Annotated in this window: 51 protein-coding genes and 2 pseudogenes (1 of these 53 running past the window's edge); 23 read left to right on the top strand and 30 right to left on the bottom strand. The window is 61.1% G+C overall.

Translation table 11 applies throughout. From position 1 onward, the window contains the following. On the top strand, positions 1–2,095 hold the 3' portion of the coding sequence (gene ligD / locus PH551_RS23170; protein WP_285195197.1) for a DNA ligase D. The gene continues 551 nt to the left of window position 1, outside the view; only the last 2,095 of its 2,646 coding nucleotides appear in the window; the start codon falls outside the window, past its left edge; its stop codon occupies positions 2,093–2,095. A gap of 23 nt (positions 2,096–2,118) precedes the next feature. On the opposite strand, the gene ligD (PH551_RS23165) is transcribed toward ligD (PH551_RS23170), so the two are convergent. The 9 genes from ligD (PH551_RS23165) to PH551_RS23125 form a co-directional block, all read right to left on the bottom strand. Beyond that, positions 2,119–3,180, bottom strand: coding sequence for a non-homologous end-joining DNA ligase (ligD, locus tag PH551_RS23165; RefSeq protein ID WP_285195196.1), 1,062 nt, complete (start codon positions 3,178–3,180; stop codon positions 2,119–2,121). 3 nt (positions 3,181–3,183) lie between these two features. Next, complete coding sequence (ku, locus tag PH551_RS23160) at positions 3,184–4,002, bottom strand: non-homologous end joining protein Ku (RefSeq protein ID WP_285195195.1); 819 nt, start codon at positions 4,000–4,002, stop codon at positions 3,184–3,186. Between the two features lie 12 nt (positions 4,003–4,014). Next, on the bottom strand, positions 4,015–4,914 hold the full coding sequence (gene ku / locus PH551_RS23155; protein WP_285195194.1) for a non-homologous end joining protein Ku: 900 nt from the start codon (positions 4,912–4,914) through the stop codon (positions 4,015–4,017). 228 nt (positions 4,915–5,142) lie between these two features. After that, on the bottom strand, positions 5,143–6,201 hold the full coding sequence (locus PH551_RS23150; protein ID WP_285195193.1) for an ABC transporter ATP-binding protein: 1,059 nt from the start codon (positions 6,199–6,201) through the stop codon (positions 5,143–5,145). Between the two features lie 6 nt (positions 6,202–6,207). Then, entirely contained in the window at positions 6,208–7,038 is an 831-nt protein-coding gene (locus PH551_RS23145; RefSeq protein WP_285195192.1) for a carbohydrate ABC transporter permease, read from the bottom strand. Between the two features lie 4 nt (positions 7,039–7,042). Beyond that, positions 7,043–7,978 carry a carbohydrate ABC transporter permease gene (locus PH551_RS23140; protein ID WP_085781048.1) on the bottom strand — a complete coding sequence of 312 codons (936 nt, stop codon included), beginning with the start codon at positions 7,976–7,978 and terminating at the stop codon, positions 7,043–7,045. Between the two features lie 211 nt (positions 7,979–8,189). After that, the gene (locus tag PH551_RS23135) at positions 8,190–9,449 is read right to left on the bottom strand and encodes an ABC transporter substrate-binding protein (RefSeq protein ID WP_085781046.1); all 1,260 of its coding nucleotides are present in this window, start codon (positions 9,447–9,449) and stop codon (positions 8,190–8,192) included. A gap of 35 nt (positions 9,450–9,484) precedes the next feature. Next, a complete protein-coding gene (locus PH551_RS23130) occupies positions 9,485–10,657 on the bottom strand; it encodes a PLP-dependent transferase (protein WP_183701281.1) in 1,173 nt (390 codons plus the stop codon). Further along, a complete protein-coding gene (locus tag PH551_RS23125; RefSeq protein WP_285195191.1) occupies positions 10,654–11,376 on the bottom strand; it encodes a FadR/GntR family transcriptional regulator in 723 nt (240 codons plus the stop codon). Before PH551_RS23125 ends, PH551_RS23130 begins: the two co-directional genes overlap by 4 nt. 756 nt (positions 11,377–12,132) lie before the next feature. Between PH551_RS23125 and PH551_RS23120 the strand changes: the two genes are divergently transcribed. Beyond that, complete coding sequence (locus tag PH551_RS23120) at positions 12,133–14,661, top strand: methyl-accepting chemotaxis protein (protein WP_285195190.1); 2,529 nt, start codon at positions 12,133–12,135, stop codon at positions 14,659–14,661. A gap of 520 nt (positions 14,662–15,181) precedes the next feature. Here the strand turns inward: PH551_RS23120 and PH551_RS23110 are convergent. Together PH551_RS23110 and PH551_RS23105 are read right to left on the bottom strand one after the other, a co-directional pair. Further along, entirely contained in the window at positions 15,182–15,997 is an 816-nt protein-coding gene (locus PH551_RS23110) for an endonuclease/exonuclease/phosphatase family protein (RefSeq protein WP_285195189.1), read from the bottom strand. A 95-nt stretch (positions 15,998–16,092) separates the two neighbouring features. Beyond that, the gene (locus PH551_RS23105) at positions 16,093–17,556 is read right to left on the bottom strand and encodes a phospholipase D-like domain-containing protein (RefSeq protein ID WP_285195278.1); all 1,464 of its coding nucleotides are present in this window, start codon (positions 17,554–17,556) and stop codon (positions 16,093–16,095) included. A gap of 159 nt (positions 17,557–17,715) precedes the next feature. Here PH551_RS23105 and PH551_RS23100 point away from each other — a divergent pair, with 159 nt between their 5' ends. The 4 genes from PH551_RS23100 to PH551_RS23085 all read left to right on the top strand — a co-directional run bounded on the left by PH551_RS23100 (position 17,716) and on the right by PH551_RS23085 (position 20,565). Next, on the top strand, positions 17,716–18,357 hold the full coding sequence (locus tag PH551_RS23100) for a UdgX family uracil-DNA binding protein (protein WP_285195188.1): 642 nt from the start codon (positions 17,716–17,718) through the stop codon (positions 18,355–18,357). A 142-nt stretch (positions 18,358–18,499) separates the two neighbouring features. Next, positions 18,500–18,766, top strand: a complete 267-nt coding sequence (locus PH551_RS23095) for a DUF2934 domain-containing protein (protein WP_085781041.1) — start codon at positions 18,500–18,502, stop codon at positions 18,764–18,766. 317 nt (positions 18,767–19,083) lie between these two features. Next, positions 19,084–19,254 carry a hypothetical protein gene (locus PH551_RS23090; protein WP_198175570.1) on the top strand — a complete coding sequence of 57 codons (171 nt, stop codon included), beginning with the start codon at positions 19,084–19,086 and terminating at the stop codon, positions 19,252–19,254. Positions 19,255–19,359: 105 nt separating this feature from the next. After that, positions 19,360–20,565 (top strand): MFS transporter, encoded by a 1,206-nt coding sequence (locus PH551_RS23085; RefSeq protein ID WP_285195277.1) that lies wholly within the window; start codon positions 19,360–19,362, stop codon positions 20,563–20,565. 31 nt (positions 20,566–20,596) lie between these two features. Here PH551_RS23085 and PH551_RS23080 read toward each other — a convergent pair whose 3' ends face one another. Genes PH551_RS23080 through PH551_RS23055 form a run of 6 tightly spaced genes read right to left on the bottom strand, consistent with a single transcriptional unit; the run spans position 20,597 to position 26,123 of the window. After that, entirely contained in the window at positions 20,597–21,289 is a 693-nt protein-coding gene (locus PH551_RS23080) for an amino acid ABC transporter permease (protein ID WP_097600899.1), read from the bottom strand. 18 nt (positions 21,290–21,307) lie between these two features. Beyond that, entirely contained in the window at positions 21,308–22,015 is a 708-nt protein-coding gene (locus PH551_RS23075; RefSeq protein ID WP_285195187.1) for an amino acid ABC transporter permease, read from the bottom strand. Positions 22,016–22,068: 53 nt separating this feature from the next. Continuing rightward, positions 22,069–22,887: an amino acid ABC transporter substrate-binding protein gene (locus tag PH551_RS23070; RefSeq protein ID WP_285195186.1), complete on the bottom strand. Its 819-nt coding sequence runs from the start codon at positions 22,885–22,887 to the stop codon at positions 22,069–22,071. Positions 22,888–22,902: 15 nt separating this feature from the next. Beyond that, a complete protein-coding gene (locus PH551_RS23065; RefSeq protein WP_285195185.1) occupies positions 22,903–23,643 on the bottom strand; it encodes an amino acid ABC transporter ATP-binding protein in 741 nt (246 codons plus the stop codon). Between the two features lie 9 nt (positions 23,644–23,652). After that, the gene (locus PH551_RS23060) at positions 23,653–25,128 is read right to left on the bottom strand and encodes an NAD(P)-binding domain-containing protein (RefSeq protein WP_285195184.1); all 1,476 of its coding nucleotides are present in this window, start codon (positions 25,126–25,128) and stop codon (positions 23,653–23,655) included. Next, positions 25,125–26,123: a LysR family transcriptional regulator gene (locus PH551_RS23055; RefSeq protein ID WP_285195183.1), complete on the bottom strand. Its 999-nt coding sequence runs from the start codon at positions 26,121–26,123 to the stop codon at positions 25,125–25,127. The genes PH551_RS23060 and PH551_RS23055 overlap by 4 nt, the downstream gene beginning before the upstream one ends. Positions 26,124–26,281: 158 nt before the next feature. On the opposite strand from PH551_RS23055, the gene PH551_RS23050 reads away from it, so the two are divergent. The 5 genes and pseudogenes from PH551_RS23050 (at position 26,282) to PH551_RS23030 (ending at position 31,215) form a co-directional block, all read left to right on the top strand. Beyond that, on the top strand, positions 26,282–26,764 hold the full coding sequence (locus PH551_RS23050) for a CMD domain-containing protein (RefSeq protein WP_285195182.1): 483 nt from the start codon (positions 26,282–26,284) through the stop codon (positions 26,762–26,764). Then, a complete protein-coding gene (locus tag PH551_RS23045; RefSeq protein WP_285195181.1) occupies positions 26,761–27,336 on the top strand; it encodes a peroxidase-related enzyme in 576 nt (191 codons plus the stop codon). Before PH551_RS23050 ends, PH551_RS23045 begins: the two co-directional genes overlap by 4 nt. Before the next feature lie 98 nt (positions 27,337–27,434). Then, on the top strand, positions 27,435–27,713 hold the full coding sequence (locus PH551_RS23040) for a hypothetical protein (RefSeq protein WP_285195180.1): 279 nt from the start codon (positions 27,435–27,437) through the stop codon (positions 27,711–27,713). 11 nt (positions 27,714–27,724) lie between these two features. Then, on the top strand, positions 27,725–28,273 hold the full coding sequence (locus tag PH551_RS23035) for a hypothetical protein (RefSeq protein WP_285195179.1): 549 nt from the start codon (positions 27,725–27,727) through the stop codon (positions 28,271–28,273). A gap of 207 nt (positions 28,274–28,480) precedes the next feature. Then, positions 28,481–31,215, top strand: a pseudogene (locus PH551_RS23030) (hybrid sensor histidine kinase/response regulator). Here the strand turns inward: PH551_RS23030 and PH551_RS23025 are convergent. Beyond that, complete coding sequence (locus PH551_RS23025; RefSeq protein ID WP_097600870.1) at positions 31,175–31,600, bottom strand: hypothetical protein; 426 nt, start codon at positions 31,598–31,600, stop codon at positions 31,175–31,177. The pseudogene PH551_RS23030 and the gene PH551_RS23025 sit on opposite strands and share 41 nt — an antisense overlap. Positions 31,601–31,777: 177 nt before the next feature. On the opposite strand from PH551_RS23025, the gene PH551_RS23020 reads away from it, so the two are divergent. The 3 genes from PH551_RS23020 to PH551_RS23010 all read left to right on the top strand — a co-directional run bounded on the left by PH551_RS23020 (position 31,778) and on the right by PH551_RS23010 (position 33,220). Beyond that, positions 31,778–32,092, top strand: coding sequence for a plasmid stabilization protein (locus PH551_RS23020; protein WP_285195178.1), 315 nt, complete (start codon positions 31,778–31,780; stop codon positions 32,090–32,092). Positions 32,093–32,201: 109 nt separating this feature from the next. Further along, entirely contained in the window at positions 32,202–32,492 is a 291-nt protein-coding gene (locus tag PH551_RS23015; protein WP_183701329.1) for a DUF3175 domain-containing protein, read from the top strand. Between the two features lie 2 nt (positions 32,493–32,494). Next, entirely contained in the window at positions 32,495–33,220 is a 726-nt protein-coding gene (locus PH551_RS23010; protein ID WP_285195177.1) for a glutathione S-transferase, read from the top strand. Here the strand turns inward: PH551_RS23010 and PH551_RS23005 are convergent. From PH551_RS23005 to PH551_RS22970, 8 genes are all read right to left on the bottom strand, one after another. Next, a complete protein-coding gene (locus PH551_RS23005) occupies positions 33,193–34,230 on the bottom strand; it encodes a DNA topoisomerase IB (protein WP_285195176.1) in 1,038 nt (345 codons plus the stop codon). The genes PH551_RS23010 and PH551_RS23005 overlap by 28 nt on opposite strands. Positions 34,231–34,245: 15 nt before the next feature. Then, positions 34,246–36,402: a glycogen debranching protein GlgX gene (gene glgX / locus PH551_RS23000; RefSeq protein WP_285195175.1), complete on the bottom strand. Its 2,157-nt coding sequence runs from the start codon at positions 36,400–36,402 to the stop codon at positions 34,246–34,248. Positions 36,403–36,503: 101 nt separating this feature from the next. Then, entirely contained in the window at positions 36,504–37,298 is a 795-nt protein-coding gene (locus PH551_RS22995) for an SDR family NAD(P)-dependent oxidoreductase (protein WP_085781028.1), read from the bottom strand. A 382-nt stretch (positions 37,299–37,680) separates the two neighbouring features. Further along, on the bottom strand, positions 37,681–38,895 hold the full coding sequence (locus PH551_RS22990) for an MFS transporter (protein WP_285195174.1): 1,215 nt from the start codon (positions 38,893–38,895) through the stop codon (positions 37,681–37,683). A gap of 133 nt (positions 38,896–39,028) precedes the next feature. After that, positions 39,029–39,511 carry a GNAT family N-acetyltransferase gene (locus PH551_RS22985; protein ID WP_085781026.1) on the bottom strand — a complete coding sequence of 161 codons (483 nt, stop codon included), beginning with the start codon at positions 39,509–39,511 and terminating at the stop codon, positions 39,029–39,031. 49 nt (positions 39,512–39,560) lie between these two features. After that, positions 39,561–40,766 (bottom strand): 3-oxoadipyl-CoA thiolase, encoded by a 1,206-nt coding sequence (gene pcaF, locus PH551_RS22980; protein ID WP_285195173.1) that lies wholly within the window; start codon positions 40,764–40,766, stop codon positions 39,561–39,563. Positions 40,767–40,776: 10 nt separating this feature from the next. Next, a complete protein-coding gene (locus PH551_RS22975) occupies positions 40,777–41,466 on the bottom strand; it encodes a CoA transferase subunit B (RefSeq protein ID WP_285195172.1) in 690 nt (229 codons plus the stop codon). After that, positions 41,463–42,170 (bottom strand): 3-oxoacid CoA-transferase subunit A, encoded by a 708-nt coding sequence (locus PH551_RS22970; protein ID WP_285195171.1) that lies wholly within the window; start codon positions 42,168–42,170, stop codon positions 41,463–41,465. Before PH551_RS22970 ends, PH551_RS22975 begins: the two co-directional genes overlap by 4 nt. A gap of 124 nt (positions 42,171–42,294) precedes the next feature. On the opposite strand from PH551_RS22970, the gene PH551_RS22965 reads away from it, so the two are divergent. Beyond that, the gene (locus tag PH551_RS22965; RefSeq protein WP_285195170.1) at positions 42,295–43,053 is read left to right on the top strand and encodes an IclR family transcriptional regulator domain-containing protein; all 759 of its coding nucleotides are present in this window, start codon (positions 42,295–42,297) and stop codon (positions 43,051–43,053) included. A 51-nt stretch (positions 43,054–43,104) separates the two neighbouring features. On the opposite strand, the gene PH551_RS22960 is transcribed toward PH551_RS22965, so the two are convergent. The 3 genes from PH551_RS22960 to PH551_RS22950 all read right to left on the bottom strand — a co-directional run bounded on the left by PH551_RS22960 (position 43,105) and on the right by PH551_RS22950 (position 46,907). Continuing rightward, positions 43,105–44,196: an acyltransferase family protein gene (locus PH551_RS22960; RefSeq protein WP_285195169.1), complete on the bottom strand. Its 1,092-nt coding sequence runs from the start codon at positions 44,194–44,196 to the stop codon at positions 43,105–43,107. An 89-nt stretch (positions 44,197–44,285) separates the two neighbouring features. Then, the gene (locus PH551_RS22955; RefSeq protein WP_285195168.1) at positions 44,286–45,800 is read right to left on the bottom strand and encodes a lipopolysaccharide biosynthesis protein; all 1,515 of its coding nucleotides are present in this window, start codon (positions 45,798–45,800) and stop codon (positions 44,286–44,288) included. Between the two features lie 18 nt (positions 45,801–45,818). After that, positions 45,819–46,907 carry a polysaccharide pyruvyl transferase family protein gene (locus tag PH551_RS22950; protein ID WP_285195167.1) on the bottom strand — a complete coding sequence of 363 codons (1,089 nt, stop codon included), beginning with the start codon at positions 46,905–46,907 and terminating at the stop codon, positions 45,819–45,821. 336 nt (positions 46,908–47,243) lie between these two features. Between PH551_RS22950 and PH551_RS22945 the strand changes: the two genes are divergently transcribed. The 8 genes from PH551_RS22945 to PH551_RS22910 all read left to right on the top strand — a co-directional run bounded on the left by PH551_RS22945 (position 47,244) and on the right by PH551_RS22910 (position 56,989). Further along, positions 47,244–48,314 (top strand): acyltransferase family protein, encoded by a 1,071-nt coding sequence (locus PH551_RS22945; RefSeq protein WP_285195166.1) that lies wholly within the window; start codon positions 47,244–47,246, stop codon positions 48,312–48,314. Between the two features lie 165 nt (positions 48,315–48,479). Further along, positions 48,480–49,406, top strand: a complete 927-nt coding sequence (locus PH551_RS22940) for an ArsR/SmtB family transcription factor (RefSeq protein WP_183701363.1) — start codon at positions 48,480–48,482, stop codon at positions 49,404–49,406. Between the two features lie 211 nt (positions 49,407–49,617). Continuing rightward, positions 49,618–51,126, top strand: a complete 1,509-nt coding sequence (gene arfA, locus PH551_RS22935; RefSeq protein WP_221119515.1) for an arabinosylfuranosidase ArfA — start codon at positions 49,618–49,620, stop codon at positions 51,124–51,126. A gap of 177 nt (positions 51,127–51,303) precedes the next feature. Further along, positions 51,304–53,208, top strand: coding sequence for an ABC transporter substrate-binding protein (locus PH551_RS22930; RefSeq protein ID WP_285195165.1), 1,905 nt, complete (start codon positions 51,304–51,306; stop codon positions 53,206–53,208). 118 nt (positions 53,209–53,326) lie between these two features. Then, complete coding sequence (locus PH551_RS22925; RefSeq protein WP_085781016.1) at positions 53,327–54,331, top strand: ABC transporter permease; 1,005 nt, start codon at positions 53,327–53,329, stop codon at positions 54,329–54,331. A 3-nt stretch (positions 54,332–54,334) separates the two neighbouring features. Beyond that, entirely contained in the window at positions 54,335–55,192 is an 858-nt protein-coding gene (locus tag PH551_RS22920) for an ABC transporter permease (protein WP_064808333.1), read from the top strand. Position 55,193: 1 nt separating this feature from the next. Continuing rightward, a complete protein-coding gene (locus PH551_RS22915) occupies positions 55,194–56,183 on the top strand; it encodes an ABC transporter ATP-binding protein (protein WP_285195164.1) in 990 nt (329 codons plus the stop codon). A gap of 47 nt (positions 56,184–56,230) precedes the next feature. Then, positions 56,231–56,989: an ABC transporter ATP-binding protein gene (locus PH551_RS22910; RefSeq protein WP_285195276.1), complete on the top strand. Its 759-nt coding sequence runs from the start codon at positions 56,231–56,233 to the stop codon at positions 56,987–56,989. Positions 56,990–57,159: 170 nt separating this feature from the next. Here PH551_RS22910 and PH551_RS22905 read toward each other — a convergent pair. After that, positions 57,160–57,671, bottom strand: a pseudogene (locus PH551_RS22905) (quinone oxidoreductase family protein); the annotation flags it as partial.

Raw genomic sequence — 57,671 nt, 5'->3', positions numbered from 1 at the left:
CGCCTCGGGCCGCAGCATGGAAATGATCGCGGCCGGCAAGGGGCGCAAGCCGAAACCCTTCATGGTGGAAGGCGGCAAGATCGAGGCCGACGCCGTCTGGGACAGCAATCACGGACTGGCCGCCGAGGAGCGGCAGGAGGCGAGAGGCGGAAAGCGCGCCAGCACCGCGACGGCGGTTGATCTTCCGGATTTCATCGCGCCGCAGCTTTGCGAGAAGCTGGAGCGGCCGCCTGGCGGCGACAGCTGGATCCACGAGATCAAGTTCGATGGCTACCGCATCCAGATGCGTGTGCTCGACGGCGAAGCGACGCTGAAAACCAGAAAAGGTCTCGACTGGACGGCCAAATACCCCGCAATCGCCGAGGCGGCGTCAGCGCTTCCAGACTGCATAATCGATGGTGAAATCTGCGCTCTCGATGAGCACGGCGCGCCTGACTTCGCCGCGCTTCAGGCGGCGCTGTCGGAAGGCAAGACCGGCAGCCTCGTCTACTTCGCCTTCGACCTCCTCTATGACGGCGGTGAGGATCTCCGCCTCAAGCCCATCATTGAACGAAAGACGCGACTGCAGGAGCTTCTCGCGGAGGCCGGCAACGATCCTCGCATCCGCTACGTCGAACATTTCACAGGCGGCGGCGACGCCGTGCTCAGGTCGGCATGCAAGCTATCGCTGGAAGGCATTGTGTCGAAAAAGGCAGATGCCCCCTATCAATCCGGTCGAACGGTAAGCTGGGCGAAGTCGAAATGCCGGGCGGGGCACGAGGTGGTCATCGGCGCCTATGCCAAGACCAACGGCAAGTTTCGCTCTCTTCTCGTCGGCGTTTTCAGCGACGATCATTTTGTCTATGTCGGCCGTGTCGGGACCGGCTACGGCGCCAAGAAAGTCGAAACACTGCTTCCCAAACTGAAGGCGCTGGAGACGACGAAGTCGCCGTTCACCGGTATCGGCGCTCCGAAGAAGCAGGCTGAGGTGGTGTGGGTAAAGCCCGAGCTTGTCGCCGAGATCGAATTCGAGGGCTGGACCGCGGACGGTCTCGTCCGGCAGGCGGCCTTCAAGGGCTTGCGGGAAGACAAGCCGGCCAAGGAAGTCGAGGCGGAGAGATCGCCAAGATCATCAACAGCTGAGATTACGGGGCCGACGCCGAGGGCCACACCGAGAACAACGCGCCGTAAGGGTCAGAAGGCCGATGTCATCGGTGTGCTCATTTCGAACCCGGACAAACCATTGTGGCCGGACGCCAATGATGGTGAGCCGGTAACCAAGGAAGACCTTGCCCGCTATTACGAGGCGGTCGGCGACTGGATGATCGAGCACCTCAAGGGCAGGCCCTGCTCCATCATCCGCGCGCCGGACGGAGTTGGTGGTGAGCAGTTCTTCCAACGTCATGCGATGCCGGGGCAATCCAAACTGCTCGAATTGGTCAAGGTATTCGGCGACAAGAAGCCATACCTGCAGATCGATCGCATCGAGGGGCTCGCCGCAGTCGCCCAGATCGCGGCGGTCGAGCTCCATCCGTGGAACTGTGAACCCGGGCAACCGGAAGTTCCTGGCCGCCTGGTATTCGATCTTGATCCCGGTCCCGATGTTCCCTTTTCCACGGTTGTTGCCGCTGCCCGCGAGATGCGCGACCGGCTGGAAGACCTCGGATTGATCAGCTTCTGCAAGACGACTGGCGGCAAGGGCTTGCATGTCGTGACCCCGCTTACAATCAACAAGCGAAAACCGTTGTCATGGCCCGAAGCGAAGGCCTTTGCGCATGACGTCTGCCAGCAGATGGCCCGAAACAACCCCGATCTCTACCTTATCAAGATGACCAAGAGCCTGCGGGGCGGTCGCATTTTCCTCGATTACCTGCGCAATGATCGCATGGCGACGGCCGTGGCGCCGCTCTCCCCTCGAGCCCGCCCAGGGGCGACCGTGTCAATGCCTCTGACGTGGACGCAAGTGAAATCGGACCTCGATCCTAAAAGGTTTACGATCCGAACCGTGCCTGCTTTGCTATCGAAGTCATCCGCCTGGAAGGATTATTGCGAGGGGCAGCGTCCCCTGGAGCAGGCGATCAAGAGGCTCGGCCGCACCGGTAAGCATGCCGCCTGACACGACTGATCGCCCCGCGGCACTCATCTGATTGCAGCGGCATCAGTCATATCGAAGACGGCTGCGTTATCCTGGATCTCGCGGAGGCCTTTGTATGAGGGGTGGCGGAGGCTGCCCTCACGCGTCCAGCCGCGAAACTCGATTTCCGCGACGAGGGTTGGTTGAGAAAAGACGAGGCGCTTTCCTTTGAGCGGCACGACAGGTTTTTTCGTCTGGAGGCGGTTCAACGTCTTGCGCAGATATTCCGCCTCCGTTCGGTTGAAGCCTGTGCCGACGGAGCCGACATAGATCCAGTCGTGACCCTTTCGACCCGCAAGCAAAAGACTGCCGAGCCCACCGCGGTTGCTGACGGATTCCTCGTACCCGACGATCATGAAACTTTCGCTCTGAACGCACTTGATCTTCTGCCAGTCCCCCAGACGACCACTGCGGTAAGGGCTGTCCCTGCGCTTTGCGATGATGCCTTCCAGGCCGCGATGGCATGCGTGCTCAAGCAGTTCCTCGCCACCCAGATCCAGGTCTTGCGAGAACCGAATAGCGCCATCCTCGGTCTCGGGGATCAGATCTTCGAGAAGATGGCGGCGGACCGAGAGCTCGGTGCGCGTTAGGTCGTGACCGTCGAGATACAATAGATCGAAGGCGTAGAAGAGGGATTCGGTCGAGATTCGTTTGCCGCCCCGTCCGCCGAGCGAGCGCTGCAACGCCCCAAAGTCGGAGCGACCCTCGTCATCAAGGACGACCGCTTCTCCGTCGAGAATGCAGGTCGATACACCGAGTTCTCTTGCCCCTGCGGCGATGTTAGGAAATCGGTGGGTCCAGTCATGTCCGCCACGGGTGAGAATGCGGATACCCTTTGGCTCGATGTGGAGCGCCAATCGGTAGCCGTCCCACTTCACCTCATAAAGCCAATCCGGCCCTTGCGGCACCGTCTGCTTCAGCAAGGCCAGGCACGGCTCCACTCTCGACGGCATCGCATCGAACGGCAGGTTTGGCTGGTCGGGATCACGCCGACGGAGAGGTCGTGATTGTATGGAGGAATTCGAATCGCGAAGAAGCGGAGCGGAGGGGCCGCGTGGTCTGGTCATCGCTCAATGCCTGTCGGGTCGGTTCTCGGCATCGACGGATTTACGCAGGGCGTCCATGATGTTGATGACGTTGCTGGGCACCGGCTCCGCCTTCTCCTTGCCCTTGGATTTTGCTCTGACGGGCTTCTTCATTTGTTTCTTCTTGGCCTCGATGATGTCGAGCAGCCTATCCTGCACGGGGTCGGAGACCATCTTCGGGGTCCAGTGCTGCGTCTGCTTCTTGATGAGCTGCTGGACCAGCGGCATCATCTCACTGTCCGCCGGTTGATCGTCTACCCGCTCGAAATAGCTCTCCGCGTCGCGCACCTCGTCCCCGTAACGCAGGGTCCAAAGAACGATGCCCTTGCCGCGTGGCTCCAGCATCACGGCGCGCTCGCGGCGCGCAATCACCAGTCGCGAGATGCCGACCATGTCCTCGGCGGCCATCGCATCGCGGATCACCGAGAACGCCTCCTGGCCGACCGGATCGTCCGGTGAAAGATAGTAGGGCGTGTCGAGCCAGATCCATTCGACGCCGTTGCGCGGCGTAAAGACCTCGATATCGATCGTCTTGGTGCTTTCAAGCGCAACGTTCTCCAACTCCTCGTCTTCAAGCAAGACATATTCGTTCTCGCCACGCTGATAGGCTTTCACTTCGTCTTCATCTTTCACGTCTTTGCCGGTCACGGCGTCGACATAGTGGCTAACGACGCGGTTTTGGGTGGCGCGATTGAGCGTGTGAAAACGCACCTTCTCATTTTCGGAAGTGGCCGGCATCATCTGCACCGGGCAGGTGACGAGCGACAGTTTGAGGTAGCCTTTCCAGTAAGGCCGGATCGCCATGGAAACCTCCGATCACCCGGCGCGGCGCTGGTGAGCGCCGGCTGGGCTGCGTGATTTCGTCGTCGACGCGCGCGCGGCCTTCTGTCTGCTCTTTCCGGCATTGGCATTTGCAGCGGTGCGCTTCGTTTTGGCCGGCGTCGCCATGCCGGCGCTTTCGCGCAGCGCCTGTAGCAGGTCGCTCGGTTTGGGAGCCGGCGGCGCCTTTTTCTTCGGAAGGGTGCGGCCTTCGATCTTGGCCTTCACCAGTTCGGCGACGGCCGCTTCATAACGGTCGTCGAACTGCTTCGGGTCGAACTCGCCCTTCTTGGTGTTGATGATGTGCTTGGCAAGCTCCAGCATCTCGCCTTCGATCTTGAGATCCGGCATCTCCTCGAATGCCTTCTCGGAGGAGCGAACCTCATAATCGAAGTTCAAGGTTGAGCCGACCAGCCCTTTTCCATGGGGACGGATGAGGAGCGTTCGCAGGCGCCGGAACAGCACCGTTCGGGCAATGGCCGCGACCTTGGCTTTCTTCATACCATCCCTCAGGAGTTTGAAAGCATCGCTGCCCATCTTGTCGGGAGCCAGATAATAAGGTTTGTCGAAATAGACGTCATCGACCTCGTCAAAAGGAATAAAGGCCTCCACCTTCAGCGTCTTGTCGCTTTCGGGAATGGCGGCCGCGACTTCCTCGGGCTCGAGCACGACATAGCGGCCGTCCTCAATCTCAAAACCCTTGACCTGGTCCTCCCGCTCGACCGGATCGCCGGTCTCGCCGTCCACGAATTCTCGGCGCACCCGGTTGCCGGTCTTCCTGTTCAGCGTATGAAACGCGATCCGCTCGGATGTGGAGGCGGCGGTATAGAGCGCCACCGGGAAAGCCACCTCTCCGAACTTGATAAAACCCTTCCAATTCGCCCTCGGGGCAACCATCTCGCTCGCGCTCCTGACGCAACCTGTGCGAGTCAACCGAATCAGTTTACGATTGGTTCCGAGTCAAAACGAATCAAATTTCAATAGCTTAATCAGAATTACCCACGCTTTTTCCGAGTCTCTTTCATCTCCTTGAATCTGATAGGTGTTTTTCTTGACTAAGTGCTTTTAAGGTGAAAACAACCAGAAGATAAAGCCGCTGCGGACCGATTTCCCTGTAGTGACTGCTCATTCGATGCGTTGTCCCTCGCCGTCGAACACATGCAGATATTGGGGCGGGAAGGCGACATTGACCTTCGGCCCCGCCTTCAGCGCTTCGCGGTCCAGAGTGAAGATCTTGAACGGCAGGCCATGCAGGGCGAGGTGCAGGATAATGCCGAAGCCGGTGGGTTCGACGAGTTCCACGTCGGTGGCAAGCCCGCTCCCGTCGTTCGTCATCAGCACATGCTCCGGCCGAATGCCGAGCGTCACCTTCGTGCCGTCTGCAAGCGGCAGCGGCTTTGCCAGCGGCACGATCGTTCCATCCTTCAGCTTGACGCCGCCTGCGGTGTAGCTGGCCTCGAGGAAATTCATTCCGGGCGAGCCGATGAAACCGGCGACGAAGAGATTGGCGGGGCGATCATAGAGTTCCAGCGGACTGCCGACCTGCTGCACCACGCCGCCATGCATGGCGACGATCCGGTCCGCCAGCGTCATCGCCTCGATCTGGTCGTGGGTGACGTAGATCGAGGTCGCCCTCAGCTCGCCGTGCAGTTTCTTGATTTCGGCGCGCATCTGTTCGCGCAGGCGCGCATCGAGGTTGGAGAGCGGTTCGTCGAACAGGAAGGCTTTCGGCTGGCGGACGATGGCGCGGCCCATGGCGACGCGCTGGCGCTGGCCGCCGGAGAGCGCTTTCGGCCGCCGTTCAAGCAACGGGTCAAGGCCGAGCTTGGCGGCCGCCGCGGAAACCGCGCTCGCGATCTTCTCCTTCGCCGTTTTCCGCAGCCTCAGGCTGTAGCTCATATTGCCGGCGACATTCATATGCGGATATAGTGCATAGGACTGGAACACCATGGCGATGTCGCGGTCCTTGGGATGCAGTTCGTTCACCCGGGCGCCTGCAATACGGATCTCACCTGATGTGACTTCCTCCAGCCCGGCAATCATCCGCAACAGCGTTGACTTGCCGCAGCCGGAGGGACCGACGAGCACGACGAATTCGCCATCCCTGATGTCGAGATCGACGCCGTGCAGCACCTGCACCTGGCCATAGGCTTTGCGGATATTCTGGATATCGATCGATGCCATTTCTGTTTAACCCTTGACCGCGCCGGCCGTCAGGCCCTGGACGAGATAACGCTGGATGAGCAGGAAGAAGAGGCCGGCCGGAATGAGCGCCATGACGCCCGCCGCCATCATCTGCCCGAAATCCACCGAGAATTTCGAAACGAAGGTGAGAAGCCCGACGGGGAAGGTCGCCGCGTCATTGCCGTTGATCAGCATCAGCGCGAAGAGCAGTTCGCTCCAGGCGGCGGTAAAGACGAAGCCGAGCGTCGCGGCGATGCCGGGCAGCGTCAACGGCAGGATGATCTGGCGAAACGCGGTGAACTGCGTCGCCCCGTCGATCATCGCCGCCTCTTCGAGATCCTTGGGAATGCCGTCGAAGAAGGACTGCATCAGGAAGGTGGCGAAAGGCACGTTGAAAGCGGTGTAGACGATGACGAGGCCGGTCAGGCTGTTGGTCAGATGCAGAGGCGACAGGATCTTGAAGATCGGCGCGACCAACATGACGAGCGGGAACATCTGGGTCAGCAGCATCAGGGCGACGATCCAGTATTTCGCCCGAAAATCGAAGCGCGACAGCGCATAGCCGGAAAGCGAGGCGCAGATGGTCACGGTCACGGCCGTCGAGGCCGAGACGATCAGGCTGTTCTTGAAGAAAGTGGGAAAGGCGCTGTGCTGTAGCACGAAAGCATAGTGATCCCAGCTGGTGCGCGACGGCCACATCCGCACGCCCTCGGTATAGAGCAGATCGTTCGGCGTCACCGAGACCTTGAGCAGCCAGAAGAGCGGGAAGAGCGCGAAAGCGATATAGCAGAGGATCGCCAGACGGTGCGCGATCGTTGGGATGACGGATCGTTTCATGGCCTCAATCCTTGTTCAGCAGCGTCTGCCGCAGCAGGATGATCAGCATCGAATAGGCAAGCAGCAGGGCCAGCAACACCAGCGCGATCGCCGAGGCGTAACCGAAATCGAGCCGCTTGAAGGCCGTGGTGAAGATGTAGCTCGCGACGATCTGCGTCCGGTCGGCCGGCCCGCCATTGGTCATGACGACGATGAGATCGGCGAAGTTGGAGATCCACACGGTGCGCAAGAGCACGGTGATGGCGATCGTCGGCGCGAGAAACGGCAGGGTGATCGAGCGGAAACGCTGGAACCAGCCGGCACCATCGATAGAGGCCGCCTCGTAGAGATCGCGTGGGATGGCCTGCAGCGCCGCAAGCAGGGTGATGGCAAAAAACGGAATGCCCCACCAGACATTAGCGACGATCGGCCCCCACATCGCATGATCGGGATCGGATAGAATGTTGCCCGGCTCATGCATCAGCCCGAGCGCGAAGAGCCAGTGCGGGATCGGCCCGATGACCGGATTGAACAGCCAGGCCCAGTTGAGACCTGCGAGAAAGGACGGCACCGCCCAGGGCAGGAAGACCAGCGCCTGCGCGATTGCGCGGCCCGGGAACGGCTTGTCGAGCAGCAACGCCAGAATGAGGCCGAAGATGAATTGCAAGACGACGGATGCGCCGGTCCACCACAGCGTGTTCCTCAGCGCACCGTAAAAAGCCGCGTCGCTCGACAACTCGCGAAAATGCTCGAGCCCGATGAAGCCGCCGGAAAAGGGGTTGAGCAGCTGAATATCGCGGAAGGCATAGGACAGCCCGAGCGTCAGCGGCACCAGCATCACCGCAATGATCAGGATCAGCGACGGCGCGCTGTAGAGATAGGGCTCCGAAGCATCGGCAAGACGGCGCAGCCACGGCCTGCGGTCGCGACGCATGTCGAGCATATCGGCGGAAATGGTCATCGGATTGCGGTTTCCATTGTCTTGATCAGCGGAGTCTCGCCCGGGTGATACTTCTGAAGCAGGAGGTCGAGGCCCCCTCATCCGCCTGCCGGCACCTTCTCCCCGCTGGGGAGAAGGGAATATGCCGCGACGTCTCCGTTCTCTTCTCCCCAGCGGGGAGAAGGTGGCCCGAAGGGCCGGATGAGGGGGCTCCGCACTCAGAGCCCACCAATTACTTTTTGGCCAGGAACTTCTGCTGCGCCTTGGTCAGATAATCCGCCCACTGGTCAGCCAGGTCCTTCGCCGAGATATCGCCGAGCAAGGCCTGTTGCGAGGTCTTGATCGCGAGCGAATCCTTGAAGAAGGCGAACTCCTCCAGATAGGTCGGCATCACGGTCGGCACGGTGTTCGGATCCGCCAGTTCCTCGAACCAGCCCTTGAACTGGTCACCGGCATAGAAGGGATCCTTCTCGGCCGCCGTATAGGCCGGCAGGGCGCCGATGCGCTTGTTCCACTCGATATTGCCTTCCGGCCCTTCGAGGGTGGCGATCAGCTTCCAGGAGAGATCCTTGTTGGCGCTCGTCGAAAACATCGACCAGCCGCCATAACCGATGGTCGGGAAGGACTTGCCGTCGGGCCCCTTCGGCAGCGGCGCAACGCCGAAATCGTCCTTCTTCATGCGTTCGGCAATGGCGATCAGCGCATCCGGATCCTGGTCGAGGAAGGCGCAGGTGCCGGAATAGAAGCCGGCGACGACTTCGTTGAAGCCCCAGTTGACGCTGTCCTTCGGCGCATAGCCCTTCTTGTAGAGATCGACCATCCACTCGATACCCTTTGCCCAGCCGGGGCTGTTCATGGTCGAGGTGCCGTCTTCCTTGAAGTACTTGTTGTCGCCGGCCATCGTGGCGGCAAAGATCATCCAGCCATTGAGGCCGCCCGGGCCGCCGCGCATGCAGTAGCCATATTTGCCCGGCAGCTTGGAGACCTTTTCGGACGCGGCAGTAAACTCCTCGAGCGTCTTCGGCGGCGCGGCGACACCAGCCTCCGAAAGCAGCTTCTTGTTGTAGAACATTGCCCTCAAATAGAAGCCATAGGGCAGCATGTAGGCGGTGTTCTTGACGTCGCGGCCGAGCTCGAGCGCGCGCGGCGTCAGCTCCTTGGTGTGCTCCCATTTTTCGAGATAGGGCTCGAGGCTTTCGAGCATGCCGTTATTGGCATAGAGCGACAGCCAGGTATCGGGCATCTCCATCACATCGGGCACGTCACCGGCCGAGACCATGGTCGCGAATTTCTGGAAGGCTTCGTTCCAGGGCAGCGAGATGATATCGACCTTGGTGCCGGGATTGGCGGCCTCGAACTTGCCGACGATCGATTTCAGCGTTTCGGTGCGCTCCGGGCTGGTGATGACTTCGACAAGCTTGAGCGTCGTATCGGCAAAGGCCGTGCCGGCCATCATCGAAGCAAAGAACGTCGAGATTATTAGTTTTTTCATGGCTCAGTTCCCCCTTGTTAGGTTTCTCTCGGGTTTCAGGATTGTGAGGCGGCGGCGAGCGCCTCCTCGATGTCCCTCCACAGAGCCTCGGTTCCTTCGAGGCCGACATGGAGGCGTACGGATCGCGCATGGATGCCGAAGGTTTGCGCGGAGTTCGGCTGTGCCTTCTGCTGAAGCACGACCTCGCCTGGTACGATCAGGCTTTCATGCCCACCCCAGCTTACACCCAGTTTGAACAGCTTGAGATGGTCGGCGAAGGCGCGGATATCGACGCCGTCGCGGAAGATGAACGAGAACAGGCCCGAGGTGCCGTTGAGCCCCGCGGGCAGGCGGTTGGCAAGCCCGGGATGGCAGACCGTCTCCACCACCTCGAGCTTCTGCAGGCGTCTGGCGATTTCAAGCGCCGATGCCTCATGCGCCTTCATGCGCAGCGGAAGCGTGCGCAGGCCGCGGATCAGCAGCCAGGCATCGAACGGCGAAAGCTTGCCGCCGAGATAGGGATAGGCCTCGGCCTTGATGCGCGCGATCATTTCCTTCGAGCCGGCGACGACGCCCGCCACCACATCGCTGTGGCCGCCGAGATATTTCGAGGCGGAATGGATGACGAGCTCGACGCCGAGCGTCAGCGGCCGCTGGAAGAACGGGCTCGCCCAGCTGTTGTCGATCATCGAGACGACGCCGTGCCGCTTGGCGAGGGCGGCCAGCGCACCGACGTCGTGCGCCTCCATCACCCAGCTCGTCGGGCTTTCCAGGTAGAGGAGCTTGGCGCCGGGCAGCGCCCTCGCGACGGCTTCCTCGTCGCGCCCGTCGACATAGGTCACCTCGATCTTCATCCGCTTGAGGATGGTGCCGAACAGGCGGAAGGCATCGGGATAGACATGCTTCACGGCGACGATGCGGTCGCCCGGTTCGACGAAGCTCAGCACCGCCGAGGAAATCGCCGCCATGCCGCTCGCAAAACCCAGCGCATCCTCCGCACCTTCGAGCTTGGCCAGCATTTCCTCGAAGGCGCGCACCGTCGGGTTCAGCCCGCGCGTATAGGTCGGCCGCACCTTCTCGCCGCGATAGACGGTGATCATTTCGTCGTAATCGGAAAAGGTGAAAAGCGAGGTCTGGAAGATCGGCGGCACGACGGCGTCGGCGAAGTTGCCGTCGTCGTGGGCGGTGATGAGGGAAGCAAGATCGAACGGATCTGCGCCATTACTCATTTGGACATTTCCTTGATATCTTCCTCGACGATATCGAGAATTTTCAATGTCTCCGCGCGCGCCGCCTCCGGATCGCGGGCAGCGATCGCGTTGAAAAGCGTGCGGTGAAAAGGAAAGGACCGGCGGGCGAAATCCTGCCGGTCGAACGGATGCTCCCAGAAGCGCTCGAATGTCTCGCGCATCTGCTCGAGAAGCTGGCGAAACAGCGGGTTGTGGGTGGCGTCGTAGACGGCGAGATGGAAGGCGAGATCCTCCGGCCCGGATGTGCCCTTCTCCAGGTGCACCCGCTCCATCTCGTTGAGCTTCTCCTCGATGACGACGAGGTCTCTTGTCGTGCGCCGCCGGGCGGCGACCATGCCCGCCTCGCATTCGATGCCGCGGCGAACCTCCAGCGTCTGCAGCAGCGCATCGCGCAGATGCGCCGCGTCGAAGGACAGCGGCATATGGATCGTCGCCCGGGACACCGGCTTCAGCAGATAGGTGCCGCTGCCCTTGCGCGTCTCGATGACGCCGAGCGCCTGGAAATGCCGGATCGCCTCGCGAATGGTCGAACGGCCGACGGCAAGGGCCGCCATCAGCTCCCGCTCGGCCGGCAGCCGATCACCCGCCTGCAACCGCGCTTCCTCCACATAATCCGCCAGCGCATCGGTCACCTGACGCGCCCGGTCCATGACGGGAAGCGGCCGGATCAACGGCCTGTCGCTACGATTTGCCTTCATGGTTCCCCATTTTTTCTATCAGGCAGCCAGATCTGAATTGGTCTGACATCTTAGCATTTCTCAAACGGGGCAAGAAGTCAAGCCGAGTTGTTTATAATAAGGCCGATCTTGCTGCGTCGCTCCCTGGGCAGAAGCGGTTCTACGGTTTGCCATTTTGCGTCGGTAGGTCACCACGTACCAGGGCAGCCTCCTGAAAGGCACCTGGAATTAAAACTCAGCTGATTTGGCCAAGCACATTATCAACAGGACCAAGGCAAGGATTGCCCCTTCACCGGGAGCGCGCTAAAGCGTAGGCGCCTGCGACCTGCCCGAACCGCGATTTTCACAATCTCGCGCTCCTGCTTCACGAAGTCGCAGCGAACGCTGCGAAATACGGAGCACTCTCCCTTGGCGACGGGCACGGACGGATGAATGCAGATCCGACCCAGCCCTCTTCGGCTTTGAAAGCATCCTGGAGCAAAGGATAGCGCAAAACTTTGACATCCATATCGAGCGATCATGGACGCCTGATGAATTGTCAATTCGGCTTTCGCTTCTCCGTCTCGTGATCACGTAAGCCTTTCGGCTCGCCTGGGGCTTACAAGGGAGATGCATGGCATGGCCATCGCCATACCGAATGACACCCGCAATTCGGCAGCCTCCGTTTCGCGATTTGGCCGGTGTTGTTCTCCGCGCGGCAACAGTGGCGACGCCTAGTCCCTTCATCGGTCCTTAAGAAAAGGATGGCAGCTTTACCTCAATTTGGGGGATGCATATATGGTACATGGGTTGATGTGGCGGGCTCGCATTCAGACGAAGGTGCTCGCGCTTTTGGCGCCATTCGTCATTAGTCTATGCGCAGTAGGGTTGACGGGATACTACGCGTCGAGCCTTCTCGAAGGTCGGATGGAGATCTCCAACCATATTTTGCAGTCTCTGAACGGGTTCAAGCTTGTTTCTTCAAGCATGACCGGCTTTCTGATGAAGCCGTCGCAGGAAGCTCGTGACACCGCGCTTGCGGACGCCCGAGAGCAATTGGCAAACCTGAAGCAGACGATCGAGACTCTAAGGCCGACGACCGATGTGGGGCTTCTCGACCGGGCGCTCGATCAGTCGCAAATCATCCCGCAAAAGATCGAAGCGATCTGGCAAATCGAAACGGGACAGCAGAAAATTCTCAGCGACGTGGACGCTGCTTCCGCGGCGCTTCTTGACCTGCAAGGGCAGGTTGGCAAGCGCTCGTTCATGCTGATGGCGAGTGCGAAAAAGATGGAAAATGCCAACAAGAGCGGCCTCAGCAACGCCGTCTCCATCACCGCGGCCGCCAGTGTTGCGACAAAACTTAGCAATGATTATACGAACGCTACAACGTCGGCTGACAAGCTTAGCCTTCTAGCCAAATATGCGCCCGATTTGCAGAAGACAAGGGAGCAGCTTTCGCCTGCGATAGGGACCGACAGAGAAGCCCTCGCGACGCAGTATTCCGCTGCGGTAGATGCCCTCCTTAACGCTTCGAAGGCGTCGCCAGACACTTTGGATGTCCCGACAACGGATACCGCCATCGCTAATCTTGCTGCTATTGGGGACAGTCTCAAGACAATTGGCGACGACCTGATGCGGACCTCCGTACTCGCGCTTGCCGCGTCGGACAAGGATATCTCTCAGGCGACGAATGTCGGCAACCAACTCCGTGCTATCGTTAACAGCAATAACGAGATCCGCGTCGGCTTCGCCGAACTTGCAGGCAAGCCAGACGACGCGCGAGTGAAGAAAGTCCAGCAATCAATCTACATGTATCAGACCGAGCTCGGCCGTCTCGCCGGCGTGGTGACCGACGATCCGGTTTTTGCCGAGATTCCGAAGAAGGCTCAACCCGTTCTCGATCTGCTTGCGGCGAACGCGGCAGCGCTCTCCGACGGTGCGCTCCGCAAGCTTGCTGAGTTCGACCGCGCCGCGGAGCAGATCGACAACACCTGGAACCTGCTTGCGCAGTTCGCCGAGACGCAGAAGCAAAATGCTGGGCAGGATCGTCAACAGGCCAATAGGATATCCGGCGGCGCGATTGTCATCGGCATCCTAATTGCCATGGCCGCAGGTGCCGCGCTGGTCTTCACACTGAAGGGACCTATCGCCCAGATTACCGCAGCGATGCGCAAGATCGCCGAGGGAAGGCTCGACACCACAATAACCGGCGAGACACGGGCCGACGAAATCGGGGAAATGGCCCGTGCGCTTTCGGTCTTCAAACAAAATGCGCTGTCGAAAGTCGAAATGGAACAACAGGCCGAGATCGCGCGTCGTGAGGCAGAATCTGAGCGCGCCCGCAACGAACTCGAGCGACGTAACGCACAGGTTCAGGTTGATGCCGCAATCGAGGCGCTGGCGGAAGGGCTCACGCGGCTGTCGCGCGGGCAGTTGAATTTTGCGATCGATACGCCCTTTGCCCCTGAGCTCGATCGGATCCGTACCGATTTCAACATGTCGGTTGCGGGTCTCAGAGAGACCCTCTGCGAGATCCGTGAGACGTCTTCCCTCATTAGCAATAATGGCCGCCAGATGGCGGAAGCCGTCGATGACTTGGCCAGTCGAACTGAAAAGCAGGCGGCTGCTCTTGAAGAAACCGCAGCGGCTGTGGAGGAGATTTCTTCCGCCGTCAACACCTCTTCAGGACGGGCAGCAGCAGCGCTGGCGCTTGTCCAACGCGCCAAACAGGGCGCCGACGCCTCGGCTTCGGTGGTCCAAAACGCAGTATCGGCTATGGGACGGATCGAGGACGCGTCGGGCAAGATCGTACAAATTGTCAGCGCCATCGATTCCATCGCTTTCCAGACCAATCTCTTGGCCCTGAATGCGGGAGTCGAAGCGGCGAGAGCGGGTGAGGCCGGCAAGGGCTTTGCAGTCGTGGCGCAGGAAGTGCGGGAGCTGGCGCAGCGATCGGCTCGCGCAGCCAAGGAAATCGGCGAGCTCATCAACAATTCTGTCCGAGAGGTTGCGTCGGGCTCCGAGTTCGTCGGCCGCACTGGCGACGCGCTGATGGAGATTTCCAGCGAGATCGTCCACATCGTCGGCCATATTGAACTGATCGCCGCGTCAAGCCGCGATCAAGCGACGACACTCAATTCGATCAATGCGTCGGTGAACGATATTGATCGTATGACGCAGCAAAATGCGGCGATGGTGGAAGAGACCAATGCCGCCACGCAACAGCTATCGTCAGAGGCGCTCGCACTTACCGAGATGATCGCACGCTTTCAGCTTGAAGGCCTTGAGAGCCCGGCTTCTAGAGGCTACGAGGCCGCCGCATGATGGCAGCGTGTACGCAGACCCTGTGACCTGCTTTGAAATGTGAATCATCAGCGACTGCTGCACGTCGTCAGCAGCGTGAGCTCGGTATGCCACAAAGTCCCGACGATCACGATTTGTGGCCAACGGCTGTTGGTCAGGACTGAGCCGGTTAGGCGCATGAGGAGCATTGACGGTTCTGAACGTCGTCGGCATCGCTGCGGACGTGATTGTCACAGACTCATGGCCCAGTGACGCAGAAGAAGGCGAATTGGCGGCCTTATAGGTGTCAGCATCGCCCCTCGACCAAGGCGCCGCAACACAATCTTTTTGCCTTGTCCACCAGTGGCGAGAGGCAGGAAGTGACCGCAGACGCGATGTCACATCCGACATGTCGTTCCCGCGAGGCAAAGGCTTTCCTGCTTCACGCGGAGAACGCATTTGATGGAGTGGGCGACCTCTTAAGCGCAGTCGAGGCAGTTATCGAAGGAGTGTCAGACGCATCATACTCGTCGGGAGCTTTCGAAACATCAGCTTAGAGATGCTACCCACCCACCGGCGTCAGGTCGACGAGCGCCTTGATCGGCAGGTGATCCGAGGCGATGCGGGCGAGCGGTGTATCATGCGCCTCCACCTCGGAGATGATGCCCTTGCGGTTGGCGATGATGCGGTCGAGGGCCAGAAGGGGCAGGCCGGCGGGAAAACTCGGCACGGCGGGCGGCAGCTCGCCGAAGGCGGATTGGAATGTGTTCAGCGACGAGCGGTCGCCGAGCCGCCATTCGTTGAGGTCGCCGAGCAGGATGGTCGGCATCTCATGCCTGTCGTTGATCAGTTCGACGAGGGTCCGGGCCTGCTGGGCTCTGCTGTGGCGCAACAGGCCAAAATGCGCGGCGATGATCCGCAGCGCGCCGCCCTCTTCCAGCTCGATTTCGACGACGAGGGCGCCGCGCGGCTCCAGCCCCGGCAGTTTCACCTGGTGCACATCATGCACCAGCCCCTTCTTGAACAGCACGACATTGCCGTGCCAGCCATGCGCCTTCGCCATGCCGGCGATCGGCACAGGGATCAGCCCCGTCTCCCGCTCCAGCCGGCCGAGATCGAGTATGCCCGTGCGCTCGCCGAAACGTGTGTCGGCCTCCTGCAGCGCGATCACGTCGGCGCCGATTTCATGGATCACGCGGCTGGTGCGCTCCGGATCGAAACGGCGGTCGGTACCGACGCACTTGTGGACATTGTAGGAGGCGATCAACGTTCCGGCGCTCCGCGGCCTTGCCTCCATATGCGCCGCGTCAAGCCGCTTTTTCCTGCTCCTGATCGAGGCGAGAATGCTGGCGGGAAGACTGTCTTTCCTGGCGTGCATTGGGAAGCGCACTTGTTCCGTTGATCAACGAGGCAACTCACTCGGCAGTATAGGCGGCCGCGCGGAACTTGCCATGTCGGAATGCAAAAAATCCGTCAGAGATAGGGCGAACCAAGCCACAGCACCTTCTCAATGAGCCGCACCGGGAAGGGCCGCCCGCGTAAGCCGTCCAGCGTCACCAGCGTTGCCGATTTCAGGGTTTCTTCGATATGCTCGTCGATTTCGGCGGCAAAGCCCTCATTCAGCACTTCGAGGTCGACCTCGAAATTCAGCCTGAGCGAACGTGGATCGAGGTTGGAGGAGCCGACATAGGCCCAGGTGCCGTCGATCGTCAAAAGCTTCGAATGGCTGAAGCTGCCGGTCGAGCGCCAGATGCGGCAATAATTTTTGAGAATCTGATCGAATTGCGCCGTCATCGCCCGATCGACCAGCATGAGATTGTTGAGAGCCGGTACGACGATATCGACTTCAACGCCGCGCCGCGCCGCCGTCACCAGGGCGCTGATAAGTTCGCGGTCCGGCAGGAAATAGGGCGACATGATGCGGATCGATTGACGCGCAACAGAAAAGGCGCCCATCAGCATCTTGTGGTTGGTTTCGAGGCTGCGGTCCGGTCCCGAAGCGACGACGCGCATCAGGATGGGGTCGCCGGGGCTGCGCTGCGGCGGTTCGATACGCCAGGCCTCGTCGTTCAACAGTTCGTCGGTGGTGAACCGCCAGTCTTCGGCGGCAAGATCGAAGAGATCGGCGACGACCGGGCCGGTGACGCTGAAATGCGTATCACGGGCAAAGGTCTCGCCCGTCGCCTCCTCGCTGAAACCCGCCCTGATATTCATGCCGCCAGTCAGCGCAATGCGTCCGTCGACAATCAGGATCTTGCGGTGGGTGCGCAGATTGGCATAGGGCAGCCGCAAACCCATAATGACATTGCCGTTGAAGACGGCGACGGTGACGCCGCCCTCCTTGAGATGGCCAAGAATGCTCGGCACCGAATAACGCGCGCCGACGGCGTCGATCAGCACCCGGACCGTCACACCCCGTTTCACCGCGGCAATCAGCGCATCGGCGATGCGCAGGCCGATGACATCACGGTCGAAGATGTAGGTTTCGAGCAGGATGCTGCGCTCCGCTTCATCGATAGCGGATTTCATCGCGGCATAGGCCTCGTCGCCAGTCTCCAGCATGTCGATTGTATTGCCTGAGGTCAGCGGGTTGCGTGTGACGCGGTCGCCAAGCGTCTGCAGCGCCGCAAAGCGGCGGCCGAACTGGCTGATCACGGTCTCGGCGTCGGCGTCGAACGTCTCCAGCTCGTCGGTCCCGGGAGCGAGCAACAGAGCGTCCCGACGAATGCTCAGCGATTTGCGGCGGATGCGATTGATGCCGGCAATCGCATAAAGCAGCGCGCCGACAACAGGCGAGAGGATGATGACGCCGACCCAGCCGATCGCCGCGCGCACCTCCTCCTTGGTCATGGCGGCATGGATCGCCGCTGCGGCTCCCATGGCGATCGAAACGACAAAGAGGATATGCGGCCAGTAGGTCGACAGGAGATAGAACATCGCTGGCCAATATAGCCGCGAAACGGCGGCGTTCAATTATGCCGCCGCTCCCCCATGGCGCGAAATTTTCCTCGGGATTGTTTTGCCGAGCTCCCCGTTCGATCGCGGGAACAATCGCGGTTGAGATCGATTCCTCCTCAGGAGCTGAGGATTGCCATCATGAACATCGCAGCAAACGTCGGTCCTGCCTTGGCGCTCGAAGTCGCGGATGCCGAAAGCATTGCCGAACTCCGGCGTCAGGCCGAGGACTGCACCCGCTGTGACCTCTATCGCAATGCGACGCAGATCGTCCTCGGTGAAGGTCCGGGAAAGGCAGAGATCGTCCTTGTCGGTGAGCAGCCGGGTGACCGGGAAGATATCACCGGCAGGCCCTTTGTCGGCCCGGCAGGGCATCTGCTCGACCTCTGTCTCGATGAGGCCGGTCTGGATCGTCAACGCTGCTACGTCACCAATGCCGTCAAGCATTTCAAGTTCACGCCGCGCGGCAAACGGCGGCTGCACGCGAAACCCAATGCCGGCGAGATAAGGCGTTGTGCCTGGTGGCTAGGCGCGGAACTCAACATCCTGCAGCCGAAACTCGTGGTGGCGCTGGGCGCAAGCGCGCTTTACGCGCTTCTCGGGCCGAAGGCGAAATTGACGCCCGAGCGCGGTCATGTCCTGCAACCTGCAAACCACCCGCCGGTTCTGGTGACTATCCACCCCTCCTATCTCCTGAGAATCCGTGATGGGGCCGAGCAGCAAAGGCAGCGCCAGGCATTCGTGTCAGATCTGCACAGGGCAGCGGAATTTCAGCTTCGGTGAATGCCGATTCTCAACCTTGATATGCTGCAATGCGAAATATTTGCGGTTGCGTTCCGATTTCGCTTGAAACCGCGCTCCTCCTCTGGAACCATCCTGACAGTATCGCGTTCGAACGACGGCAAAATGTGACTGGAGATCAGCGATGGCAGAAACTCGGGAAGAGTGGATCAAAAAACGTGCATACGCCCTCTGGGAAGAAGAGGGCTATCCGACAGGACGGGATTCCATCCATTGGGAACAGGCACGCCACGAGCGCGACGCGCTCGAAGGCTCCTCTTCCAACGGCAAAGAGGCCAAACCCCGGGCCAAGCGCGCCGCAACGACCACCAAGGCCGCCCCAGGCGCCAAGACAAACGGCGTTGTCACTCCGGCGCCCAAGCGGACGGCAAGCCGCAAGACGGCATCCTGACTGCTGGAATACCGATCACATTCAAAAAAGGGCGTCGTTGCGACGCCCTTCGGCTGTGCTTTGTCATATCTCTGAATTAGTTGGGTTTTAAGAGAGATTGCAAGCGGGCTTGCCGCGCGGGGGTGAACAAAGACCGGATGACGCTGCAAGCTTTGAAGCTTCCAAAAAATTTGAGGCTTCGCCCGCAAGCCGGGAACAAGACCATACAAAGACTGTTTGTGGCGAAGGAGGAGGCAGCCATGAACGATCCTATCCAAATGCTCTTCGTCACACCTCTTGCCGCCCGAAGCCACGCTTCGAACGTGATCGTGTGAGCCATGGAAATATCGCTCGTGCTCATCGCCGCTCTGCTTTATCTAGGTCTGGCGCTCGGCTTCATCCTCGCCGTCGATAACCTGGTTGGACTGGTTTTCCGCGAGTCCCACACCCCGCTGCAACTGCCGTCCTTCGGCATTGGCCGCGCCTTCGCAGCGTCGCAGCGGAAATAACGGTTCTCGGCTGGCGCCCACGCACGGTTAAAACGTAGGGTGGGCCTGGCGCATCGGCCCGAAAATCGGAATTGATTTTCGGAAAGCAGGATGAGATCGAGGACAATGGGACAGGCGCGAAGCGTTCAGCCGGCGACTTGGCTTTTTGCGGCGCGCTCCTTGCGCGACTTCGGCGACGGCTTCGTGGCCATCTTGTTGCCTGTCTATCTCCTTGCTCTTGGATTTTCGCCCCTGCAGGTCGGTGTCATTGCGACGGCATCCCTCTTCGGATCCGCTCTTTTGACGATCATCATCGGATTTCTCGGCGCGCATCATGATCTCCGCCGCCTGCTTTTGGCAGCCGCCGGCCTGATGGTCGCCACCGGTGTCGCCATGCCCATGATCGACGACTATGCGCTGCTGCTCGCCATCGCCTTTGCCGGCACGATCAACCCGTCGGCAGGCAGCGTGAGCATCTTCGTGCCGCTTGAACATGCGGTCCTTGCCCGGGAGGCAACCAACGCCGATCGAACGAGAATGTTTGCGCGCTACAGCCTGGTCGGAGCGCTTGCAAGCGCCGGCGGCGCGCTTGCCGCGGGGCTGCCTGACCTCATGACGCGGTTCGGAATGACGCAACTGAGTTCGATCAGGCTGATGTTCGTTGTCTATGCGCTCGTTGGCATTCTCGGCGGCCTTCTTTATGCCCGCATACCGCCTCGCCCGGTGACGCACGAAGACCACAAGCCGGCCGCACTCGGGCCTTCGCGCGCCATCGTCATGAAGCTCGCAGCCCTCTTCAGTCTCGACGCCTTCGCTGGAGGTTTCGTGGTCCAGTCCCTACTCGCGCTATGGCTGTTCGAACGATTCGATCTTTCGCTGTCCGAGGCTGGAGTGTTTTTCTTCTGGACGGGTGTTCTGTCGGCGTTTTCGTTTCCTGTTGCCGCCCGGCTATCGAAGCGGATTGGACTCGTGAACACCATGGTGTTCACCCACATTCCATCAAGCGTAGCTCTCGCCCTTGCCGCATTCGCCCCCACCTTGCCGTTGGTGCTTGCCTTGCTGCTGGTTCGGGCCGCGCTTTCGCAGATGGATGTGCCAACCCGGTCTTCCTACGTGATGGCTGTTGTCACCGAGGCGGAGCGAGCCGCCGCCGCAAGCTTCACATCGGTGCCGCGCAGCCTCGCATCGGCGGCCAGCCCTGCCCTCGCGGGCGCTCTTTTCGCCGCGTCCTATCGCGCTTGGCCGCTTGTCATCTGTGCCGGCCTGAAGATCATATACGACCTCTTGCTGTTGCTGCAGTTCCGCCACCTCAAGCCGCCCGAGGAATCCTGAAGTGCATTGCCTGCAGTGGGCGCATGCCCCCTCAGGTCCGGACTCTGAGAGCTCGTTCCGTTCTGTCGGCGATTTGGGTCACGGCATAGGCGATCACCATATAGATCACCACGGCGACCAGGAAGGCTTCGAGGTAGTAGAAGTTCAGCGCCGCGGTCAGCTGCGACTGCGCGAAGATGTCGACCACCTCGATGGCGAAGCCGAGCGACAGCGCCTTCATGATCACCATGAAGGAGTTGGCGAGATCCGGGATGGCGGCGACGATCACCTGCGGCAGCATGACCCGGCGGAAGAGCTGGCTCTTCTTGTACCCGAGCGAATAGGCGGCGTCCGCCTGCCCCGTGTCGAAAGAATTTAGGGCGCCCTTCACGACTTCGGCCTGGAAGGCTGCGACGCAGGCGGTGAGAGCGACGATCAAGGTCACCCAGTTGGGCGTGGAGTGGCCGTTATAGTCGATGCCGACGAGCGACGTCGTGAACTGCAGAAACGACGGCAGGCCGTAGTAGGCAAGGAAGATTACGATCACCATGGGCACGCCTTTGAAGGCGACCTTGTAGGCGACGACGAGCTGGCGGAGCACCGGGATCTTCCGATACTCGACCATGGCAAACAGGCTGCCGACGATCGTCGATAGGACGAAGATTGCGAGCGCCATGGCAAGCGTCAGCGGCACAGCGCCGAGGATCTCATAAAGGTCGGGGAGAAGAACTTCGCTGTCGAAAATCATGCCTTCCCTCCTCGATCAGACGCTGGCCATCAGCGGGGCACGGATCGTCGCGTCGCCGGGCACATATCTTCCCGACCGACGCTCGAAGGACCTCACGACCGCCCAGGCGATGAGGCAAAGGACCGAGTACAGCACCGCCAGTACGAGGTAGGTCTCGAACTGGTATTGGTTGTAGTCCCGCTCCATCACGAGGTGGGCGGTCGCCATCACGTCGGCCGCGCCGATGTACATGACAAGCGCCACGTTGTGGATCAGGTAGATGATGGAGTTGCCATACCCCGGCAGCGCAATGTGGACGGCCTGCGGAGCGATGACGCGCAGTAGCTTTTGGCGGAAGGTGTAGCCCAGGCTGTCCGCCGCATCGTGCTGGCCTCGCTCGACTGCGAGGTAGGCCGGACGCATGACCTCCGACAGATAGCCGCCATGGTAGAGGCTGAGGCCCAGCATGGCGGCTATCGTCGGCGAGACGAAGTCGCCGATACCGAACAGGCCGACGAGCACGGGAAGCCCATAGAAGGCGACGAACAATTGAAGGACGACGGGAACGCTGCGGGCATAGGACACGTAGAGGTCGGCCAACTGGCTGATCACCGGGATCCTGCGCACCCGGAACGTCGTCGCGATCAATGCCAGCACGAAGCCGGCGGCCATGGCCGTGAATGTGATCGCAAGCGTCAGCGGCAATGCCGAGAGCAACTCGGAGATCATTATGGAAAGGTCCACTTGGGAACGCTCCTTCTTTCAGTCTTGCTGGTCGCCGGCTTCGAAGCCTGGGGTTACTTCATGTATGTGGTGATGTCCTCGCCGAACCACTTCTGCGAGAGCTTGGCGAGCGTGCCGTCGGCCTTGAGCTCCTTCAGTGCCTTATCGAAGCCGTCGGCGAGCGCCTTGTTCTCTTCCGAGCGGTGGATCAGCACGAAGGTGTTGTTGATCGCGACCGGCTCGCTCGCCTGAAGGTTCAGCTTCTGCTCGTCGATCACCGTCTGCTCGCCGAGATTGGACGGAAGGACGAGCGCATCGTACTTGCCGTTCTCGACTTCCTTCAGACGGTCCGGATAAGGGATGCCTGCGCTCGAAGCGGTGATCTCGATCTTGTATTCGGGATTCTTTTCCTGCCAGGCGGTCGCGAACTTGTAGATGCCGCCGCCTGCCGTCACCGGAACGATCTTCTTGCCGACCAGGTCCTTCATTTCCTTGATGCCGCTGTCCTTGCGGCTGTAGATCTTGATCAGGCTGGCGCCGATCGGAGCTTCCGGGATGAGAAACTGCTTCTCACGAGCCGGAGCACGGTAGTAGCCGCCAGTCGCGACGTCGTACTTGCCCGTCGCAAGACCCGTTTCCTGTGCGATGTCGGCCGCGCCTTCCATCACGAACTTGTACTGCGGCAGCTTGGCGTTGATCGCCTTCAGGACGTCGGGCTCGTAGCCCTGCGGTTCGACGCCGATCGCACCCCACGAGAGTGGCTTCGATTCCGCCGCGGTGGCGATCTTGATCGTCCGAACGTCTTCGGCGAAGGACGCAGTTGCGAAGGCGATCGCGACGCCTGCTACGGCGAGACCGAGCCCACGGCGCGAGATTGAACTCATGGAAGTCATTTCAGGCATCCTTTCTTACTGGATCGCGCGTTCGGAATTGAGAAACTGAGCGAGGCGCGGGTTGGAAGGGCTATCAAAGATTTCGAACGGACTGCCGTCGGCTGCGACGACACCCCGGTCCATGAAGACGATGCGGTTCGAGATGTTCTTGGCAAACTGCATCTCGTGCGTGACGAGAAGCGAGGTGATGCCCGAGGACGTGACGTCCTTGATCACCTTGAGAACCTCGTTCACGAGTTCGGGATCGAGCGACGAGGTCGGCTCGTCGAAGAGCATCACGTCCGGCTTGACCGCGAGCGCTCTGGCGATGCCGGTTCTCTGGAGCTGCCCGCCGGAGAGCTGGGACGGATAGTTGTCGAGCTTGTCGGAAAGTCCCACTCGCTCAAGCTCCTGCAGCGCGATGGCGCGGGCTTCCTCCTTCGCCTTGCCCTGCACGACGACAAGCGGATCCATGACGTTCTGGATGACCGTCATGTTCTTGAAGACGTTGAACTGCTGGAACACCATCGCGGTGCGCAGACGGATCGCCCGGACCGCAGCCTTGTCCGGGCGCGCGAAGTCCATCCGGATATCGTCAAAGGCAATCGTTCCGGATGCGGGCTTCACCAGATGATTGATGCACTTCAACAGCGTCGTCTTTCCAGTGCCGCTCGGACCAATGATCGAAACCACGTCACCGCGTTTCACCGACAGATCGACACCGTTGAGGATGTGGGTGCTACCGTAGGACAGCTTCAGCTTCTTGATCTCAAGCATTTTCGGATCTCAGCTCCTTTCGGAAGATAATTCGGAGAGCGCCTCGGTATCGTCATCGGCCCACTCGTCTCCAAGTAGTTCCGGCGTGTCGAAGGCCTGCAGGTTTTCGAAGTGTTTTGCGCGGTCCGCGACGAAGAGCGATCTGACGATGCCGCGCGCCAGGCGGTCCGCGCCCTCGCTGATTGCGGGGATGTCGCCTGTGAGCTTGCCGTGGCTGAGCGTTGCCGGGAAATTGAAGCAATGGACCTTCGACAGGGCCGGGCACAAGCCCGGTTCCCTCTCGAGAAATTCGAAAGCGTCTCCAAGATCGGGCGAACCTTCGAGTTCCGCATTCGCCATCCCGGCCGGCGTTGGAAAGCGGTCGCGCCAGAGGCGGATGAATGGTTCTAGGGCGGCCAGTTCCGGCCGATTGTTTAGGTCGATCTTGAAGCCCGTGCCGAAGATCAGGAAGTCGACCGGATAGCTTGCGCGAGGGGTCGTTACAACGACGTGGTCGCCCTGCTCTTGCAGACCGCTGATTGGGCTCTCGAGATGAAGGTGAGCCTGCTCGAACGAACTGACGCGCAGCACGCTCGGGCGTGGCGGCGGCGTCTGCTGACCCATGGCATAGTTCAGGAAGCGCCACTTCCACTCGTCGGGAAGTCCTGCAAATCCATGCACGACACCCTGGCTGCCGATGCCAGTGAACTTGTTGATCCGCGGCAGCGTCTTGCGGCGGACGAACATATCGAGACGCGCGGCACCGGCTTCGAGCGCGGACGCCGCGTTGTCCATCGCCGACGCGCCAGCGCCGACCACGCCAACCCGCTTGCCGCGCAGCGCCCCAAAGTCGATCGCGTCAGCGGTGTGCGACCAGAATTTTCTGTCAATATATTCGGCGATGTCGGGCAGGTAGGGGCCGCCGAGGCCGTCGCGCCCCGTTGCCAACACGACGTGGCGGCAAATGATCGTTTCCTTGGCGTCGTCCTGGCTGCAGACGAGGTCGAACATGCCCTCCTCGCGCGGCAGGATCGCATCGACGGCCACGCCGTTGCGCACCGGCAGCTCCAGCACCTTCCGATACCAGATTAGATATTCCATCCACGTCTCGCGAGGCGCGCGCTCGAGCGCGTCCCACGCAGCACGGCCGAAGCGCGCTTCGTAATAGGCCCGGAAGGTCAGCGCCGGCAGGCCCATGGCAGGACCGGTAAGCTGTTTTGGCGAACGAAGCGTACGCATCCGCGCGAAGGTGACCCACGGACCTTCCCGGCCGGCAATCGCCTTATCGAGGACGAGATGGTTGGCAACGCCGAGACGCTTCAGCATTCCGGACGCAACGAGGCCCGCCATGCCGCCGCCGATGATGACAACGTCGACGACCTTCTGGCCATCGGCTTCGCGAGCAGGAACCCAGGCCTTGGAGGGCAATTCCAACCACGAGAGGTCCTGGCGCAGACGCTCTTCGAGAGCGGCGAGGTTGTCGGGAAGCGTAGAAAGGTCGCTCATGTGGGCGCTCCTTCAGAATTGACGGCTTGCCCATAGACAGTATCAGCCAGCGCATCCGCACCATTTGCTTCCAGCAGGCGACAGCCGGGCATTGCCAGGGCCTCCGCGCGTGCGGCCTCGATGACGGCGGTGACCGTCGGGGTGAGCGGCAGCGCCGCTGCTGAGATCGCGCCGAACAGGAAGGGAATTTTCTGGTCGACTTTGCGCATGACGATCCCGTCCATTGGCACGCCACAGACGGTCGCAGGCTCGACGATGGCAACACCCAATCCGGCGCGGACGAGCGAAAGCGCTGTCAGCGAAGCATTCACGTCGATGATACGTTCCGGAGCGACTCCGGCGCGTTCCAGGGCCTCGTCAACGCGATGACGCAGGCGGTATGGATTGGCAAGGGTGATGATTCGGCGATCGGCAATATCCGACAGACGAACCAATTCATCAGCAGCCAGGGGATCGGCTGCACCAATGGCGACGACGCAGGGAGCCTCGGCGATCCAGTGAATTTCCAGACCGGGATGCTCGAGCGGCAGGCTTGATATACCGAGATCAGCCGAGCGAGCGACGATTGCCTGCACCACGTTTTCCGCCGCGAGCGCCTGGACGTGGAGATGGCGAGGAATGAGATCCGCTGGCAAGGCACCCAGTGCCTGCGGCAGGAGCCCTGCCGCAAGCGACGGCGTCGCGGCAATCGTCAGTGTTGCCGGCTCGTCGCGGCCGATCGCCTCCGCCCGCTCCCGGATATGGATGAGACTCGCAAGGTGACGTTCGACCTCGGCATGAAAACGCAGCCCGCGCGAGGTCGGCTGGATGCGCCCGCTGCTTCTATGGAGAAGCGCGTAGCCGAGATCGGCCTCGAGGTCCTGTATCAGCCGGGAAACTGCTGGCTGCGAACGTCCGAGCAGACGGGCCGCGCCGGTTACGCTCCCTGCCGACATTACTGCCGCGAAGGCCTCGAGCTGTCGGATGTCGATCGAGTTACTATGCATATAGGACATCAACCATTCTCCCTCATGTTATTAAAGCATGAGTTTTCCATTAAATCACTGGAGAATAGATAATTATTTCACATAGAGTTCAGAAGGTCATGCTAATTTGACATGGATCATACCGAGGCCTATCTGGTGCTCTCCGCGAGATGCAAAGGAGCTTCCCCTTGACACTCATCGAAACTCTTGCCGCCGTGAGGCCTGGCTCAGCGCTTGCCGAAGCCATCGAGAAGCGTGCCGAAATTCTTCGCCTGAGCGAGGCTGCTCACGACGCCGTGCTCCTTCCCCGCGATCCGGGCGGCCTTTCGCATGGACTGAGAGCCGCTCTCGCCGCGCGCATGGCCCGGCACAACGGCAACGAGGCGCTCGCCGATCACTACGATGATCTCGTTGAACGCGCCGCAGAAAAGTCAACTGCGTTGCTCGCGCAACCGGGCACGAACGTGGATGACGGCTGGACCGCCGAGATCGTCCGTCACGCCGACCGACTGACGCTGGCGCCGCGCGATTCAACCCGGGGCCATATAGAAGCATTGCGAAGCGTGGGCGTTGGCGATGCCGACATCGTCCGCCTTTCCGAGCTGGCCGCCTTCGTGAACTACCAGGTGCGCGTCATCGCAGGATTGGCACTGATCGGAGCAAGGCAATGAGCGAAGTCGTTCACAGCTTCACCACCACGGTTCCGCGCTGGCAGCCCTACATCGTTCCGGTCGACCTTGAGACCGCCACCGAGGAACAGCGCGAAGCGATGCAGATCACGCCATCCAACAAGGGCATCTCGACCTATGTCCTGACTCTCGCACACGATCCGGAATCGCTTGCGGTCCGCTCCCCACTATTCAATCTGATCATGTATGGGAAGGACGGACTTTCATTGGGCGAACGCGAGCTGGGAGCGACCGCCGCCTCCGTCGTCAATCGCTGTGTCTACTGCGCCGCCGTCCACGCGTCCCGGTTCATCAACTATACCAAGCGGACCGACGTGATCGACGCGATCTTCGCCGATGAACTCGGCGCGGAACTCGACGAGCACCTGCAGGCGATCTTCGACTTCTCCGCCCGCCTGTCGACAACGCCTCCGCAAGCGACCAAGGCGGATGCGCAGGATCTCGCCGAAGTCGGTCTCTCCGAGCTTGAATCCCTTGACCTTGTTCTGTCTTCCGCGATCTTCGGCTGGGCGAACCGCCTGATGCATACGCTTGGCGAACCCGTCAAGGATTGAGCTCTGCCGGATTCCGCCGGGCTTTTGTGCCACTGGTTGCGAACTAAACCAGTGAGGGAAAGGTCCGCCGCCCGAAGACGGACCCTGGGTCTCACATCTTGGCTGATAACCGAGCAGGCGCAGTCGGTCCTGAGAGTTGGCCGTCCACATTCGCGCCCTTGATCATCGCTATGCTTGATCTCTGCGCCATCACCCGGCTGCAGTGCGACGGCATCTCGTCCCACCGCGCCGTGGTCTTCCGGGAAAGGATCTCCTATCTGATGAGAAGGCATCCGCAATTGCTTGCCTCTGTCTCGCGCGCGACGGCCGGTCTGGCCGGCCTCGTGCTCGTCGCCGTCGCCGCGGTCGAGATAGCAAACTGGTTGGACGCGCGATGAGGATCAGGCCGATGCGAAGACTTCAGACTATACTTGCTTCGGCAGCAATTGCGTTCGTGCCTTTCACCACCGCCCTTGCGGACGATGGTCTGTCTTCGTTCGACCGTTTCGTCGATCGCTGTCTGGACCGCGGGCCGCAGTATGATCGCGCGGCCGCCCTCGCCCACCGAAACAAATGGCCGGCGCTTGCTGCCGATATGGTGTTGAGCATTCTTCCTCTTTCGGAGCCGGTGGCGTTCGACGGCTGGATAACCGGGGCGGGCAGCGCGGCGCCCTTCGAAGCCCTGGTCGTTGGAAGAGGCATGGTCGGCGAGAAGCCCGTCGAGAGCTGCACGATGGCCTTCGCCGGGACCGACGCCGCGGGCTTCGAGCACAGTCTTGTTTCGACAAAAGAGGCAAAACCATCCGGCGAGCAGAACGGGGAAGGACGTATCAGGAAGTTCTTCACGATCGAGCGCGATGGGTTGAAAGAGGCGGTGACGCTCGATCTTCCCATCTACCCTAACGGCAGCGACGAGGTGCTCGCGAGCGTCGTCGCCGAGCAGCAGACCGAGCACTGAACTTGCCCCGATGACAAAGCGCTGAATACCGAGCGGCAACCATATTTCAACCGAACCCTTTCCCCGCCATCGCAAGCCTCTATGTTGACGGTGGACGAGCTGAATCCTTACGGCGCCGCGCATCTTTTCAGGCGCCCAAGAAATGCTGTAGAACTTTGAATCGCTGCCGCTCGCACCGGCGCGGTGGCGATAGGGAAGCGGTTTTGAATGGGAAGCGTCGGCAACGGCTGGCCGAGAGGCGGCGGCAAAATCGGCGAATTGTTGCGGCATCCGGCCTTTGACGCCGTCGGTCTCGGACCGGTCGAAAGCTGGCCTGCGTCTCTCAAGCATATCGCCGAAATGGTGTTGAATTCGCGCCAGCCGAAATTCGTCGCCTGGGGTCCGGATCTCGCCTTTCTCTACAATGATGCCTACGTGCCTGTTTTCCCCGACCGGCATCCTGGCGCACTCGGAAGACCCTTTCGCGAGGTTTGGGCGGATATCTGGGAACAGTTCTCGCCGATCGTCGCCAGCACGCTTGAAGGCAGGCCGCAGCTCTTCAAGGAGCTGCTCATCCCGATGCGCCGGGACGGCCGCACCGAGGATACCTGGTTTACCTTCTCCTATACGCCGCTGCGCGACGATGACGGCGCCATTGCCGGCATCCTTTGCGCGACCCTCGACGTCACCGACCAAGTGGCGGCCAAGCGGGGCGAGAAGCTGGCGCTGGAAGAACTGCGCGCCAAATCGGAGGCGCTTGCCGTCGTCAACCAGGCGGGGGCCGCTATCACCGTCGAGCCCGATGTCGAACGCCTCACCCAGATTGTCGTCGATGCGGGTGTGACGCTGACAGGCGCCGAATTCGGCGCCTTCTTCTACAATGTCGATGATGGCGAGGGCGGCAGCTACATGCTTTACGCCCTCTCCGGCGTCGAACGGAAGAACTTCGAGAAATTCCCGATGCACGCAATACGAAGGTCTTTGAGCCGACCTTCAGCGGTGAAGGCATCGTGCGCTCCGACGACATTCTGCTCGACCCGCGCTACGGCCAGAATCCGCCGCATGCCGGCATGCCGAAAGGGCATTTGCCGGTCAGAAGCTATCTTGCCGTGCCGGTGAAATCGCGCGACGGCAGCGTCATCGGCGGCTTGTTTTTCGGCCACGGCGAACCCGGCCGCTTCTCTCAAGCCGCCGAGGCGAGCCTCGTCAGCCTTGCCGGCCAATCGGCGGTCGCAATCGACAATATCCGGCTGTTCCGTGCCGCCAAAATCGAAATCGACCAGCGCCGCCACATGGAAGATCAGCTGCGCAAACTCAACGATATGCTCGAGGTCCGGGTCGCGGCCGAGATCGCGGATCGCCAACAGGCTGAAGCAGCGCTCCGGCAATCGCAGAAGATGGAATCGATCGGCAAGCTCACCGGCGGCGTTGCCCATGACTTCAATAATCTGCTGCAGGTTATCTCGGGCAATCTGCAGCTTCTAGGCAAGGACGTGGCGGAAAATGGCCGGGCCAGAGAGCGCATTTCGAATGCGCTTGCCGCCGTCGAACGCGGCTCGCGACTGGCAAGCCAGCTGCTCGCCTTCGGCCGCCGCCAGGCGCTGGAACCGAAGGTCGTCAATATCGGCCGCCTGGTCACCGGCATGGATGACATGCTGCGTCGCGCGCTCGGCGAGGAAATCGAAGTGGAGACCATCGTCTCCGGCGGCCTCTGGAACACCTTCGCCGATCCTGCCCAGATCGAGAACGCCCTGCTCAACCTCGCGATCAACTCGCGCGACGCAATGGGTGGTGTCGGCAAGCTGACGATCGAGGTCGGCAACGCCTTCCTCGATGATTCCTACAGCCGCACCCATCCCGAGGTGAAGGCCGGCCAATATGTCGTGCTCGCCGTCACCGATACCGGCTCCGGCATGACGCAAGAGGTGATGGAGCAGGCCTTCGAGCCGTTCTTTTCGACAAAACCGGAAGGCAAGGGCACCGGTCTCGGCCTCTCCATGGTTTACGGTTTCGTCAAGCAGTCCGGCGGTCACGTGAAGATCTACAGCGAGATCGGCGAGGGTACGACCGTCAAACTCTACCTCGCCCGCTCGTTGCGCAGCGAGGATCGCGCCGCGGCGGCCGACAACCTTCCGGCAACCGGTGGGACCGAAACCATTCTCGTCGCCGAGGACGACGAGGGTGTTCGCGCCACGGTCGTCGAGATGCTCTCGGATCTCGGCTATTACGTGCTGAAGGCGAAGGATGCGCAAAGCGCCCTCACCGTCATTGAAAGCGGTGCCCACATCGACCTGCTCTTTACCGATGTCGTCATGCCCGGTCCGTTGCGCAGCCCGGAGCTTGCCCGCATGGCGCGACAGCGCCTGCCCGACATCGCCGTGCTCTACACCTCGGGCTATACGGAAAACTCAATCGTTCACGGCGGCAGGCTCGATCCAGGCCTGGAGCTGCTCTCCAAGCCCTATACGCGCGAGGAGCTCGCCCGCAAGATCCGCCAGGTGCTCGCCAACCGGCCGCAACGCCACCAGGCAGAGGCCAATGCGCCGGTGTCCAATGCAAAGCAACCCGATCCAAAGGTTCCCGGCACGGCCGGAAAGCTGAAGCTGCTGCTCGTCGAAGACGATGCATTCATCCGGATGGATACCGCCGAAATCCTGCAGGATCTCGGCTACGACGTCATCGAGGCGGGCAGCGGCGAACAGGGCATTGATATCCTTGGTCACACGCTCATCAACGTGATCGTCGTCGATGTCGGCCTGCCCGGCATGTCGGGCTCGGCCTTCGCCGCCAAGGCGCGGGAAGCCTTTCCTTCCGTCGGCCTGGTCTTCGCCACGGGCGACAGCGACCCGCCCGACGCCGCTCGCTTCTCCGGCTCGGTGCTGCTGATGAAACCCTACACCAGCGCTGCGCTCGACCGGGCGGTCAAGAGAGCCGTCCAGCTTTCCCAAGCTGAACCGCCCTAACCGCACCGTCGAACTCGGGATATTTGCGCATCAGGTCGACCTCGCTGGTGCAGCTGTCGTCGCGCGCCGTCAATTCGATCGAGATCGTGTCGCCAGGATCGAGGCGGCCGTCGTCATGATGGTCGCCATCGTGATGGCTGCCGCCGTCGTAACGACTACCGTCATTGTGATAGACGGGAATGCGGGCGCCGCTCTGGCTGACAAGCACGGCATCCTTCTTGAAACCCCTCTGTAGCAGCCAGTCGCGCGGCGCCATCAGGCGGATATCGACCTCGTAGGAATGTCCCTTCCCTTCCTTGAAGCTGACCGTGTAGGTGACCGGCGATACCTGGCCGTTCACGTCGATCGTGCCGTTTCCATCGGCTTTGACGATGTGTTTTTCCATGTTCTCGGTTCCTTGCTGCATGCGGGCTTAAGTAGGCTTGCCCATCGAAAACACGACAAAATCGGCTTTTGTTCCGAAATCTGGGACAATGACCCTATAGGGAACTTTTCCCCTCCCCACCGGTTGGATTCTCTTACAAACTGCGTTCGAGCGCTTTGCAAACCACAGGAGGCGAAGATGCCGCGAGGAGACAAATCCGACTATACCGACAAGCAGAAACGCAAGGCCGAACACATCGAGGAGAGCTACGAGGAGCGCGGCGTCTCTGAGAAGGAGGCCGAACGGCGCGCCTGGGCGACCGTCAACAAGGACAGCGGCGGCGGCAACAAATCCGGTTCCGGCCGCGGCAAGAAGGATACGCATGAATCCTCCAAAAAGGGCGGCCGGGCCGGCGGCGCTGCATCCGCGGCACGCTCGAAGGAGGAACGCTCCGCTTCCGCCAAGAAGGCGGCCGCGACACGCAAGCGCAACGAGCACCATAGCCACCACTAAACATGTGCCGAAGGGTGTGAGCGGTCTCGGGCGGCACCATGCTCCAACCAATCGAGAAGAGGACGGCAGGCGCCAGTTTGTCGCCAGTCCGTCCGGCAAGGATTTTGTCATGGCCAAATCGAAGAAGAAATGGTCGCAGGACGTTACCGAACACAGCAACGCGATGGACCTCAAGGAAGGCGTGTTCAAATCGGACGATCCGAAGGAGATCGCCCGCTCGATCAAGCGCTCCGCCGAGGAAAGCGACCGCCGCAAGTCCAGCCCGTTTCGCGCTGCCATGTCGATGCTGACCTTCTACATCAACCGCGCTGGCGAGCAGCTGTCGAAAAAGCGGCGCGGCACCCTTGAAAAGGCCAAGGACGAACTGCGAAAAGACTTCGGTCGTCAATCGAGGCGTTGAGCATGGCATATGAGCTTTATTATTGGGACGGCATCCAAGGCCGCGGCGAATTCGTACGCTTGGCGCTGGAGGAAGCCGGCGCCGACTATGTGGACGTCACGCGTCAGCCCGGCCGGGGAACGGGCGCCATGCTCGAGATCATGAAGAGCGAAGGCGAGCCGCACATTCCCTTCGCTCCGCCCTTCCTGAAGGACGGCGACCTCATTATCCCGCATGTCGCCAACATCCTGTTTTACCTCGGGCCGAATCTCGGCCTTGCGCCGGAGGACGAAAGCCTTCGCTATGTCGCCAACGGCCTGCAGCTCACCATCGCCGATTTCGTTGCCGAAGTGCACGATACCCACCACCCGATCGACGTGTCGCTTTATTACGAAGACCAGAGGCAGGAAGCCAAAGCACGCTCGGCCGCCTTCATCCGGGACCGCATTCCCAAATTCCTCGGTTATTTCGAGCGCGTTCTGAAGCGCAATCCGAAAGGCGCCGATCATATAGTCGGCAATGCGCTCACCTATGTCGACCTCTCGCTTTTTCAGGTGATCGAGGGCCTCACCTATGCCTTTCCCAAGGCGATGAAGAAGAGCAAGGCCGAATACCCCGCTCTCCTTGCCCTTCATGATGCGGTGGCGAAGCGGCCGAACATCGCCCGCTATCTCGCCTCCCCTCGCCGCCTCGCCTTCAACGAGGAAGGGATTTTCAGACACTATCCGGAGCTGGACGGCGCGAGCTGAAGAGATCCCTCGGTCTCGCATATCAGGAAATCAAGCAGCCTGTTTTCTTCGGCCCGCAAGCCCCGCAGCGGCTCGCTACCGCCCTCGATCAAAGGATGATCATTGCCGGCCAGCGCGATGATTGCCGGATGGATATAGCTCGAGCGCGAGATCGCCGGCGTATTGTGCAGCGCCTCGGCCGCAGCCTCCGACATTTCCTTCACCGTCGGCCGTCCGCCGCCGACGATCCTTTCGCGGGCGACCCCGAAGGCCGCCAGCGATCCGGCCCAGGTGCGGAAGGTCTTGGCGGAGATCGGAATGCCCGATATTTCGGCCAAATAGGCATTCAGCCGGCCGGAGTCGACCGGTTTCAGCACGCCGCTTTCATCCTTCCAGACGAAGAGCTGGCGGCCGGGAAGGTCGGAAATCTCTTCCAGGATTTTCTGCAGCCTGGGATGCTTGAGACTGCGCTGGACGCGCTTGCCGCCCTTGGCCCGGAATTTGAGCTCGATCCGCCCGTCGACGATTTTCAGATGCCGCTTCAAGAGCGTCGTCGCGCCATAGGTGCCGTTCTCCCTGACATAGGCCTGATTGCCGACCCGCAGATGCGCCTCGTCGAGCAGCGTCGTCAAAGCCGCCAGCACGCCGTTGACATCCTCGACGCCGGTGTCGAGATGCCGCAGGACGGTGCGGCGGATCTTCGGCAGCGCCTGACCGAATTCGATCAGTTGGTAGAATTTTCCGGCGCTGCGGAACGATTGCCAGTCCTTGTGATAGCGGTATTGTTTGCGCCCGCGCGCATCGATACCGGTCGCCTGCAGATGACCGTTCTCGTAGAGACAGATCCAGACGTTCTCGTAGGCTGGCGGCAAGCCGAGCGCGCCGATGCGCGCCCGCTGCGATTCATCCGAAAGCGTCGTACCGTCAGGCATCACATAGCTGAAGCCCTTGCCTTTCCTGCGCCTGCGGATGCCCGGTTCGGTATCGCTGACATAGATCAGGCCAAGTTCGGTAATGGCTTCGGCATTCATGCTGTTGGCGCCCTGCTATTTGCTCCGGCGGCCGAACTGGAACCACCGGCGGCGCTGGGCCTTGGTCGCCCCTTCCGGCGGTTGCGTCTGGCCTGTCGGCGCGAATACGGCGACGCTCTGGGTATAGACCATGACGGGATTGGCTTCGTCGTGTACCTCGAAGGCACCGGTTTCAGCCCCGGTGTCGAGAACGCGTGACCACTGTTTCAGTCCGTTCACGATTGGCAGATGAACCTCGCAATCGCCGCCGGCGTTGAAGACGAGGAAGAGGTCATCCATCTTCTCGGTATCGAGTGCGTGCACGCTCTTCGAGAAGTACACGCCAAGGACCTGCAGTCCATCGTCGTTCCAGGCCGCGTCATCCATAAAATTGCCGTCCGGCTTGTACCAGGCGATCTCGATACGCCCGTCCTCGCTGGTTTCGCCGGTCAGGAACCGCTCCTGCCTGAGGACCGGATGAGCCTTGCGGAAGGCGACGGCCTGCCGACAGAAATCGAGGAAGGGATCGTCGAGCCCATCCCAGCCTGTCCAGCCGATCTCATTGTCCTGGCAATAGGCGTTGTTATTGCCGCCCTGGCTGTTGCCGAGCTCGTCGCCGGCCAGGATCATCGGCACGCCCTGGGACAGCATCAGCGTCGCCATCATGTTGCGCCGCCGGCGTGCGCGTGCCGCGTTAATATTGGCATCATCGGTGGCGCCCTCGAAGCCCATATTGTCGGAATGATTGTCCGAATGCCCGTCCCGGTTATCCTCGCCGTTCGCCTCATTGTGTTTGCCGTCGAAGGAAACCGCATCCATCAACGTAAAGCCGTCATGGGCCGATAGAAGATTGATCGAGGAGGTCGCCCCCCGATCGGAATGGTTGAATTGCGGCGCCGAGCCGGTGATGCGCGCCGCCAGTTCCGACACCATTCCACTGTCGCCCTTCCAGAAACGGCGCACGTCGTCGCGGAACTTGTCGTTCCATTCGCGGAAAGGGTGCGGGAAACCGCCGACCTGATAGCCGCCCGCGCCGATATCCCAGGGCTCGGCGATCAGCTTGACGCCGGCAAGGATCGGATCCTGACGAATGGCGCCGAAGAACAGCCCCTGCCGGTCGAACTCCAGATCCTGTCGCCCGAGCGTGCTGGCGAGATCGAAGCGGAAGCCATCGATATGCATGACGCCGACCCAATAGCGGAGGCTGTCGAGCACCATGCGCATCACCAGCGGATTGGCGACATTCAGCGTGTTGCCGGTCCCTGTTGTATCGAAGGTATGACGGGGATCATCGGGTGAAAGGATATAATAGCTCGCATTGTCGAGCCCACGGAAGGACAGCGTCGGCCCCTTCTCGCTGCCTTCGGCCGTATGGTTGTAGACCACGTCCATGATGACCTCGATGCCGGCCGCATGGAACCGCTTCACCATGGTCTTGATCTCGGTGATCTTGTCACTCGAGAGATAGCGCGACTGCGGCGCGAAGAAACCGAGCGTCTGGTAACCCCAATAGTTTCGCAGCTTCTTTTCGACCAGATAACGGTCGTCGAGGAAATACTGGATCGGCAGGAGCTCGATCGCCGAAATGCCGAGCTTGACGAGATGATCGATGATCGGATCGCTGCACATGCCGAGAAAGGTGCCGCGCAGCCGGTCCGGCACTTTCGGATGCGTCATCGTCAGGCCCCGCACATGCGCCTCGTAGATGATCGTATCCGTCCAGGGCCGGCGGATCGCCTCTTCACCCGCCCAGTCGAAATCGGGATCCTGCACGACGCTCTTGACCATGAAAGGCGCACTGTCACGGTCGTCGAAGGAAAGATCGTCCTCACCGATCCGATAGCCGAACAGCGCGTCATGCCACTGCAGTTCGCCCGTCACCTGTTTGGCATAAGGGTCGAGCAAAAGCTTGTTCGGATTGAAACGATGGCCGGCGCCGGGATCGTAGGGGCCATGGGCGCGATAGCCGTAGACGGTGCCCGGTCCAATGCCGGCGATATAGCCCGACCAGATATCGCCCTCGCGTTTGGGCAAGGGCAGCCGAGCGATTTCATCCTTTCCGTCGGGTGAAAACAGGCAGAGCTCGATCTGTTCCGCATGCGCCGAGAAGACGGCGAAATGAGTGCCGGAACCCGTATACTCCGCCCCCAGCTCCGGCTTGAGGAAGTCGAGTTCCGAAAATGAAAAGCTCATGGCACCCCGCCTGATGAAAAGACCAAGCGGGAAACGTGAAGGTGGTTCGAAAGTTCCGTAGCCCCGGGGAAAGCGGACGCTGTCGTTGCCGATCGAGGCGTTTACGGCATCAGCTGGCCGCCGTTGACCTCGATGATCTGGCCGGTGATGTAGCCCGAGAGCGTCGGCGAAGCGAGGAAGAGATAGGCGCCGACGCAATCCTCCGATGTGCCGACGAAGCCCATCGGGATCGATCTGCGTTGCAGCTCCATCTGCTCGTCATTGGTATAACGCTCGTGGAAGGGCGTGGCGATGACACCCGGCGCCACCGCGTTGACGCGGATCCTGTCGGCGACGAACTCCTTGGCATGGCCGCGCGTGATGGTCGAGACGAAGCCCTTGGAGGCGGCGTAGAGGACCGCGCCATTGCCGCCGCCGTTGCGGGCGGCGATCGATGTGGTGTTGATGATGAAGCCGCCCTGTTTCTTCAGCCAGGGATGGGCAGCGCGTGTGGCCGCCAGCACCGAACGGGCATTGAGGTCCATGACGGCTGCATAATGCGCGTCTGTATGTTCCGAGGTCGGCTTTCGCCCCAGCATGCCGCCGGCATTATTGATGAGCCCGTCGAGATGGCCGAAGGTCTTCGCCGTCTCCTCGACGACACGCTCCGTCTCCCCCTCCCTCGACACGTCGCCCTGGATCAGATGCACGGTGCCGCCAGCAGCCCGGATTTCTTCGGCGAGCTTTTCCGCCGGTTCCCGGCTAGCATTATAATGCACCCCGACCTTCGAACCCTGGGCCGCAAAGGCGCGGGCAAGTGCTGCGCCGATGCCGGTCGAGGCACCGGTAATCAGTACGGCCTTGCCGGCGAGATCCGGCAGTCTGATGGATGCGAGCAATTGAGCAAGTTCTGTCATGGCCAAGAAGCCTCCCGAAAAACCAAGGACATAGGTGATGAAACAGACGGGGGAAGTCTATCAGCCGAAATCGGCGAAGCGCAATGCACGAAAGCGGGAGATTAGGCTCGTGGGTGATGACATGGCTAGTGGGTTCGGACCGCCTGGCTGCCCCTCACCCTAACCCTTACCGGGGTCGAGCCACCGGTCTCGACCCGTCCTGCGGACCCCCGTAAACGGGGCGAGGGGACGTGCCACGCGAGAGGTCAGAGGAGAATGGAGAGACTGCGACATGGTCCCTTCGCCTCGCGTGCGGGGGTCCGAAGGACGGGGCGAGACCGGTGGCTCGACCCCGGTCGGTGCCGGCAGGCGGATGAGGGGCGGACCTCGCCGATCTCCACCCTCAAGAAGACACGCCCAAGACCGCCTCCTGTTCGCGGCGCCCAAGAGGTGGAAATGCGAGCGCGATCGCCGCAGCCCCGAGCCCGACCATGGCCGAGCCGATGAACAGCCAGGAATAATTGGCGAAGGTATCGAAGATCCAGCCGCCGATCAGAGGCCCGAAGGCCATGCCGAGGCTGGAGAGCATCGTCGCCGCGCCGAGGACGGTACCGATGATGCGCTGGCCGAAATATTCCCGCGCCAGCACCGCATAGAGCGGCATCACGCCGCCATAGGCGCTGCCGAAGACGATGGCGAGCGCATAGAACTCCGTCAGGTCGCTGACCAGGAGATAGGTCGCGAGTGCGGCCGCCTGCACCAGGAGGCCGGCGACCAGGACCGGCTTCACGCCGATCCTGTCGGCGAGACTGCCATAGAGCAGCCGACCGCCGAGGCCCGCCAGGCCTTCGACACTGTAGATGCTGACGGCCGCCATCGGTGCGACGCCGCAGATCGTCGCATAATTCACCATGTGGAAGATCGGGCCGGAATGGGCCGCACAGCAGGCAAAGAAGGTGAGGCCGAGCACGATGAACTGCGGTGACCGGAAGACTTTCGAGAGTTGTGGCCGGGCGCCCGCCGCGGCAAATTCGGTACCGGCATCGACGGCTTCGGCAGGCGGACGCCTGACCAGCAGGGCGGCCGGCACCAGCAGCACCCAGGTGGCGATGCCGATGATCAGCATGGCGGGGCGCCATTCATAGGCCGAGATCAGCCAGCGGGCGAAGGGCGAAATCGTCATCGGGGCTACCCCCATGCCGGCCGAGACCAGCGACACGGCAAGACCGCGGTTCACGTCGAACCAGGCGGTGGTCGCGGCGATCATCGGCGCGAAGAAAGCGCTGGCGGCCAGTCCGACCAGGATGCCGTAGGTCAGCTGGAATTCGATGAGTGTTGCGGCGCGGCTGGCGAGCACCAAGGCCAGGCCGAGCAGCACGGAACCGACCAGCACGACGATGCGCGGGCCGAAACGGTCGCTCGCCGCACCCCAGAGGAAACCGCCGAAACCCATGACGAGGAAATTGAGCGTCATGGCGCTGGCGATCCCGACATGCGACCAGCCGGTGGCGGTAGCGATCGGCTCCTGGAAAATCGCCAGCGAGAACATTGCGCCAATGGCGACGCACGACATCAGGGCGCCGACGGCGACGATGACCCAACGATAGGAAACACTCATGGCTTCATACCTCCATGCCGACAGAGTGATCGCGACGCGTGCAGCCGGTCGGCCACTTTCCGCGCCTTGCGATTAAAGACGTTCGAACCGCTGAGATTTCGACAGCGCCGTCACACTTTTTTCCACCGGCCGCTTAGAGCGTGCGGAACATCACCAAGGCGTCAACATAACCCTCAGTTGGATGCAGGAAGACACCGGGCAGCCGGCCGACGATTTCGAAGCCGAGGGATTGCCACAGCGCGACAGCGCGGCGATTGCTGCTGACGACGAAATTGAACTGCATGGCCCGAAAGCCCCGTGACCGGGCATGCTCGAGCGAATGTTCGTGCATGCGGCGGGCGACGCCGCGGCCGCTCGCGGCGGCATCGGTCATGTAGCCGCAATTGCAGACGTGGCGCCCGCCGCCGGCCTGATTGGCCTTGATGTAATAGGTACCGAGGATGACGCCGTCCTCTTCCGCGACGAAGGTCTCGCGGTCCGCTCCCATCCAGTAGGCGAGCGCATCGGCTTCGGAGAGATCGCGGTCGAGCGCATAGGTTTCGCCGGCGCGGATCGTCGGGCCGATGATCCGCCAGATTGCGCTGCGGTCGCTAGTGGCTGCGGGTCGGATCAGCATGCCCGATTTTTACAGAAGCCCGATATGGCGCGCAACAGGCGCTGCACTCTCACACTCTTTCGAGCGCGATCGCAATCCCCTGCCCCACACCGATGCACATGGTCGACAGCGAATACCGGCCGCCGGTTTCGACAAGTTCCAGCGCCGCCGTGCCGGTGATGCGGGCCCCCGACATGCCCAAGGGATGGCCGAGCGCGATCGCGCCGCCATTGCGGTTCACACGCTGGTCGTCATCGGCGATGCCGAGTTCGCGCAGCACCGCCAGCCCCTGGCTGGCGAAGGCCTCGTTGAGCTCGATCACGTCGAACTGGTCCTGTGTCATGCCGAGCCGCGCCATCAGCTTGCGCGAGGCCGGGATCGGCCCGATGCCCATTACCCGCGGCGGAACCGCGGCGGCAGCACCGCCGAGGATGCGGGCGATCGGCGTCAGACCGTATTTTCGCACCGCCGCTTCCGAGGCGACGATCAGCGCCGCCGCCCCGTCATTGACGCCGGAGGCATTGCCCGCCGTTACCGTGCCACCTTCCTTTTTGAAAGGGGTGGCGAGCTTCGCCAGAGCCTCGATCGTCGTCGCGCGCGGATGCTCGTCCTTGTCGACGACGATGGGCTCACCCTTGCGCTGGGGAATGGTGGCCGGGACGATCTCCTTCGCCAGCCGTCCGCTCGCCTGGGCAGCCGCCGCCTTCGCCTGGCTACGCAGCGCGAAGGCGTCCTGATCGGCGCGGCTGACATGATAGTCGGCGGCGACGTTCTCGCCCGTCTCCGGCATCGAATCGACGCCATACTGCTTCTTCATCAGCGGGTTGACGAAGCGCCAGCCGATCGTCGTGTCGTGAATTTCGGCGGCCCGCGAAAAGGCCGTCTCGGCCTTCGGCATGACGAAGGGCGCGCGCGACATGCTCTCGACGCCACCGGCGAGCATCAGTTCCGCCTCGCCGGCGCGGATGGCGCGCGCCGCCGTCATCACTGCATCCATGCCGGAGCCGCAGAGCCGGTTGATCGTCGTGCCCGGCACCGCGATCGGCAAGCCAGCCAAGAGCGCCGACATGCGGGCGACATTGCGGTTGTCCTCGCCCGCCTGGTTGGCGCAGCCGAAGATCACGTCGTCGACGCCTTCCCAGTCGACGCCGCCATTGCGCGCCATCAGCGCCCTCAGCGGAATGGCGCCGAGATCGTCAGCGCGCACTTGGGATAGCGAACCGGCGAAGCGGCCGATCGGCGTCCTGATATAGTCGCAGATGAAGGCTTCGGTCATGGCATTTCCCTTAGAGTTTCGGAACGACGAGATCGGCCACCGGGCCGTCGACGTGCAGTCGCGCGCCGGTCATCGCCTGCAGTTCTTCCAGCGAGATGGCTGCGAGCTTCTCGCGCAGGACGAAGCGTCCCTCGACGATGTTGATGACGGCGTGGCTCGTATAGACGCGGGTGATGCAGGCGACGCCGGTCAACGGGAAGGTGCATCTCTCCACCAGCTTCGGCTCGCCTGTCTTGGTGACGTGCTCGGTGATGACGCAGACCTGCTTGGCGCCATGCACCAGGTCCATGGCGCCGCCGACGGCCGGCACGCCCTTGCTGCCGACCCGCCAATTGGCAAGATCCCCATTCTCCGCGACCTGATAGGCGCCGAGGATCGCGACGTCGAGATGGCCGCCGCGCACCATGGCAAAGCTATCGGCGTGGTGGAAGAAGGCCGCCCCCGGCTTCAGCGTCACCGCCTTCTTGCCGGCGTTGATCAGATCCCAGTCCTCTTCACCTTCGGCTGGCGGCTCGCCAAAATTGAGGATGCCGTTTTCGGTGTGGAAGATCGCCTGACGGCCGGGCGGCCGATAGCGGGCGACCATTTCGGGAAAGCCGATGCCGAGATTGACATAGGCGCCGTCGGCAATGTCCTGCGCGGCGCGCCAGGCGATCTGCGCATTGGAAAGTTTGATGTCGTCCCTGATATCGACGGTCATACGTAGACCACTCCGGCTCGGATGAGCTCTTCTTCCTGCTGCGGATGGGGCACGGCGACGAGACGGTCGACGAAGATGCCGGGGGTGACGACATGCTCGGGATCGATGCCGCCGGCCGGCACGATCGACGAGACCTGGGCGATCGTCCTGGCGGCCGCCATGCACATCAGCGGATTAAAATTGCGGCCTGCCTTGTTGTAGGTGAGGTTGCCGTGGACATCGCCGACCGCAGCCTTGACGATCGCGAAATCGGCTTTCAGCCAGCGCTCCTGCACATAATGGCGGCCGTCGAATTCGGCTATGACCTTGCCTTCCGCGAGTTCGGTGCCGTAGCCGGTCGGCGTATAAAAGGCCGGAATGCCGGCGCCGCCGGCCCGGATGCGCTCGGCGAGCGTGCCCTGCGGCACCAGCTCGAGCTCGATCTCGCCGGCTAGGTATTTTTCGGTGAAGGCGCGCGGATCCGAGGAGCGCGGAAACGAGCAGATCATCTTCCGGACCAGGCCGGCATCGATCATCGCGGCAATGCCGATGCGGCCGTTGCCGGCGTTGTTGTTGATCACGGTCAGGTTTTTCGGGCCCTTGTCGATCAAGGCATGGATCAGCTCGATCGGCGCGCCCGAGCCGCCGAAGCCGCCGATCATGACCGTCGCGCCGTCGCCGATCTCGGAGACGGCCTCAGCCGTGCTCGCGATTGTTTTGTCCATGGGGATCTCCTCAGCCCGTCTGCTGTCAGAAGTATACCGCCGCAGGAGCAGTCGCAAGATATTCTGTGCGATATTTGACATTTGTTCGTATATCGCACAGAATTCTGGCGGAGGAATCGAATCCATGCGCGAAACGGATTTCGTCAGCGGCTTTGCCCGCGGCCTGAAAGTCATCGAGGCCTTCGGCGAGACGCGGCAGCGGCTGTCGATCGCCGAAGCCGCGAAGCTGACCGCGCTCGACCGCGCCACGGTGCGGCGTTCGCTGCTGACGCTCGCCGATCTCGGCTATGCCGATTATGACGGCAAGTTCTTCACGCTGACGCCGAAGATCCTGCGGCTCGGCCATGCCTATCTCGCCGCAACGCCGCTGCCGGCGCTCCTGCAGCCGCATCTCGACCTTCTCTCGGAAAAGTCCGGCCAGAGCGCCTCGGCCTCGGTGCTCGACGGCACCGAGATCGTCTATATCGCCCGCGCCGCGCAACGCCGGGTCATGTCGATCAATCTGACCCCCGGCAGCCGCCTGCCCGCCTATTGCGCCTCGATGGGCCGGGTGCTGCTGGCGGCCCTATCGGAGACCGAGGCGCGCGCCATCCTGGCCAGGAGCGAGCTGAAGCAGAACACGGCCAATACCAAAACCGATCCGGACGAACTGATCGAAGAATTCCGCCGGGTGCGCGCAGAAGGCTACGCCGTCATCGACCAGGAGCTGGAGATCGGCCTCTGCTCGATTGCCGTGCCCGTTGAAAACGACCGCGGCGAAACGATCGCGGCGATCAATATCGGTGCCCCGGCCGCCCTCGTCCCGGCCGCCGAGATGAAGGTGCGCTATCTCAAGCTGTTGAAGGAAACACAGGCCGCACTGCGGCCGCTACTGCGGCGGTGACAGCAGCTGGAACTGCGCATGCCAGATCACTCGCGGTTGCCTGTGATCGAACTATGCGGCCCGACGCGCCCGGAAAGCCGTGGCTTTGTCTATGAGACGAGCGGTCATGTAAGCGAAACAGACGACTGCGCCCAGAAGCACCAGGAAGCCGGCAGGGCCATTCAGATCAATCGAACCCGCAAGGGGCTTGAAGACGCCGATCACGCCTCGGTGCAGGATGTAGACGGGATAGGAGATGTATCCAATCCACGTCGCCAACCCTTCTGCCTGGGCGGGCATCTCCAGAAGCAGGCCGAGTGTGACGATGAGCGGGGCAAGGGTAATCGCGAAGATCAGATCGTAGTGAGGCCGCAGCAATACCGGAACCGGAGCTACGATGCAGATCAGCAAAAGCAGGCAGGGCGCCAGTGCGACCCAGCCCCTCCTCCAGGCCGAAACGCCGTTGAAGAGACGGCTGATAACCACGCCTGCGGTAAATGAGAACATCACCCTCGGCAGTCCACCCACTGCGGAAGGCCACTCCCAGCCGATATTCAACATGCCGTACTTCAGACCGACAAGGACCAAGAATGCCGCCGAGACGAGCGCAACGGCGCAGAGGGCGCGGACGGAGAGCCGGAAGAGCCACAGTGCGAAGACGATATTGACCAGCAATTCCCAGAACATCGACCAGGCCGGGCCGTTGATCGGAAACATCCCTTGCATCGGATGCGCTTGAAGGAAATACATCGGGCTCGGCAAAACGAAGGTGTTGGTCGCGCTCGACACCAGCAGATCGACCGCGCTTTGGGCTCGCAGTCCCCAGCTCGTCAACAGAATGATCTGCACGAGGCCAACCAAGATCCCGAGCAGATAAAGCGGATACAGGCGTTTGATGCGGGCCTTCATGAATGACTGAAATGGCAGGCCGCGCGACAGCCTTCGTCCATAAATGTCGGCGATAATGAAGCCGCTGAGAACGAAGAAAAAGTCGACCGCCAGATAAGCCGATGGCGCGTATCTCTCCTGGAAGTGCGTGGCGACAACACAAATGGCGGCAAAGCCGCGCATGGCATCGAGCGTATAGTAGCGGCTGCGGCCACTTGTCGAAACATCTGCCCGGTGAAGCTGATGTAACGGATAATCGCGGTCGAGATCGGTCATCTTGTCGATTATCCCATGCGCTTGCGGCCGAAGGCCGTTTGGGTTGAGAGACGGGCGGCGAAACAATCCGCCGCGCTGGTGCCAGGAAATCACACAGGGGTGGCCACTGCGCCCCTGTTACCCTTGCGCTGCCGAGCCTGTTTGATGCTGCCGATCAGGACATTCAGGCGCGCCCTGCACAGCAAGAATATCAGGCTGCAGTAAGCGATGCCGCCTGCAAGGGCTTCTATAGCCAGACGTGCGTAGGGCGACCAATGAAGCAACAGTTCGTGCAGCAGCAAAACGACAGCCACCATCGCTGCACTGGCCGTGGTCGGCCGCAGGAACTGCGCCAAATATGCCGGCACACTCAGCTCTATATGCTGCGACACCTTCCAGCTGGTGATCGGCCAGAACAACAGGACTTCGATCATGATCGCAAACACGACTGTCGTCACGCCGTAGGGGTAAAGAACTGCGATGGTCAGAAGCGTGAGAACATTTCGAGCCAGCTGGTAGTAAAACCACCAATCCATCTCTCCCTGGCTTTTTATCAGGGATGCCTGCACGTAGCCGATCCCAGCCATCAAGCCAATCACGCAGTAGAACCGAACCGGCCAAACGGCCTCGATCCAGTGCGCTCCGAAAATCGTCGTGATTGCATCATCGGCAACCGCCGCAAGCCCGATGAAGACGGGGTAGGAAACCAGAGCACAGCCAAACGTCGCCATCAGGAATGCTTCCCGGACTTTTTTCGGATCGGCCCGCAACGAAGACAGCAGCACATGCGTCACCGACGTCAGGCCGCCGGCGATGACGTTGTTGATCATGTCAAACAGGCGCTTGGAAAAGTTATAGATGCCGAGCGCCGACGGGCTCAGGAGCACGCCGATGAGCAAGTTGTCCAGGCTCATCGTCTGTAAAAAACGGGTGCCGGATGCAAAGAAACCGTAGTGAAGCAGATCATTGAGGCTCGCTTTCTTTATCTTCAGGCCGGGAATCCAACCCGCACCCCAGAAAGCGGCGCCGCACGATGCCGCTGTGGCGGCGATCTGGGCAATGGCAAGCCCCCACAAGCCGAAACCGGCGAGAACCAGAACAAGGCAAAGGCAAGCAGACGTGACAGTCGCGATGACTGTGCGGACGGCCACCAGATGGAATGACATTTTCCTGTTCACGATCGCATTCGGAACGACGGCCGTGAAGTCGAAGAATACCTTCAATCCCATGATGTAAATGAGATAGGTGACTTCCTTATGCCCGACATAGGCCGCGATCGACGAAGCGGCCAGGCATAAGCCGCCGTAGACCAGGAACGAAAAGCCGAGCGAAAGCAGGAATATCGTGTCGAGGTGGCTGCGCCTGATCTCGGCTCTCTGGATGATCGCTTCGCCAAAGGCAGTCGGCCCGAAACTCGCTGCAAAGGAGACGATGCTGAAGGACAGCGCGACAAGACCGAAATCCTGAGGCTGGAGAATACGAGACGTGACCACAAAAACAGCGAAGGTCAGGACCGTCGGAATAAGGGTACTGAGTGCCGACCAGAAGGCACCCGTTACGGCTGCGGCGGACCGGTTCTCACTGACATGGCTGAAGAGAATATCGTCGTCTTGCAAAACCGACAAACTGAGCTCCTCCGAAAATCAGACTATGGAAGGTTGAGGGACCAGATCGGGGGCGGGAATACTGGGACCGACAGTCATGGGCCGGCTCGACTTGTACCAGGTGCCGCCGATCTCATAGGGCAGGCGAGACATTGCTGCGAAAATCTCGCCGGCATTCGTTGCTGTCTCCACCAGGGGGCTGTCGCCGGTCCGGCTATCGATGAAAGCGTGAAGATTGCTGCCGTCTCTCGCGACTGCGACATGCGGCTTATTGAGCAACAGACAGAGAATATGGCCGTGTAAATGGTTGGTAATGATCCGCTCTGCGCCGGACAGGATCCGCACGCCATAATCGACATATCGACGGGCGACATCCTCGCGGTGCTGGGCCAGCATCGCCGTGCGGCTGAATCCATGCCGCAGCGCTGAGCTGACGATGCTCGACATGCGCAGGCGCGACAAACTGTTGGGACCATTGATCCAATTGGTCAGCGGTCCGTCAACAATCGATCGCGCTTTCGCTATATCGACGTCGTCGTCCTCGCCAAGTGGCTGCATGACATACAACACCCTCAGAGGGTCGGCGTCGAAGGGCTTCAGCGTCTCGATACCGAATGCCGTGTCCGGGCCGGCCTCGACCTCACAATCGAAGTTCGCTCTTGCCAGTTCGAAGCTCTGGTCATCGCGTGTCAGGCAGAAGAAGTTGCGATGCCTGCCAATCGTGCGTTTGGCGTATTCCTTGAGCGACTCGTTGGCGAAGTGGACCCTCTGCGGCATCTGGATGATCGTCCGGTCCGGATATTTCCACATCAAGCGGCAGCGAAGATCATCCCTGCCCGCCCGCAAATTCCCAAAATCACTCCACCCGCAAATGAAAATCGGAGCATCGGCCGGCGTTTCCTTTATCTCGTCTATATTTTGGGATGCACCACAAACAAGCGCCGGCATCCTGCCCGTTACTTCCTTCAATACCTGCGACAACCCAAGCCAACTTGCATGATGCCCCGGATCTTTATTCGAAGGAAAGTCAATTATAATGTAAGGCTGTCCCGTATTTACGAACTTCCTTACTATCTCAATCAACTTTTCTTTTTGTCTATGTATTACAACTTCGCCGAGGTGATGCATCAATACAACTTGATTCTCTAAATTTTATCGACTGATCTATATCCATCAGCTGAATGAGTCAATTGGACTTCGGCGCGACATAGAATCGCACCAGATTTACATTACTTTTTCGTAATGTTAGACATGCTGGATTTTCGGAGATGACTTCGTTCTAGCGCTCACTCGATAGACTGAGGCGGTGGGCCACGGCTCATCCGGTCGTTGTGCCAAGCGCACTGTTGTCAGAGGCGCATTTGGGCAGATCGGAGAGAGTCTCGACTTGAGCCCATGTTCACAACGGCTCGTTCAAAACTCGCCTTAACGGCGTGTCAAACTTCAGAGGTGCGGGAGGCTCGCATGCACGGGGGCGATGGCAAGAAGGCATTTTACCCGAACTTCAACATGATCAGGCTCGTCGCAGCCTCGACGGTGATCTTCTCGCACGCCTTCCTTATCGTGGAAAAGACCTCGGCGAACGAGCCCTTCGAGCGGTTGTTCGGAGAGGGCAATATCCTCGGCCTCTTCGGCGTCTATATGTTTTTCATCACCAGCGGCTTCCTCGTCACGCAGAGCGCGCAGTTCGGCAGCGCGGGTGGTTTTCTCTGGCGGCGGGCCCTGAGGATATACCCGGCGTTCATCGTCTGCACCCTGCTCAGCGTCTACGTCCTGGGCGCCCTGTTTAGCCCGTTGGGCGTCAGTGGCTACTTGCTGAAATCGCTTCATCTGAAGACGACGTTGCATTCGCTGCTCGACCCGAACTTCGGCATGACCCTGCCGCATGTGCAGTTTTATGATCCCGCCATCTCCTGGCTCGCCACTTCCGTCAACGGTTCTCTCTGGACGATCGGGCAGGAAATCTTCTGCTACCTGATCGTCGCGGGATTGATGGCAATCGGGCTTCTGCGGGCGCCGCTTATGGCACTTGCCGTCGCCGTGGGCGTGACATGGCAGCTTTTCTTCGATCATCCGTGGCCAAACATACGCTTCCTGACGGATTTCACCTTTATCGCTCCCTATTTCTTCTGCGGTTCGCTTCTCTGGTTCGTGATGGAAAAGCGGCGGCCCAGCATTGTCCTGGCATTGGTCTTTGCGGCGCTCGGCGTGCTCTTCCTCGTCTTCTGGCCCGGCTATCTTTACGGCCGCATGTTGTTCGCCTATCCGCTTGTCTACATCGCGACCTCGCCCTCCCTACGCCTGCCGACTCTCGAACGATTGGGCGACATCTCCTACAGCACCTATCTCTATGGCTGGCCAGTGGAGCAGGTGATGAACCATGCCCTCGGCCAGTACAGCACATGGTGGGCCGTCTTTGCCCTTTCGCTGCCGACAGCATGGTTGCTCGGCTGGCTTTCATGGCATCTCCTGGAAAAGCGTGCGCTGCGCCTGAAGCGGATCCCGCTCCTCCAGCGACAGCCTGTCAGCCCTTGAGAAAAGCTGACTTCCGACCCACACTTCGCAGCGACGTTTGACGCTCTGATTGTCGCAGCCGGACCTTGGCGCGTGATTGTTCTCGCTTAGCGCATCATTCCGAACTACTCCACTTGATGCATCATAATTTCCGATATACATCATTCTATCGGAAACTATGGGGAAATGATGGAACGCTCGTTTTTGACGATCGCCGCCGGCGAGAACAGTGAGGCCATACGGGCGCTTTCGGCGCCGGCGCGGATCGAGATATTGAAGCTGCTCTGCGCCAAGGGGCCGCTCAACATCAACGATATCGCCCAGACGCTTTCCCTTCCTCAATCGACCGTCGCCACCGGTATTCAGATCTTGGAAGATGCCGGGCTGGTGGATTCGCGACTGGCCAAGGCGCGCAAGGGCAACCAGAAGATCTGCTCGGCGGTCTATAGCGAAATCCTGATCAGCTTCGAGGAAAGTGCGGCGCAGCGGGCGAACAATATTATCGAGGTCGAGATGCCGGTCGGGCTCTATACGAGCTGCGACGTGCATGCGCCCTGCGGTCTCTGCTCGACGGAGAGCGTCATCGGACCGCTCGATGTGCCGGATTATTTCCTCGATCCGCAGCGCATGCAGGCCGGGCTGGTGTGGTTCGGCCGGGGTTATGTCGAATACAAATTCCCCAACAATGCCAAGGTGTTGAACAAGGATATTCGCGCCATCGAATTTTCGCTGGAGCTGTCATCCGAAGTGCCCGGCACGAATCCTGACTGGCCGTCCGACATCACGCTCTGGGTCAACGGCATGGCGATCGGCACCTGGACCTCGCCCGGCGATTACGGCGACAAGCGCGGCGCCTTCACGCCCGCCTGGTGGAAGCTCGAAGGTTCGCAATACGGGACGATGAAAACCTGGCGGATCTCGACGCGCGGCACATTCATCGACGGTATCGCCGCATCGAATATCACGCTCAGCGATCTGGCGCTCGGCCAGCATTCGTCGATCCGCCTGCGCGTCGGCATCGCCGAAAATGCCGGCCACACCGGCGGCGTCAATATTTTCGGCCGCGGCTTCGGCAATCACGGCCGCGACATCACCATGCGGCTGCATGTCTGAAAAGTTAATATCGGATATCCTGATTTAAAAATCGCATTTATTTCGTGTTTCAGCGGTCGCTAAACTTAATCAAGCCGTTGTATTTCAATATTTTTCCTTCGGATTTGCATTAGTATGATTAAATCCGCCTTTCGGTTGACATCACGACATTCCTGATATCAAGTTAGAGGCACGAAAACAAAAATCCTGATACATAAACGGGGAGGATCCGTTGAAGACGAATGTCGTTGCCCACCGCGATTTCCGCATCGCGACCATTGACGCCAGGCTCTACAGCTCGTTTCTCGAGCATCTCGGCAGAGCGATCTACGGCGGCATCTATGAGCCCGGACATCCGACAGCCGATGAAGACGGCTTCCGCCGCGATGTGCTCGATCTGGTGCGCGAGCTCGACACGCCCTACTGCCGTTATCCCGGCGGCAACTTCGTCTCGGCCTATAATTGGGAAGACGGTGTCGGTCCGCGCTCGGAACGCCCGGTGCGCCTCGACCTTGCCTGGCGCACCCGCGAGGCCAACCAGGTCGGCGTCAACGAATTCGTCGACTGGTGCAAGAAGGCCAATACCAAGCCGATGCTGGCCGTCAATTTGGGATCACGCGGCCTCGACGCCGCCCGCAACTTCCTCGAATATTGCAACCATCCCGGCGGCACCTACTGGTCGGACCTGCGCCGCAAGCACGGCTGGTCCAATCCGCATGATGTCAAACTCTGGTGCCTCGGCAACGAGATGGACGGCCCCTGGCAGGTCGGTCACAAATCCGCCTATGAATATGGCCGGCTGGCGGACGAGACGGCCAAAGCCATGCGCGGCTTCGACAAGTCGCTCGAGCTCGTCGTCTGCGGCTCGTCGAATTCCGACATGAAGACCTATCCGCAGTGGGAGGCCGAGGTTCTCGACCAGTGCTATGACAGCGCCGACTACATCTCGCTGCATATGTATTTCGCCAACCGCGAGAAGAACACGCTGAACTACCTCGCCCGGGCGACCAAGCTCGACCGCTACATCACCACGATCGGCGGCGTCATCGATTACATCAAGGCGAAGAAGCGCTCGAAGAAGACGATCGGCATCTCCTTCGACGAGTGGAACGTCTGGTACCATTCCAACCAGCAGGACAAGGAGATCCTGGCGCGCGACGAGTGGCCGGATGCGCCGCATCTGCTCGAGGACGTCTATAATTTCGAAGACGTGCTGCAGGTCGGCGGCATCCTCAACACCTTCATCCGCCGCTCCGACCGGGTGCGCATCGCCTGCATCGCCCAGCTCGTCAACGTCATCGCCCCGATCATGACCGAGGATGGTGGTGCGGCCTGGCGCCAGACGATCTATTATCCCTTCTATTACGCGTCGCGATATGGCCGCGGATCGGCCCTGCAGCTCGTCGTCGACGGCCCGACCTATGACAGCGACGAGGAGAACGAGGTTCCCTATCTCGACGTCTCGGCGGTGCATTCCGAGGATGGCCGGTCGCTGACCTTCTTTGCCGTCAACCGCCATCCGGACACAGCGCTCGATCTCGACGTGCGGCTGGAAGGTTTCGGCGGCGCCCGGCTGATCGAGCAGGTGGAGATGACCCATGGCGATCTCGAAGCCGTCAACACGGCGCGGCGGCCGGAGACGGTCGTGCCCGCCAAGGTCGAGACGGCAAGGATCGAGGATGGACGGGTGCGGGCGGCGCTGAAACCGCTGTCCTACAACGTCATCAGGCTGTCGGTGTGACAGCCGCCGCCGGGTTAGGCCCCGGCTGAGAAATCGGTCGCTCGCGAGGAGGCAGGCGGCCGGAGGATGGTTCGCCGAAGCGTCAGGCTCACAAGCCCGCTTCTGCGAACCGACAACCGCGACATGCCCCTGCGTGCCTCGAAGGCCGCCGCATCGTCGCTTACAAGGGAGGAGTTCATGCAAAAGTGGAAGAGGTTTGCATTCGGCTTCGTGCTGGCCACGCTCGGTCTGACGGGTCTGGCCACCGCCGAGGACTACACCTCCTTGCCGCGCAAGGAGACGCTCATCGTCGAAAATCCTGAAGGGACGATCAAGAATCCCGGCTGGTTCAACATCTGGGTCAATGGCGGCGGCGGGGTCTCGACCGGCCTGCAGCAGCTGACCATGGATACGCTCTGGTATATCGACCCGGAACAGGGGCTTGGCGGCGCGGCCTGGGACAATTCGCTCGCCGCCGACAAGCCGCAATATAATGCCGACTTCACCGAAATGACCGTGAAACTGCGCAAGGGGCTCTATTGGAGCGACGGCGTCGAATTCACCGCCGACGACGTGGTCTATACCGTCAAGACGCAGATGGACCATCCCGGCATGGTCTGGAGCGCGGCCTTCTCGGTGCAGGTGGCAAGCGTCGAGGCGACCGATCCACAGACCGTGGTGTTCAAGCTGAAGAAGCCGAATTCGCGCTTCCATGCGATCTTCACCGTGCGCTGGAACGGCGCCTGGATCATGCCGAAGCACGTGTTCGAGAAGGTCGAGGATCCGCTTCGCTACGATTTCGCCAATCCCGTCTCGCTCGGCGCCTACAAGCTGAAGGCCTACGATCCGCAGGGCAAATGGTATACCTGGGAAAAGCGCGACGACTGGCAGCGCACCTCGCTTGCCCGCTTCGGCGAGCCGGCCCCGAAATATGTGACCTATACCGATCCAGGCCCGCCGGATAAGCGCACGATCGCCCAGCTCGAGCACAATCTCGATATCATCCACGACAACACCCCGGAGGGCATGTTCACCCTCAAGGAGAAGTCGAAGACAATCGAGACCTGGTTCCCGGGCTTCCCCTTCGCCCATCCGGATCCGACGCTGCCCGCCGTGATCTTCAACACCCAGGAAGCGCCCTTCGACAATGCCGATGTGCGCTGGGCGCTGGCTCTGCTGATCGACATCAAGGCCGTCGACATGGCGAGCTATCGCGGGGCGGCGACGCTTTCGGCACTCGGCGTGCCGCCGACGGCAGCGACGATGAAAGACTATCAGGCGCCGATGCAGGACTGGCTGAAGGATTTCGAGATCGATACCGGCAAGAGCAAGATCAAGCCCTATGATCCGACAGTCGGGCAGCAGATCGCCGATATCCTGCGCAAGCAGCCGAAGTTCAAGGACCAGATCCCGACCGATCCGGAAGCGATCAGCGGCGCCTTCGGCTACGGCTGGTGGAAACCGAACCCGAAAGCGGCCGGCGAACTGCTGGAGAAGGCCGGCTTTAAAAAGTCAGGCGGCAAGTGGCTGACCCCTGATGGACAGCCCTTCAAGATCCGGATGACGGTGGAAGGCGACACACGCTCGGTCTTCACCCGCGCCGGCACGCTGATTGCGCAGCAATGGGCCGCCTTCGGCATCGACGCCAAAGCCGTGCCGGCCGCCAAGCTCTGGCAGACGGCGCTGCAGCCCGGCGATTTCCAGGTGGCGATCGCCTGGAGCGTCGAAACCTGGGGTGGCGATCCCGACCTCTCCTTCTTCCTCGACAGCTGGCACTCGCAGTTCGTCGCCAAGAAAGGCGAGGTTCAGCCGCCGCGCAACTGGCAGCGCTGGTCCAATCCGGAGCTCGACAAGATCATCGAGAGCATCCGCGGCATCAGCGCCGACGATCCGAAGGGCATGGAGCTCGGCAAGGATTATCTGAAGCTGGTCGCCCGCGAAATGCCGACGATCCCGCTGATGTCCTATAACGTCTTCACCTCGATGGATACGACCTATTGGACCGGCTATCCCACCATCAAGGACCCCTATACGGATCCGGTGCCGAACTGGGCCAATTCGCGGCTGATGATGGTCAAGCTGAAGCCGGCCCAATCGCAATAACCCCTCCCAACGCCGGCGCGGAAGCCATCGCGCCGGCCCCCTCATCGACGGGCATGAGCCCCAGCTGCCATGCTCGTCGATCCTTTCAAGAAGGGAAGCAGAGAGGAACCACTGCCTTATGACGCCCTATCTGATCTTTGTGCTGAAGCGATTTGGTCAGTTCCTGCTCGTCGTCTTTCTCGGCGTGACGATCACCTTCTTCGTCACCCACCTGACCCCGATCGACCCGGTCGAAGAAAGCATAGGCGCCATCACCCAGATGGGTCAGTCCGACCCCAATGCGATCGAGCTGATGCGCCAGTCGCTGCGCGAGCTCTACGGCATGCAGGGCTCGATCTGGCAGCAATATCTGCACTTCTGGCTGCGGCTGGCGACCGGCGATCTCGGCCCCTCGCTCTCGGCCTTTCCGACCCCCGTCTCCACCATCATCCTGCGCTCGCTGCCCTGGACGATCGGGCTGATGACGGTCTCGACGCTGATCACCTTCGTGCTCGGCAATGCGATCGGCGCGCTCGCCGGCTATTACCGCAAGGACATGGTGCTGAAGGCCGTCAGCCTCGTCTTCATCGCCATGCTGCCCATTCCCTATTACATCCTCGCCTTCGTGCTGCTCATCGTCTTCGGCTTCATCTGGCCGGTGCTGCCGATCAATGGCGGCTATGAGATGAACGCCAATCTCGACCTCTCCTTTGCCCTCGTCCTCGATATCCTCAAACACTCCATCCTGCCGGCCTTGTCGCTGATCCTGGTCGGCGCCGGCAGCTGGCTGATCGGCATGCGGGCGCTGGTTTCCAACATCATCACCGACGACTATGTGGTCTTTGCCGAGCTCGGCGGCGTGCCGAAGGGCAAGATCCTGCGCTCCTACATCGCCCGCAACGCCATGGTGCCGCAATTCACCGGCCTTGCCATGTCGCTCGGCGCGATCTTCAACGGCACCGTCATCACCGAAATCGTCTTCGGCTATCCCGGCATCGGCAATCTGCTGATCGAAGCGGTGCATGCCGGCGACTACAGCCTGGTGCTCGGCCTCAGCGCCTTGTCGATCGTCGGCGTCGCCGCCGCCGTCTTCATCATCGACGTGCTGAGCCCGCTGATCGATCCGCGCATCAAGGTGGAATAGGCCATGTTTACCATCATCCGCGACCTCGCCCGCCAGAACATGGAATTCCTCTGCGGCCTGCTGCTCTTTGCCGTCATCGTCGGCCTGGTGATCCTGTCCTATTTCTCGCCTTATGGCGCGACCGACATCTATTTGCTGCCGCCCGACATGCCGCCGGACGGCGAATATTGGCTAGGCACGACATCGCGCGGCCAGGACGTTTTCTGGCAGCTGACGATCGGCCTTCGCAACACGCTCTATTTCGGCATCGGCGTCGCCTTTCTCTCGCGCATCATCTCGCTCGTGGTCGGCCTCGTCGCCGGTTATGCCGGCGGCGCGGTGGACCGGGTGCTGATGGCGATCAACGACAGCGTCATGGTCATCCCGCAATTTCCGCTGCTGATCCTTTTCTATTTCGTGCTGAAGGACAACATGACCTGGGTGGCGCTAATCGTCATCATGGCCTCGCTCGGCTGGTCCTATGACGCGCGGCTGATCCGCTCGGTGGCGCTCGGCCTGAAGAGCCGGCCGTTCACCACCCAGAGCGTCTATTCCGGCATGACGATGCGCAAGATCCTGGTCGAGGAGCACCTGCCCTATGTGCTGCCGATCGTCTTTGCGACGACGATGAACAACATGATCTGGTCGATCGGCATGGAGATCACCCTTTCGGTGCTGGGTTTCACCGACATCGAGACGCCGACCATGGGCATGATGATCTACTGGGCCAATGCGCATTCAGCGCTGATTTCGGGGATCTGGTGGTGGGTGGCCGCCCCCGTCGCCGTCATCGTCATTCTCTTCCTGGCGCTCTTCCTGCTCTCCATGTCGATGAACGAATACAATGATCCGCGCAGCCGGCTGAACCGGATGGGAAGTTAGCATGGAGAATCTGGTCGAAATCGACAACCTGAAAGCCTATTACCGCGCCTTCCTCTATGGCGTCGATCGCGAGGTGCGGGCCGTCGACGATATCAGCCTGACGATCCGCCGCGGCGAGGTCTACGGCGTCGCCGGCGAATCGAGCAGCGGCAAGACGACGCTGATCAAGACCATTGCCGGCGCCATCCGGCCGCCGCTTCGGGTCGTTTCCGGCAGCGTCAAATTCCATTTCGGCGGCGGCACCCAGGATCTCTATGCGATGACGCCGGAGGAGCGTGTGGCGCTGCGCTGGAAGCATCTCTCCTATATCATGCAGGGCTCGATGAATGTGCTCAATCCGGTGCGCCGGATCCGCCATTCCTTCACCGATTTCGCCTTCCGCCACATGAAGGTGAGCAAATCCATCTTCTTCGAAAAGGTCGCCAACCACCTGCAGCGGCTGAAGCTCGATCCGCAGCTGCTCGACGCCTACCCGCACGAACTCTCCGGCGGCATGCGCCAGCGCATGACCATTGCGCTCGCCACCATACTGACGCCGGAGTTCATCATCGCCGACGAGCCGACGACGGCGCTCGACGTCATCGTGCAGCGCGACGTGCTGTCGATGATCCGCGAGATCCAGCGCGAGATGGGTTCGTCCTTCCTGTTCGTCACCCATGATATGGGCGTGCATGCGACCGTCTCCGACCGCATCGGCATCGTCTATGCCGGCCGGCTGGTCGAGGAAGCGCCGACACCAAAACTCTTCAGCGCGCCGCTCCACCCCTATACGCAGCACCTCGTTGGCAGCCTGCCGAAGATCGGCGACCCCACGACCCGACCCTCGCTGGAGGGGCGGCCGCCGAACCTCGCCATGCCGCCGGAGGGCTGCCGCTTTCACCCGCGCTGCCCGAAGCGCATGGAGATCTGCTCACAGAAGGTTCCGCCCATGGTCACCGTCGCGCCCGAGCGGCGGGTGGCGTGTTTTGCGGTTACGGGGGATCAGGTTTGACTCTGCTTAGCCTCTCGCATGTGACGAAAATCTACCGCCAGGGCGGCATGCTCGGCCGGCGGCTGATCACCGCCGTCAAGGATGTCAGCTTCGAAATCGGCGACGAGCCGGAGATCCTCTCGATCGTCGGCGAATCCGGCTCGGGCAAATCGACGGTGGCGGCGATGATCCTCGGCCAAGCCGAACCGACCGAAGGCGAGCTGCAATTTGCCGGCAAGACCGTCGCGATCCACAGCCGGGCCGAACGTAAGGCCTTCATGAAGGTGGTGCAGCCGGTGCTGCAGAACCCCTTCGAAGCCTTCAACCCGCTGAAGCGGGTGGACCGCTACCTCTTCGAGACCGCCCGCAATTTCTCCGCCTCCGGCAAGCGGCCGGACCGGCGGGAGGTGGAGAGGATGGCCGATACCGCCCTCCACCACGTCGGCCTGACGCTGGAAGAGGTGAAAGGCCGCTTCCCCCACGAACTCTCCGGCGGTCAGCTGCAGCGCGTCGCCATCGCCCGTGCGCTGATCCCTGAGCCGCGCCTGCTGGTGGCCGACGAACCGGTCTCGATGGTCGACGCATCGCTGCGCATGGCCATCGTCAACCTCTTCGGCCGGCTGAAAAACGAGCTCGGCCTTTCGATCATCTACATCACGCATGATCTCGCGACGGCCTATTATGTCAGCGACAATATCATCATCATGCGCAAAGGGGAGATTGTTGAGCGAGGGCGGGCTCGGGCAGTGCTGGATGATCCGCAGCATGCGTATTCAAGGGCGCTGAAGGATGCGGTGTTGGCGGCGGAGTTTGGTGAGGCGGGGTAGATCGCGAGTCGCTGAAATCGGCTTGGCTTGGGGGCACTGCCTAATTTGGGGTCGCCTGCGGTCTGACTGCACCCCGAATGCAAGAGACAAAAGCGGCCAGTCCGCGGCGGTTTGCCGGAGTCCGCGATCCGCCCGAAGCGCACTTCGCTTCGGGTGAATTGTTCTGAGGATCATTGCGCCGGCAGGATGACGTAGCGCCTATTGGAATCGTCGTTCCAGGCCTCCCCAATCTTACTCAAGGGCACACTCGCAAAATCGGTATCAAAGCCTGCTGCGGGGGCTGCCTCCAGAAGCTCGCCTGCGCAGGCCAACAGGTCGGTCACGGCAGCGCTCCCAATACCGCTGCCCATCAGCTCGAGCCCGGTACTGCGAAGCATATCTCCTCTGATAGGTATTTCCGAGCCCGCCATCGTACCCAACTGGACATAGCGCAGACGCGGTTCGCCGAGGCGGGACCCCCGGTCCCTGGTTGCCGCCTGAAGGATCCGAACGGCGGGTTCACCCCAGACAAAGTCGAGAACGACGTCGATGCCGTGGTCGAACTGCGCGCGCAGCAAATGATCCGCTCCGTCGTCCAGCGCGATCTTGACGTCCGCATCGAGCCTATCGAGCTTCTGATTGTTGCGGCCGACGGCGACAATCTTGGTTGCGCCGAAATGCCGGGCAGTCTGAATTGCCATGC

The sequence above is a fragment of the Rhizobium atlanticum genome (genome assembly GCF_030182485.1).
In the GTDB taxonomy this organism is placed as follows: domain Bacteria; phylum Pseudomonadota; class Alphaproteobacteria; order Rhizobiales; family Rhizobiaceae; genus Rhizobium.
This window is presented reverse-complemented; position numbering and strand designations above follow the sequence as displayed.

Coding starts and splice junctions, on each gene's coding strand:
- PH551_RS22940 (WP_183701363.1), top strand. CDS start 48,480: ATGATGGAACGCTCGTTTTTGACGATCGCCGCCGGCGAGAACAGTGAG.
- PH551_RS23045 (WP_285195181.1), top strand. CDS start 26,761: ATGAGCGAAGTCGTTCACAGCTTCACCACCACGGTTCCGCGCTGGCAG.
- PH551_RS22990 (WP_285195174.1), bottom strand. CDS start 38,895: ATGAGTGTTTCCTATCGTTGGGTCATCGTCGCCGTCGGCGCCCTGATG.
- pcaF (WP_285195173.1), bottom strand. CDS start 40,766: ATGACCGAAGCCTTCATCTGCGACTATATCAGGACGCCGATCGGCCGC.
- PH551_RS22945 (WP_285195166.1), top strand. CDS start 47,244: ATGCACGGGGGCGATGGCAAGAAGGCATTTTACCCGAACTTCAACATG.
- PH551_RS23110 (WP_285195189.1), bottom strand. CDS start 15,997: ATGCACGCCAGGAAAGACAGTCTTCCCGCCAGCATTCTCGCCTCGATC.
- PH551_RS23070 (WP_285195186.1), bottom strand. CDS start 22,887: ATGACTTCCATGAGTTCAATCTCGCGCCGTGGGCTCGGTCTCGCCGTA.
- PH551_RS23120 (WP_285195190.1), top strand. CDS start 12,133: ATGGTACATGGGTTGATGTGGCGGGCTCGCATTCAGACGAAGGTGCTC.
- PH551_RS22915 (WP_285195164.1), top strand. CDS start 55,194: ATGGAGAATCTGGTCGAAATCGACAACCTGAAAGCCTATTACCGCGCC.
- PH551_RS23005 (WP_285195176.1), bottom strand. CDS start 34,230: ATGAATGCCGAAGCCATTACCGAACTTGGCCTGATCTATGTCAGCGAT.
- PH551_RS23125 (WP_285195191.1), bottom strand. CDS start 11,376: ATGAAGGCAAATCGTAGCGACAGGCCGTTGATCCGGCCGCTTCCCGTC.
- PH551_RS23015 (WP_183701329.1), top strand. CDS start 32,202: ATGGCCAAATCGAAGAAGAAATGGTCGCAGGACGTTACCGAACACAGC.
- PH551_RS23085 (WP_285195277.1), top strand. CDS start 19,360: ATGGGACAGGCGCGAAGCGTTCAGCCGGCGACTTGGCTTTTTGCGGCG.
- PH551_RS23105 (WP_285195278.1), bottom strand. CDS start 17,556: ATGTTCTATCTCCTGTCGACCTACTGGCCGCATATCCTCTTTGTCGTT.
- PH551_RS22910 (WP_285195276.1), top strand. CDS start 56,231: ATGCTCGGCCGGCGGCTGATCACCGCCGTCAAGGATGTCAGCTTCGAA.
- PH551_RS23135 (WP_085781046.1), bottom strand. CDS start 9,449: ATGAAAAAACTAATAATCTCGACGTTCTTTGCTTCGATGATGGCCGGC.
- PH551_RS23060 (WP_285195184.1), bottom strand. CDS start 25,128: ATGAGCGACCTTTCTACGCTTCCCGACAACCTCGCCGCTCTCGAAGAG.
- PH551_RS23150 (WP_285195193.1), bottom strand. CDS start 6,201: ATGGCATCGATCGATATCCAGAATATCCGCAAAGCCTATGGCCAGGTG.
- PH551_RS22960 (WP_285195169.1), bottom strand. CDS start 44,196: ATGACCGATCTCGACCGCGATTATCCGTTACATCAGCTTCACCGGGCA.
- PH551_RS23095 (WP_085781041.1), top strand. CDS start 18,500: ATGGCAGAAACTCGGGAAGAGTGGATCAAAAAACGTGCATACGCCCTC.
- PH551_RS23020 (WP_285195178.1), top strand. CDS start 31,778: ATGCCGCGAGGAGACAAATCCGACTATACCGACAAGCAGAAACGCAAG.
- PH551_RS22925 (WP_085781016.1), top strand. CDS start 53,327: ATGACGCCCTATCTGATCTTTGTGCTGAAGCGATTTGGTCAGTTCCTG.
- PH551_RS22995 (WP_085781028.1), bottom strand. CDS start 37,298: ATGACAGAACTTGCTCAATTGCTCGCATCCATCAGACTGCCGGATCTC.
- PH551_RS22970 (WP_285195171.1), bottom strand. CDS start 42,170: ATGGACAAAACAATCGCGAGCACGGCTGAGGCCGTCTCCGAGATCGGC.
- ku (WP_285195194.1), bottom strand. CDS start 4,914: ATGGTTGCCCCGAGGGCGAATTGGAAGGGTTTTATCAAGTTCGGAGAG.
- PH551_RS23140 (WP_085781048.1), bottom strand. CDS start 7,978: ATGACCATTTCCGCCGATATGCTCGACATGCGTCGCGACCGCAGGCCG.
- PH551_RS22950 (WP_285195167.1), bottom strand. CDS start 46,907: ATGCATCACCTCGGCGAAGTTGTAATACATAGACAAAAAGAAAAGTTG.
- PH551_RS22975 (WP_285195172.1), bottom strand. CDS start 41,466: ATGACCGTCGATATCAGGGACGACATCAAACTTTCCAATGCGCAGATC.
- PH551_RS23100 (WP_285195188.1), top strand. CDS start 17,716: ATGAACATCGCAGCAAACGTCGGTCCTGCCTTGGCGCTCGAAGTCGCG.
- PH551_RS22965 (WP_285195170.1), top strand. CDS start 42,295: ATGCGCGAAACGGATTTCGTCAGCGGCTTTGCCCGCGGCCTGAAAGTC.
- PH551_RS23090 (WP_198175570.1), top strand. CDS start 19,084: ATGGAAATATCGCTCGTGCTCATCGCCGCTCTGCTTTATCTAGGTCTG.
- ku (WP_285195195.1), bottom strand. CDS start 4,002: ATGGCGATCCGGCCTTACTGGAAAGGCTACCTCAAACTGTCGCTCGTC.
- PH551_RS23010 (WP_285195177.1), top strand. CDS start 32,495: ATGGCATATGAGCTTTATTATTGGGACGGCATCCAAGGCCGCGGCGAA.
- PH551_RS23130 (WP_183701281.1), bottom strand. CDS start 10,657: ATGAGTAATGGCGCAGATCCGTTCGATCTTGCTTCCCTCATCACCGCC.
- PH551_RS22985 (WP_085781026.1), bottom strand. CDS start 39,511: ATGCTGATCCGACCCGCAGCCACTAGCGACCGCAGCGCAATCTGGCGG.
- PH551_RS22920 (WP_064808333.1), top strand. CDS start 54,335: ATGTTTACCATCATCCGCGACCTCGCCCGCCAGAACATGGAATTCCTC.
- PH551_RS23035 (WP_285195179.1), top strand. CDS start 27,725: ATGCGAAGACTTCAGACTATACTTGCTTCGGCAGCAATTGCGTTCGTG.
- PH551_RS23025 (WP_097600870.1), bottom strand. CDS start 31,600: ATGGAAAAACACATCGTCAAAGCCGATGGAAACGGCACGATCGACGTG.
- PH551_RS22930 (WP_285195165.1), top strand. CDS start 51,304: ATGCAAAAGTGGAAGAGGTTTGCATTCGGCTTCGTGCTGGCCACGCTC.
- glgX (WP_285195175.1), bottom strand. CDS start 36,402: ATGAGCTTTTCATTTTCGGAACTCGACTTCCTCAAGCCGGAGCTGGGG.
- PH551_RS23055 (WP_285195183.1), bottom strand. CDS start 26,123: ATGTCCTATATGCATAGTAACTCGATCGACATCCGACAGCTCGAGGCC.
- ligD (WP_285195196.1), bottom strand. CDS start 3,180: ATGACCAGACCACGCGGCCCCTCCGCTCCGCTTCTTCGCGATTCGAAT.
- PH551_RS23065 (WP_285195185.1), bottom strand. CDS start 23,643: ATGCTTGAGATCAAGAAGCTGAAGCTGTCCTACGGTAGCACCCACATC.
- PH551_RS23145 (WP_285195192.1), bottom strand. CDS start 7,038: ATGAAACGATCCGTCATCCCAACGATCGCGCACCGTCTGGCGATCCTC.